This is a genomic window from Orbus hercynius (genome assembly GCF_003634275.1).
Taxonomy (GTDB): Bacteria; Pseudomonadota; Gammaproteobacteria; order Enterobacterales; family Orbaceae; genus Orbus; species Orbus hercynius.
This window is the reverse complement of record NZ_RBWY01000002.1, coordinates 395565-439344: the sequence shown is the minus strand read 5'-3', so window position 1 is coordinate 439344 and position 43780 is coordinate 395565. Positions and strand designations below refer to the sequence as shown.

The window sequence follows — 43780 nt, the reverse complement described above, 5'->3', positions numbered from 1 at the left end:
AATTTGACACTGCCCAAATAATAACAAAAATCGCCCTTAGCTTGGGTATTGGCCCGCGCGTTATCATACCCTTGCTGAATAATATTTTTTAGCTCACCTTTATCGTAACACCCCACCAACAGGCCGGTTAGCAGGCCAAAAGTGAATAATTTTGTTAACGTTAGCGTCTTCATATTGTTTATGGTTGAATCAGAAAATAAGACAGTGAGTTTTGATATAAATTGCCGTCTTTACCTTTATAAAAGGTCTTGGTATCCGGATAAATGACCCCTTCTTGCATAACTCTAAACTGGGAATACAAGGCATCGAGTTTCTCCTGTGAATGGGTTACCCAGGCTGGAATATCGAGCACATGATAATTATAGCTGACATAGACTTTAGTCTGTTTGGCATTAGCATTACCTGTACCCCCTCCCACTTCTTTTTCTTCCACGTTAGTCACCTTATCAAGCTGGATGAGACCATAACAAAAAGCATTGTTATAGATAGGATCGCCATAATTAGGATCTATAAACATGTGCTGATATTCGCGGCCTAATTCGGTCAGATCATAATGGTATATGCCGGGCTGACCGGCAACCGGCTCGCGAGTCAGTAAGCCAATATCGGCAAACAGCGGTAAGCTTCTCGAAAGTTTACCTTTATTCCAAATCGTCCATTGAATATCATCCGCCACTACCGGCTCGTCGGTATAAGGGAATTTGACACTGCCCAAATAATAACAGAAATCGCCCTTAGCTTGGGTATTGGCCCGCGCGTTATCATACCCTTGCTGAATAATATTTTTCAGCTCGCCTTTATCATAACAACCCCATAATGAGATCGCTAGTGCACTAATAATCAATATCTTAGTTAATTTTACCATTTGACTTTACCTCAATTATTGTAATCCGGTCCACGCATTATAACTATGTTTATACGTATAAAATAAGAATAACGGTTTATTATCAACCGTCTTCTTATCTTTGGTGACTGATCGTTTACCTTGTGGCCAGTATTTCAGTTGCAAGTAAACCTCCATATCGCCATCTGCATGGTACTCCCCTACTTTATAGAATACTTGAAAATAGCCCAGTTTTTCATCCGTTTGGGGATTAATCGCATCAGCATACGATTCCACTTTACCGACTTTACTAGGGACCAGATCCACCTCTCGTTCTACAGGTTTGAACGGTTCGCCACGTTTTATGAGCAGATCGGTGGGCTGCTCCTCAGCCAGTTTAAGCTCTGGATAAGACTCTCCTTTGGTGATACCTAGGGTCACTAATTCGCTACTTTTACCGTGAAATAATCTGACTGCGCCTTCATATTCACTGATTTTTTGTCGATAATTTGGTAATGCTAGCGAAATATATAGCTCGCGGCTCAGGCTCTCCAACGACCTTTTGGCCACGCGAGCATTATTGTAAGGGTTAGAGTATGCCCTCATTGATTCCGCATAATAAATATGATCTTTTTCTAGCTGAATCACCGCATTTAGTTTCATCCTTGCCACTAAATAATCATTCACGGCAATCGCCATACCATCATACGTTGGCGGATACGGCTGGCCTTGATGTTGATACTGCCACTGACCAAATAAGCAGCGGTTAAACCAAGTTTGCATTTTATCCCAGTCTTCTGACTCATCTTTAAACACATACAACACAATACTGGCCGCTACCCCTAAAATTAATGACAACACAAACAGCGCTAAACCGATGGGGCCGGCAAAAAATAATAATCCCACCGATTGGATTAGCGATGCGACCCCCGCTAGCATTTGCAGTGATCCGGCAATAATATAGATATCTCTTACCTTACCGACTTTTTTCATGCCTTTTTGAATAATAAAAAAGCCTTCCGCAATGGTGATTAAGCTAGTCACCACGCCTAAAAATGCCGTCGCCGCCGCGGTGGTTTTAAATACGCCATTAGTGAGACTGTTTATCGTGACATTAGTTTGTATCGAGGTTCTTAGTGCATTGGGTATGCTCACACCGGCAAAACCAAGCGCTTCATTGACTAAATTGGTATAACCGGCCATCACTTTATAAAAACCAAACGTCACATCACGTTTAATTTCAGTTCGAAGGGTTTCACCAAGCTGCGCATCGGCTAGTTTTTCTAGATTGTCACTATAGGCCATTTGCGTTGCCACCGCATTAAGACCAGCTACCAATAATTTGGCTGCTGCAAACTTGATTTCTCTTGCTGTACCGCGCTCATCATTCAATTTCGCATCCGTTATTGACTGAGAAAACGTGCTACCGTGATCGGCTTTGAGTTTATTAAAGGTCGCAATTTTAAGATCTTTAAAACGACGATCTAAGATCGCAAATCGAATCGCTGCGTCAAGTTCATTCTCTGCTGGCGGCAGGGTAAAATAGGTTTTCAGTAACTGGGCAAATGCTGTGCCGGTTGTCCTTACCGCATCATCGTTTGCAATTTCAGCCAGCTTCAAGAGTAAATCAAAGGCATCGGTATTCACCTGCACAAAATCCCAGTCAGTAGTAGAGCCGGCATCGGCAGAAGGGACGGTATAATTAATTTGCGCTAAGTTATCACTATCGTCATGGTTTGCAGCAAAATACCGCATCGCATAATGTAACTCTGTTGCCGGGATCGCTTGTAATTGAAAATAAAAGAGAATATCCCCCCGAATCACCAACGCACTTTGGGCAAAAATATACATAAACTGCCGCTTGTTAGCTTTTTCGTCATTATTGGTCTTTTGTTCATAGGGCCGATTGGCAATCCCCGATGACGCACGAGCAACCAGCATTGAATATAATTCAAGCATTAAGCGCCCTTTTTCCCAAAAGTAGCTACCATCTAACTTACCGGCATACTCTTTTGTTTCAAACTTTTGTAATATCTGCTCAGTTTGTTGATTTAAGCGCGCTTGCGCATCTTCTTGCCGTTTAATACTCTCATTCCAGAGTTCTACAGCAGACTTGCCTTTATTATTAGCAAGTGCTTGCTGAATATTGGTATGCTGACTTAATTCGCTCGTTAAGTTCTCCAATCGAAGATTTAACACTAATTGCCACAAACTCTCTTGCTGGCCATCTAATAAACGGTAATAAATACTATCATGGTTGTTTAATAGCATCTCCCACACAGCGGTTTGCTCTGGCGATCGGATATCACCTAAGCAAGTGAAATCGATGAGTTTAAGGAAATCACTTAAATAGCCAACATGATTATTTGATGCATTCGTATCACATTCAATTAGCCAAAAATAGCAATCATTATAAACCGTGATCTTTTTTGGAGCGTACTTTGAACATTCACGATAGCCAAATAACCAAGTTAAGTAATGGAAAAAATCTTGTGAGTGCAGGTTTATCGAATCCGTTAAGGCAGCATATTGTTGCTGTTCTTGGCTTATAAATTCACTTTCTCGGTGAGATGCTAATAAACTGTCGTATTTGGCTCGCTCTTTCGCGATTTTTTTCTCCGCTTGGGCAAATGCGGTGCCATTTTGACGAAATGCTCTCACACCATAGTAGTAATTTAAGTTAAACCAACCTTTATTCATCTCTGCTAAATGCGTTTTTTTATCTGCCTCACTGATGCCAACTTCCTCATAGCCTCGGCTTAAGTAGTGATCAGACATAATAAAATCACCACTCACATCAGGCCCAGTAAATTGATAATCGTAATAGACAATATCTTGCGCATTGGCCATTTCCGTTGATTCAATTTGATTACGGTATTCATTAATCAGTGAGAAGGTTTTTCTTAAATGAAGCCGCTTTTCATTAAAATAGCCGTAAGAGATCCCCGACTCGATCACCGAATTATATTGTTTATAATAACTCTCTGACAAAAAATAATCACCATCAGCCTCATCCACCATATGGCCACTTCCATGATGAGTGGTGGATTTATAGCGAATCCCCTCCCCCTCATACATAATTCCGGCTTCGCTCTCATGGTTCTTTTTATACTCCGCAATCATCTCGTCAAACTGGGTATCCAGTCGCGAGGTTGAAGAGAGGACTTTATCGTAATTTGCTGCCAGTTTTTTACTATAACGCGTTTCGGCCTCAACCACCATTTGGGTAACTGGCTCAACCTTTAATTGTCTTTGTAAACTGAGCTCTTCAGCAACGCCAAACGGATCCTCGATGACGACGACCGGCACTTGATATTTTTTGGATTTTTCAAATTTTTCAATTTGAGCATCAATAACATGGGTTGTCTGTGCATATGAACACGTCTCTTTTACTTTAACAATGTCGCGTAACGAGTTAAATTGATGTGCCGTAATCAATCCTTTTGTATTACGCTGTTTTTTTTCAGCATTATGATAATGAATGGTGTTAGGATCGGCAGCCAGTTCTAATAATAGGTTGTTCGCTTTTAACTCACTAAATGCAAAACTACGCGATCCACTTTGCGTCAGTTGTTTAGCATCCAAAAAGGCAGCTGCATTCAATGTTATTTTCGTAAAGCGTTTAAGTGCTGATGTTAACGTCATTGTTTGCTGTGTTCGAGAAGGTAACTCAATACTTACTGTTTCATTATTAATTAATTTCAGGTAGTTATCTATTGTGCCTTGTGACCAGGCACGACGAGTATAGGCGATATAGGCCTCGCCTTGGTGAACCGACGTATCGATCGTGATAAAGGAACCGGGAATATGGTGATTGTCATCATTAGTGCATTTAGTCGGAATTTCTTTAACATTACGCTCTTTAAGATCGGAGATCTTTTTATGGCGGAACACACCTGATGGCGTCACTTCATAACCTAAAAATTCCCAGCCTATTTTTTTGCCTTTCACCAAGGTTGAATTATAAACTAAAATATAAACGTAACCGGTTCTTAAGGTTCGATAAACGTAACGGTGGGTTGATAATGCAACATTGGGTTCTCTGTTATCGCTCGCTAAACTGACGATATTATCTGAATTTCCTATAAACGCATAATCTTTACTAATGGGCGCTTTTCTTGCTAAAAATATTGGGAAGCCTTTGCGTGCACAGACACCACATCCACCACTAGCCAACGCTGAGCCTTTCTTCTCGGACTCTTCGTAAATAATTTTATCTTCTAACTCTGCTAATTTTTGTTGTTGTTTTTGTGCTTCAGTTAATTGATTCTTATCCATTTTCCAATCCTAATCATTTTAGTTATCATTAATTAGCCAAGATACTGCTCGTTGATTGATAGAAATTGTGCCCTATCAATTGCCTGAAATCGCACAGATAAGCTTCCCTCGTCAATTTTGGCTTCATCAACGGCTTGTTTTAACTGTGAATTAGCGAGTAATTGGCCATAGCGAAGCGTCATCAATGCAAAAATAAACTGATCATTTTTCTGTGTTAAGCCACACAGATAAGCCTGTTGATAAGCTCTGGCAATCTCGATTAAGTTGATACTATTAACGTCTTTTCCCGTCTCACTGTAAATTCTTGCTTGAGAATGATACAGTTCGAATATGATTTTGAGTTGTTGTTGATAAAATTTGGCATCTTGCGACAAAAAGCAGTTAATACTGTCAGGTTTATAATCTAACTGATTAATTGTATTAAGCGTTTGGGTAATGGTTGGATAACTGTAATGTTTAAAACAGCTTAGCATATCAGCCAAAAACTCAGGACAAATTAAATTACTTTGCTGTAATAATTGCATGCGAAAAGGTTCATAAAATGGCACAAAACCAGCGCCATAATACTTAGTCAGAAAAAGGCCAATACTCACCATCTGCTGAGCAATCATTTCGGGAGGATGTTCACTCACCATCCAAGCACAAACATAGCGTTTAGTTTGTAATATTTCACTTTGCGCTTCAACTACACTAAAATGCAGTAGGCGCTTTGCCAATTGCTCATTCGGTTTACCTATAGTGATAAGCTTCGGACAGGAGCTTAAGTCATAAGCCAAATCCGTACGCTCAACAGTGGTAATTGCCTCATCGCCCAGCAGATCATGGATGTTATTTAGCGAGATAAAATCCATTTCACTCACCGTGGTTAATGCATCAAGCAGTAAATAGCGGTAATATTTTTTATTCTCTTCGCTATCTAAGATTGCCAATAGTTGCTGCTCCATTATGCTTCTTCCGCACATGTTGCACCGGCAGGCAACGCCGGCATTGGCGCACGATAACTTGCCGGCCCAACCACGCCAAAACTAGCCGCTAATGCTTCAACATCACCCGGTGCCATGAGTTTAATGCTGCCGCCTTCAAGAATAATCGCAACGCCATCACAGGCTAACGTGAGTTTTTTGCTCGCGCTAATAATCACTTCACTATCGGTGCTGGTGATTTTCATCTCTTGTTTTGCAGTTAATAGCATTTGGTCATTTTGTGCCTGAATATCGACATTACCTTTGGAGGCAAAAATTTTGATGCCCATTTTATTAGCAAATAGACTGATCATGTTGCCGGCGGTGACCATAAAGCGTTTAAATGCGCTAATATCAACTGTACTTTGCGCGGTCTGGATAATGTTTTCGCCCGCCGTTTGCTGAATGGAGCTTGGCGTTACATCAGCGATGCCCGACGGCGCATAATTTAAAATTGCCGGCTGCTGCAAATCTTTTAAGCTTTGTTGTAATAGCTGTTTTTGACTCTGTAAATCCGCTAGTTCCGCCTTGGCTGCCTGAGCAAGTTCATTGAGCTGTTTGACCATATTCGCCGCTTGTTCTAGCTCTTTAACCGCGCTATCCATTTGCAGCTGTAGATCACCCGCCTTGGCTTGCTCTTCGGTTGTTACGTATAGCCCTTTGCCGGCGCGAATCGCTCCCCACTCATCGGTGCGCAGTTCAAACCCTTCACCGCGTTTCTCTTTTTCGCTGCTAACAAGGTGACCCAAATTGAGCTGAGTTTTGCCGTATTCGGTGGCTAGTTTGATGTGTTCTTGACTGCGTTTGTCATCCATGCGCAGCTTATTGTTCGCGGGCGTGCGAATCACATTGCGGTGTTTATTGGCGGTGGCGACATGATCGGGGTGCGTACTATCATGCATGGCGTGAGCAATATACGGCCGGTCTGGATTGCCATCAGTAAAGGCGATAGCGACTTCAGTGCCATCGATTAGTGGGAAGTGAAAACCATACGTATCACCGGCATAAGGTTTAGCCAGCCGTACCCATAGGCTCTCTTCACCGCTGCGCCATGTTTTTAAATCAAATTTAAATTTAACACGGTAACGCCCGAGTGTATCAATATAGCCATAAGTATCGTTATCAGGGCTAGTAATTCTGGCCGGTAACGTACCGCTCACTTGTGGCCACGGCAACGCCGCTGGGCGATACGGTTTTAACACATCATAAGGAATCGCAGTAAAACTAGTTTGGTAAGATTCCGTGCGATCACCATAGCTCTGCGTCGATATAATGATGACCCCTTCGTTAATGCCATTAATGGGGCTGCCATCAATAATGATGCGTTGCCCTGGCGTTAATTGGTAATCATTGCATTGGCCGCTAATAATAATCCGATTACTGATATAGTGTTCATGACGAATTTTAGCGTACCAGTTACCACTCTCGATTTTGCTATCGTTCCCCTTGTTCTGATAATGCTCACCGTAACGATAATCAGTTCCCCGCGTGGTGGTATCTTTGGCCTGACTGTTGACCAGGGAATACATATCACTTTCCGCTGCCCGGTAGTTGTAGTCATCAACCATCACCTGCCTTGGCATCGTCTTACTGCTAAATTGGATATTCCACACACTGTGGCGCTGGCTATCAACCATCCCGCTCGGCGCTTTAAAGACAATGCTGCCGGCGTTTTGTAAACCTTGTTCATAATCACTGATCACTAATACATCGCAGCTGTGATCGGCATGGCTTTCAAAGCGGAACCAAATCCCAACATCAGCCATTAAACGCTGAATAAATGCCAGATCGGTCTCTTGCCATTGGGTAATAAACTCTCTGGCTGGATAGCTATCCTTTAGCTCTAAACGGTAATCAACCCCGGTAAAACCATGACGACGCAAGACCTCCTCAACGACGCTAACCACACTCTGGTTCTGGTAAATGGCACTGTAATGATCATTAGCAAATAACGCTAATCTTGGTTGCAGTACCACACGGTAACGCGCTTCATCTTTATTCACTGATAGTAGACTAAATTCGGTCACCACACCATAAAGCGTTCTGGCGCTTGCTGGCTGCTCAAGTGAACTAATTTGTGCCACTTGTTCCACAATGCCCGGTGCCAAAAACGTTAATGACGCGCTTTGGCTCAATACTGAGCCAACACGAATTTGTTTGTCACGGCAAGTAAATGTGACATCATAGCGCCAGGGCTGATTTAACAGTTCACTACCTTGTATCGATACCACCGATAACGACGCAGCAAGCTGATTAATGCTTAATGTATAACGGTTATGGCTTTGCCCAACTAATGCGTCTGCGACGGTATTGATTGCATGACTTAATGGTTTTGCCATGATGTTCTCCTATCTCGAGTATGGCCTGCTTCGTTGGCAAGCCATATTTTTATATTTCAGCAATATTGCAATTGATCATGGTGGCGAATTAATCGGTTTTTTTGCTTGGCCGAGTTTTAGCCGCTTTTGCTTTAGCTTTCGGTTTTTTAACGCGACTTTCCCACTCTAACACGATGCCTTCATTGTCAATAAAATCAAGGCATAACATACGCTGTGACTTATCATTATCGCGTTTTTGTAATAGTAAGTTAGAAACAACCGGTAAAATTTGCTGATTCAAAATACTGTCAATATTACGCGCGCCAGTATCCGGTAATAAACAAGCTCCCACGAGCTGTTCATACAGCGCTTCACCGACATTAAAGGTAATTTGATAATGCTGCTGTAACCGTTTAGCCACTTTGTTAAATTTGATTTCAACAATTTTGCGCATGGCATCGCGCGCAAGCGGCGTGAATATTACGGTTTGAAAGCGAGCTAATAATGCTGGCTGGAAGTGCTCACGAATAATCGGCCTTAACAGTTCTTGCTGCGTGGCGACCGGTGCGTCAGGCATTTCATCAAATAGTGCCATTAATTGATCACTGCCCAGATTGGAAGTCATTAAAATCAAGGTGTTACGGAAGTCAATTTCACGCCCTTCCCCATCGCGCATAAAGCCACGATCAAATACTTGATAAAATAAATTGAGGACATCACGGTGCGCTTTTTCAACTTCATCAAGCAGCACCACGCTATAAGGCCGTTTTCTGACCGCTTCAGTCAATACCCCACCTTGACCATAACCGACATACCCTGGCGGTGAGCCTTTTAATTGTGACACGGTGTGCGCTTCTTGATACTCTGACATATTGATGGTGACTAATGATTGCTCACCACCAAATAAGGTATCGGCTAAGGCTAATGCGCACTCGGTTTTACCAACGCCAGAGGGGCCAACGAGTAAAAATACACCCATTGGCGCATCTTCTGCTGTTAAGCCGGTTTTCGCTGCGCGAATCCGTCTTGCTAGTTCCGAAAGCGCAACATCTTGACCAACAACCCGCGTGCGCAAATCATCTTCTAAACGCAGCAAATGGCTCTGTTCATCTTTCATTAGGCTATCGAGCGGTACGCCGGTCCAGTCCGCAATAACAGTTGCCACCGTGCGGCTATCAACATCGAGTGATAATAGCGGCGTATGACCTTGTAGGTCGGCTAATTTTTGCTGCGCCTCTTGAATTTGTTTGGCCACTTTTTTGTCTTTGTCGCAAGCCTGAGTGCGTAATTCAATTAACTGGCTAATCAGTGTTTTTTCAGCATCAAATTGTTGTTGCAAACATTGCAATTGCTCCGTTAACTGGGCACTCTGCTGAGTAATTTCATCAACGCGCTGTTGTAAATCCGTTTCACCTAATGCTTGATCGGCAATGAGTGCTGCTTGCTCTAACTGTAATGCAGCGATTTTTGCTTGCAGTTTAGTCACGGATTCTGGAATCGTGTCTAGGCTCATGCGTACACGCGCCGAAGCCGTATCGAGCAAATCAACCGCTTTATCCGGTAGCTGCCGCCCAGTAATGTAACGGCGCGAGAGCATAACAGCAGTTTTTACCGCTTCATCTAAAATATGTACGCCATGATGCTTGGCGTAACGCGACTTCAAGCCACGTAGCATTAAACTCGCATTATCATCATTCGGTTCATCAACTTTAACGATTTGGAAACGACGTTCTAACGCCGCATCTTTTTCAAAATATTGTTTATACTCAGACCAAGTGGTCGCTGCGATCGTGCGCAATTCACCCCGCGCCAGTGCCGGTTTTAATAAGTTAGCCGCGTCCGCGCCACCCGCCGCATTGCCCGCACCAATAATGGTGTGCGCTTCATCGATAAACAGTAAAATTGGCGTTGGGGACTGCTGCACCGCATCGATCACATTTTTTAAACGCTGTTCAAATTCACCTTTCACACCCGCGCCAGCTTGTAATAAACCCAGATCCAGCGTCATAATGGCCACATCTTTAAGGCTACTTGGCACATTACCGTCAATGATTCTTAGTGCTAGTCCTTCCACCAGTGCCGTTTTACCAACGCCCGGCTCACCGACTAAAATCGGATTATTCTTACGGCGACGGGATAAAATATCCACCATTTGGCGAATCTCACTATCACGCCCAAATACCGGATCAATTTTGCCCGATCTGGCCTTTTCGGTCACATCTTCACAAAAACGGCCAAGCGCTGCTTGATGATGTTTTTGACGCTCGACTTTTACATTATCATTACCTGTAGTTGCCGCATCAGCTTTAATATCGTTACTTGCAATCGCCTGCTCAGCGTCATCGCGGCTAGCACTGTGATCAGCATAAGCTTGTGCGACTGGATTTTCATCTGAGATTTCATCAAGTCTTGGTCTTAAACGTTTTAACGAGATAACAGGTAGGGTCAGCAGTGGCCACGCATCTTGCGCTTTTAAGGTATGAGGTGACTCTTGTAATGCTTCAAGAATATGCACAGAACGAATGCTATCTTGTTGATCTTCAAGTGATGCTTTAAGCCAAGCAGCTTGTAGTAGATTAATTAATGACGAAGATAAACTGGGCTTTTGATTCACCGTATGTGGTAATGAATCAAGGTAACTGAGTAATCCTTGCCAAATTTCATCCATATTGAGTTGGTAATGACGCGCTATAACGGTCATATCGCCGTTACCTTGCTCGAGTAATTTGAGCAACCAATGTTCAGGAGTGATTTCGATGTGAGCACGCGTCTGACATAACCCGGCGGCGGCTTCTAATGCTTTAGCACAATACGGATTTAATCGCCGCAATAAAGTAGATGGATCGGTTATCATAACTGGTTTCCTTTTGCCTTATCTATCAATGATTATTGGCAGCATAATATTGTTATTGTAATGGACGATCTGCTGCAATAATGCGTTATTGTTTATCGTGTTGCTTGATATCGTTTAATATCACTCAATCAACACTGTTCATATTGTTTAAACCTATATACTTACTATAAGCACATGGGCTTATGTCGTCACGATATTAAATATATATGTCTAAACACGATGAAACTATTCTGCCCAAAACAATCGGGCAGAATAGAGTAACGTGAACAATATTTACAATGATTAGCTACGACCTTCGACCCAGCTATCAGAATGAATAATGTTACCGTCTTTGAACGTCCAGGTAATTTTTTCGTAACGAAGTTCAATACGCTCTAAGTGATTGTATTGCTCTTTAGTCGGATCTTTAATATTGTGCATTTCAGGTTTAACAGAGACGATTTTAACGCCTTCCATTAATGTGTTGAAATATTCAACTTCCTGACCTGCGTTATCAATTTGATACCATTTGATTTCAACTGATTTTAGGTTTTGCCCTGTTGTTACCGCTTTGTAAAGGTATGGTGATGAAGAGTCCACTTCTTTCACAAATTGTAGTGCTTTGTGTACGCGAGTACCGGTTAATTTACCAGTATTACCATCTGTTGGGATGTAAACTTGGTGATCAAATTCAACCACTTCAACACTACCTTCACGGCCTTCAACAGTCACTGAACCTTTGATTTCAGAACCGCCGTCATCTTTTAAAAACATATATGCTGGAACTGCCATTGTCTTAACTCCTTATTGTTTTGACTAGTTACTTAATTACTTGTTAGTTTTCATTTACCAACTTACATGTTGATATCTGAGGAACTAAACTGATTTCGACCCGTCGATTTTGAGCACGATCCTCTGGAGTATCATTACTCGCCAACGGTTTTTTTGCGCCATACCCTTGTATCGCAAAACAGTTTTCAGGAATATCACTGGTTTGAATAATCCAGTCCCTGACTGCCGCCGCCCTATCTAAGGAAAGCAGCTGATTTTTGTTCGCATCACCCGTCGCATCGGTGTGCCCGGCGACTAAGATCAAAAAGCCGACATCATTATTCGCTTTAATTTGTGTTTTGATCTCCATCAGTGCATTGATTAACACTTTAGTCGAGTCAGGTTTTAAAGTCGATTTACCACTTTCAAATAATGATAAACTGTCTAAACGAATCACATCAGGCTCTTTAATAACGATCTCTTTCTTTGTAATATAAATTTTTTCTGGTGGCGGTATCTCAACCGGCGGTGGCTCAGGCACATATCGGCTAATCGCCTGATTAAGTGGTTCTAACATACGCTGACCATGATACAGACCAAGTCCCAATTTAACGGGTTCACCTTGTTTAAAATAATCATTAAGTAATGTTCGGTCAGCTTTTAATACAGCTAATGCTTCACGTTTTTCAGCATAACTGTCCATCGCAATCAAATCATAGGTACTAATGTCGTTATGAATTTGCTGGATTAATTTAATATTATTCCAATAAGCGGCACCAAGAGCAGCCATCAGAAAAAAGGCCGAGATCATGATCATATTGCAAACCGCCTTTCTAATCGGTGAGTATGGATAAGCAATTGGCATAAATTTCACCAATCGATCTGGCGGCGTGATATTTTGATCAAGCTTGACGTTATTGGGCAGATATAAGGTACTAATCTCGGCAAACCAGCGCGCGATCAAGTTATCTGCTATGTGTTTATCATTGACTGGATAAATTGCGGTACCCGTTGGGATACATTTATAGATAGGCTGCTTGGGATCACAAAGGATAGCCAACACATGAGTATTAATCCATTTTTGATACTCAACAAGCATCGCGCGCAGGGCTATGCGCTGCTGACGTTCAAGTGAGCTGATGGCTTTGTCATTAACCCAATTGTCGATAGGTGAGCGGTACTCATCAAGTAACGACAAACGATCATCGACCATTTGATACCAATAAACCGGTAAAGCTGCATTATCATGATAATGTAAGTTATTAAGACCAATATGCGCCGAAACATAAACCGGTAAACGATATTTTGCCACACGGCAAGTATCTACCCATGCTTGCCTAAAAGCTTGTAATTTGGCAGTAAATAGACCTTGTTTATCTTCTTCTTCAGGTGTGATGGCCAAAAATAAACCAATGCGGCCAAGCATATCAGGCCAACGTGCCACTAATGAATCAAACACGATAGGTAGCTCAGAGTATTCATCAACGTAGATCCAAACCGCTTCAGATGAGACAATAATATTTTGCTCAGCAATGGTTAAATCTTCAGGAAAGAACGCTTTTGCATTATTACCAGTGACTAAAAATATCGGTAATCGATAACGTTGCCTTGCCGGTAAAAGGGCTAATTTTTCGGCTAAAAAGGCAATATTATTGGTCGATGCATTCAGTAATTTTCGATACTGCAATTGGCGATAAAATAGCGCTGCGGCAATGACTAGCACAATTACTGATCCAAGTAATTTCCAACCTATTGCAATAGGTAAAAAGATCCACAGTAGAATAAACGCTAAAACAGCCGCATAGATAATCTGTATTCGCCAAGGATAATCATTCATTGTTATTCCTTAGCCTTATTGAATTAAGGGCGTTAATAGTTGATTGAGCTGATGATCTAAGAAGAAATAGAGCACGATGGCTAAGCCAACCGAGCAAACAGTGCTCAGCATCAATAGCGATTTTCGTCCTAAATACCGATAGGTTTGTGTCTGCTCAATAATGGGATGCGATAGATCTGATTCACCCACGCTTAATGACTCTCGTAACGCAAGGATCAGATGTTCCCTTTCCATCTGTGGTTGGCCTAAATAACACCCCTGAAATCCCATCCCCAAGACCCGATCAAAGCAGTTTAATACTAAGGTTTCTTTTTTATCTGCACGTAAGCGAATACGAATTTTGTCAAATAGATCATAACCAGCATTATGGGTATTAAAAAACACAACTTGTAACGGTGCGCCAAGCCACTCGTCGTAATCGCGTGGTGTGTTACTATCTTTACTACATAGTAACACCACTTCATCTAATAATGCGCACTGTGCATAACTAATATCATCAATGATATCTTGATTGTATTGAGCTTGTTGTAAGCGATCTCGAAGTGCGGTAATTTGCTTTTTACATTGCTTATACAGTTTACTCACTGAACCAATATCGGCTCCCTCTTTTAACTGTACAACAGTCAAAATTGAATCTCTTAATAATTCATCAGCAGTGATATTTTTTGGGTCTATATTCATACTTTTTGATCCTATGAACGCAATACAGCAAAGAGTTCTAATGCGATATCTGGCATTGCCCGCGGTACGTAAAATTCACAGCATCGACTTAATAACATATTTTGAGCCGTTTTATGCGATAAATCTAAGGCAAAATATTGATTTTCAAGGCGCATTGGAATCGCCGCGGGCACATGACTAAGCGCCTTAATTGGTATGCCCGATAGCGCCGAATGAATAATTTGACGCACATCATCAGGCGCGCCCGCTTTACATAAAATAGGGAATTGTGACTGTAACTGGTGCGCAGGTAAGCTTGAACGCACCGATAAGTAAAAATCAGCATCTTCAACTAAGCGACCATCATTGAGTCGCCCTGTCCACAAGGTATCTTTATCATGGACGAGATCAATTTTAATTACGCGTGATGGTAAGCTCTCTTCCAAAATATTACGCGTTAATTCAAATAATGGCGGAAAGACCGCATTCAAATTATGATGTTGATACGCTGGAATTTCGTCAACATCATGGGCTAATGAAAAGGTCAGTAACGCCCCCGTCAACGCGACTAGTTTTTGGTATAAATTTTCCGGATGTAGTGTTGGATTATCACGCAAAAATTTTAATTGTGGCTCAAAACTGTTTAACGCATTGAGCAGCCAGAATAATGACACATCGGCAACGGCAAACTCGGCCATTTGTTGATTACGCTCATGGCGCATACTCATCAATCGTTGACGTTTTGCTTGTATTTGGATACACAATAATTCTAACTCTTTTAATAAAGAACCACTTTGTGTATATAAGTTCAGTGATGGCGGTAAATATTGATTATCAACCACAAATCGCCCATTAAGATCACGTTTCAATTTCGCGATAGGGCAGGTCAAATACTCGCTGTGATCTTCAAAATCAAATAAAAAACTTAACGCATAGCGTTCAACGGCAATTGTTTGTGCACCATTGCCCAGTAGGTCTTTCACTTCAACCCATTCTTGGCGATAACGCATCGGTCTTTCGATATGCTGCTCATCAAAAGCACAATTTTGCCCATTGGCTTGCAGCAGTGGTAGGCCAATATAAACGGTAATCTCATCTAATACTGGGGGAATATCTGCCGCTAAATTTCGGGTAATAGGAAGACGATCCGATATATCGGTATCAATTAACGAGCCATCTAAAAAGCGCAAACTCAATGTTTGCAAACTTAAACGATCTGCGGTTAATGCTTGCTCATCAAGTTGTAAACGCTCAACGCCCCAAGGATTACCAAGATACAATTTAGCAAGATGTTGTTTGCTATATGTTTCCCATAGCGATTGTTGTTGAAATTGTTCAGGCGTCAAAAATACGCCTTCATTCCACAAAGGACGATATATTTTCATTCTTCTAATTAGCTCCAGCTAAGATTGTAACGGCAAAAAACTTACACAACGTTTGTTTAAAGCTGTGGCGAGCTGCCACAGCTATTAATTAAAGCGTTATGCTTTTGCCTTCGGCATTTGCGATACCATTGATAAATTAATATCCATACCTTCTATTTGGAAATGAGGAACTAAAAAGGTTTTTACTCTAAAGAAGCCTGGATTATCATCAATATCTTCTACAATCACTTGTGCTTGACGTAATGGATGTGATGCTTGTACTTCATCACTTGGATCAGTCATTTCAGTGACCAGATTATTGATCCATTTATTTAATTCTAACTCCAATACGCGACGATCTTTTGTCGCACCAATATTTTCGCGTTGAATAACTTTGAGATAATGCGCAATACGAGAGAGTAAGAAAATATACGGTAAACGTGAGTTAATACGGCTGTTTGCCGTCGCTTCTTTGGTATCATAAAGAGCCGGTTTTTGCGCTGAGTTTGCAGAGAAGAAACACGCATAATCACGATTCTTATAAAACGATAGTGGAATGAAACCTAAGTTAGCAAATTCAAATTCACGCGTTTCTGGAATCAACACTTCTGTTGGAATTTTAACTTGGTTGCCGGTGCCTAAATCATAAAGGTGAATAGGTAGGTCTTCAACTAAGCCGCCCGCTTGAGGTCCGCGAATTTGCACACACCAACCGTTACGCACAAAGCTTTGCACCATATTTGCAGCAAACGCAAATGACGCATTAGCCCACAGGTAACGCTCGTGATCGGGGCCTTTTACCTCTTCAACATAGTTAAAGCTACGCACTGGCACAGTTTCAGGTCCATAAGGTAAACGTGCAAGCACTCTTGGTAGGGTTAAGCCAACATAACGAGAATCGTCTGTTTCTCTAAAGCTGTTCCATTTGGTGTATTCAGCACGATCAAAGTAGTTCGCAATATCTTTAATTGCGGCTACTTCTTCCATCGACTCTTTACCAAAGAATTTAGGCCCTACAGAAGCAACAAATGGCATATGCGCCGCTGCGGCTACTTTTGACACATTACGTAATAGCGCAATATCTTGCGGGCCGCGATCAAACTCATAGTTAGAAATTGTCACGCCAAGTGGTTCACCGCCCGGTGTGTCGTATTCTTGAATATAAGTATGACGGTAAAAACCAGTTTGGTTAACTTCAGGCGCATCTTCAAAATCTTGACGTAATGCATCTTTAGACACATCAAGTAGCTCAATTTTGACATTACGGCGAAAATCGGTACGATCGACTAAGAATTTTAGTCCACGCCATGTTGATTCGATTTCCTGAAAAACAGGGTGGTGCATAATGGCATCAAGCTGACGACTTAATTTTTGGTCGATTTGGCTAATATGGTAATCTAGCAGATGTTTATCCAATTTTTCAACTTTTTGCGATGAATCTTGAATCATCTTTAATAAGATATTCACCGCCATCGTGACGCGTTCATCAGTTGAAGATTCAGATAGCACATCATTATCTTCGTACTTATCCATGTCTTTCGCTTTCGCGACAGTATTTAAATTAATTTTATTAAATAGAGACTGATATACACTACTTGCATCTTGAGTGACAGCCTGTGCTGAGCTCGATTCTTTTTGTACTGGCATTGTATTCTTTCCTTATTATGTTCGCTTTAATCAATGCGATAAAGCAATCCTATTCTTCTTTCTTATTGATAAAACTACGCTTTATCGCCTTCGGCAACAATTGCTTCTAATTCAGCGCGCAGTTCATCAGAAAGTTGTTCATTTTTGACAATTTTTTCTAACTCATGACGGAATGTCGCGTTATCCATTAAATTAGATTTAAGATCACGCAATAAATTACGCATTGCAAGTAAAGAACGTAATTGAGGAATTTTTTTAGCAACTTGCTCAGGCGTGAAATCTTTGATTGATTGGAAATCAAGATTAATATTCACTTCAGAACCGTCATCAGCTAAAGTATTTGCAACTGAGATCGTGGCTTGTGGATTTAACTCTTTCAATACTGAATCAAAGTTATTTTTGTTAATAGATAGTTTTTCTTTTTCAGCTAATGGCCGATTGTCTTTACCATAACTATAATCACCCATTGCCAGAATTTTTAAAGGTAGTTCAACTTTCTTCTGAGCTCCACCTGTATGGAGGTCTAACTGGATATTAACACGGGAGGCGGGTACTTCATTTTGATAGCTGTTTGACATATCTATTCCTTTTCAATATAAAATCAATTAGTTACAACAACCCTATAGTGATTCTACTCTGAAACTGATTATGTAAACAACTGTACTAAAGTGCAATTAAATGGCTAATAAGAAGTAATAACGGCGTTTAAAATTTACTATTTTTTTGTTTTTAAAGAAATTAATTTTAGAAAAAAAGGGCATTGTTATAGTAAAACAAATTTATTTAAATTCAATGGTTGATCAAATTACATTCAGCTCTTTGGCCCTCAAAAAAGCTTGTTTCGCCGTTTCTACGTTAAATTTTTCGACGATATTACTCATGTGATATTTAACCGTTCTTTCAGAAATGCCCAACTTTAAAGCAATTTCTCGGTATTTTAAACCACTACATCCCAAGGTTAGGAGTTGTCTTTCTTTTTCGGTGATCATCAAATAAGCTTTATTGCGATAATATTCAAGACTCTTTTTCTCTCGTAAATACAGATCATACAGTTCAAGTAATAATATTTGTAACTCCGCACGTTTTGCATCAAAAAAGGTCATGTCAATCGCACTTGTGCCATCACATAATAAGGTTAGAAATGCTGAGTTGCCCAAAACATCATTAATCGAGAAAGTATAACCGGCTTCGATACCGTGCTGTTTAGCTAATTTACAAAAATCGTGATCTTGACCTTCCATGTACAACATCGATAAACTCCATGCAAAGGGTTTTACTGTTGTACGCGCAAGATTAACGATGGGATCGGTGTAATATAATTTTTGTTTCTGATAAATTGCTAACCACTCTTGGGGATAAGTCGAGAATATTTGCGGTGGGGCTAAATGGCTACGATCAAAAAATAAGTATTGAAAATACTTAATATTTAACGCCGTTAGTTTGCCATACAATTCATTATGAAAATAATTATTCAATCTGGATTAACCTAATTATGATGATTTAAACAAATTATACGAAAGAGATTAGTCATACTAGCGTTATTAAGAAATAATGTAAAGAACTTATAATTTCCGATGGACTGAATTAATATTGTTAATAAATGCCACCGAATAAAGTGGCATTTTTACAATAATAGGATTAAACGCAGATATTATATTTCCAAATAATCCAATATGCCTTCCGCCGCTTTACGACCTTCCGCAATAGCCGTCACCACCAAATCAGAACCTCGCACGGCATCACCGCCCGCAAAAATTTTAGGATTAGACGTTTGATAAGCATTGCTTTCGGCTGCAATAATTCGGCCCTGTTTATCGAGTTGTACTTGATGCTCAGCTAACCAAGGCATGCTGTGTGGCTTGAACCCAAATGCCATAATCACCGCATCAGCTGCTAACACAAATTCAGATCCCTCAATCACAACCGGCGCACGTCGCCCGTTGCTGTCAGCTTCACCTAATTGCGTTTTGACCATTTTAACGCCGGTAACTTGACCATCTTGATCAATATCAATGCTCAATGGTTGCACATTGAATAAAAAGTCAGCCCCTTCTTCGCGGGCATTTTTTACTTCCCGTTTAGACCCGGGCATATTAGCTTCATCGCGGCGATAAGCACACGTCACGCGAAGGGCGCCCTGACGAATAGAAGTGCGTACACAGTCCATTGCCGTATCCCCCCCCCCTAATACCACAACATGTTTGTTTTTCATATCGACATACTTAGCATCGTCTTGCTGGGCATGCTGCATAATGTGTTTAGTATTGGCGATTAAAAAAGGTAAAGCTTCATAAACTCCTTTTGCATCTTCATTTTCCAAACCACCACGCATCGATTGATAAGTACCTGTGCCAATAAACACCGCATCAAATTCATCGATTAACTCCTGCAAGCTGACATCTTTACCAACTTCAGTATTTAAACGGAACTCAATGCCCATGTCAGTAAAAATATGACGTCGATTAATCAACACCTCTTTATCAAGCTTAAATGCCGGAATACCAAAGGTCAACAGCCCGCCTATTTCGGGATGGCGATCAAATACAATCGGTTTGACGCCATTACGAATCAACACATCAGCACACGCAAGTCCTGCTGGGCCTGCTCCAATAATGGCAACGCGCTCACCGGTCATCTCGACATGCGCTAAGTTAGGACGCCAACCTAATTTGAATGCTTCATCGGTAATATAACGTTCAATATTACCAATAGTTACCGCACCAAATTCGCTGTTGAGCGTACAAGAACCTTCACATAACCGATCTTGTGGGCATACTCGACCACAGACTTCTGGCAAACTATTGGTTTGGTGGCAAAGTTCAGCAGCTGCCAAAATATGCCCTTCATTAACTAGCTTTAACCAGTTAGGGATGTAGTTATGAACAGGGCACTTCCACTCACAATACGGATTACCACACGCTAAGCAACGATCGGCCTGCGCAACGGCTTGTGATTGAGAAAATCCTTCATATATTTCAACAAACTCTATTTTCCGAATCTTTAATGATTTTTTCGGCGGATCAATACGCTGTAAATCGATAAACTGATAAACGTTTTGGCTCATTCGCATTTTCTCCTTACTGTGCCAGCACACGCAATTCGGCAGATGACCGACTACGATGCCCTAATAATGCTTTGATATCACTGGATTTAGGTTTTACTAACACAAATTGTTTAGCATATTTTTGCCAGTTACTAAGAATATCCTCAGCACGAGAAGAGTGCGTTAACTGAGCATGTTCGACGATCAAGCCGCGTAAATGTTCTTCATGAATTGGATGATTTGCAACATCAAGCATTTCAACCAACTCTTGGTTAATACGTTGTTTAAGCTCACCATCCTCATTGAGGATATAAGCAAAACCACCCGTCATACCTGCACCAAAATTGACGCCGGTTTTACCCAGTACACAAACAATTCCACTGGTCATATACTCGCAGCCATTATCACCAATCCCTTCAACAACACTAATCGCACCCGAGTTACGTACCGCAAATCGTTCACCGGCTGTGCCGGCCGCAAATAATTTGCCACCTGTCGCACCATATAAGCACGTGTTGCCAATAATGGTTGCTTCATGGCTTAAGAATGCACTACCAACCGGTGGGCAAATCACAATGCGGCCCCCCGCCATGCCTTTACCGACATAGTCATTGGCATCGCCAGTCAACATCAGATCAACACCGCCCGCATTCCAAACCCCGAAGCTTTGCCCCGCTGTGCCATTAAAGTGTAGTTTAATCGGCTCGCTTGCCAGCCCTTGATCGCCATGTTGCTGAGCGATATAACCCGACAAGGTTGCGCCAACAGAGCGATGGGTATTTTGAATATCAAAATGGAATGCTTTAGAGATTTTATTATCCACAGCGTCTTTAGCCTGAGTGATAATGTCGTGATTGAGTACGCCTTTATCGAAAGGATCGTTACGCTGAGTATGATAAATTGCATGACCATCAATGGGCTCTGCTGTTTGTAATAAACTCGACAAGTCCAGTTTCTGCTGCTTAGCCGTTAAACCGTCTAATGCGACTAATAAATCCGTGCGGCCAATCAAGTCAACAATGCGGCTAACACCGAGCTCCGCCATAATCTCGCGTGTTTCACGTGCAATAAAACGGAAATAGTTCATCGCTTTTTCGGGTAAGCCGTGATAATGCTCTCGTCGCAACTTATCATCTTGAGTTGCAACGCCGGTTGCGCAGTTGTTCAAATGACAGATACGTAAGTATTTACAGCCCAATGCCACCATCGGCCCAGTACCAAAACCAAAACTTTCCGCGCCCAAAATCGCGGCTTTGACAATATCTAATCCGGTTTTTAAGCCACCATCAACTTGCAAACGAATTTTATGACGCAACCCGTTAGCAACGAGTGCTTGCTGAGTTTCAACTAATCCCAGTTCCCAAGGCGAACCCGCATATTTGACCGACGTCAGAGGACTTGCGCCAGTGCCACCATCGTAACCAGCAATCGTTATCATATCCGCGTACGCTTTCGCCACACCAGTTGCAATTGTGCCAACGCCCGGCTCAGACACTAATTTGACCGAGATCATCGCTGTTGGATTAATCTGTTTCAAGTCAAAAATCAGCTGCGCTAAATCCTCAATCGAATAAATGTCATGATGCGGTGGCGGGGAAATCAGCGTCACGCCCGGCACCGAAAACCGTAATCGGGCAATATACGGCGTCACTTTATCACCCGGTAGTTGCCCACCTTCACCAGGCTTCGCACCTTGTGCAACCTTGATTTGAATCACATCTGCACTCATCAAATAACTTGGCGTAACACCAAACCGGCCTGAGGCCACTTGCTTAATCCGCGAGACTTTGATGGTATTATAACGTGCCGGATCTTCACCGCCCTCGCCCGAGTTAGAGAATCCGCCTAAGGTATTCATCGCCTCCGCCAACGACTCATGTGCTTCAGGGCTTAATGCCCCAATTGACATCGCCGCCGAGTCAAAGCGAGTAAAAAGTGACTCACTAGACTCAACGTGTTCTAGTGCAATTGCTGCACCAGCTGGTGGGGTTAATTTTAATAAGTCTCTTAAGGTTGTCACTGGCCGAGTATTGACAATATGTGAATACTGTTTGTAGTCATCATAGCTACCACTATTCACCGCTTGTTGTAATGATTGCACAACATCTGGGTTATAAGCATGATATTCGCTGCCATGGACATATTTTAGTAATCCGCCTTGCTCAAGTGGCTTACGTTTTAGCCAGGCGCGTTTAGATAATTCAAACAGATCTTGTTGGAAATCATCAAAATTTGCACCATTAATTCGGCTAGTCACGCCGGGGAAACACATGTTAACCACATCATCATGTAGGCCAACCGCTTCAAACAGCTGTGAACAGCGATATGAAGCAATGGTTGAAATACCCATTTTCGACATGATTTTATACAGACCTTTATTAATCCCATTGCGGAAGTTGAGCATTGCCTGACGATAGGTTTTATTCAGCATCCCTTTATCAATCATCTGCGCTAACGTTTCATAAGCCAAATAAGGATAAATCGCCGTTGCACCAAAGCCAATGAGCACAGCAAACTGATGCGGATCACGGCAGCTCGCCGTTTCCACAATAATATTGGCATCGCAACGTAAGTTTTTTTCAACTAAACGTTGCTGAACTGCACCAACCGCCATCGGTGCAGGAATCGGCAACCGGTCAGCCGCAATGTTTTTATCCGATAAAACCAATAATACCGCGCCTTCACGCACTTTCGTTTCAGCATCACCACACAGTTGCTCAATCGCATCATATAAGCTGCTATCAATCTCATAAGTCATGTCTAATACTTCGCTTTTATAGTATTTGGACTCTAGCGAAGTGAGCTGTTTGAAATCAGAATAGAGCAAAATCGGTGACTTAAACGAGACACGATGGGCTTGCCCTTCTGCTTCTGCAAATACATTCATCTCTCGACCAATACTGGTCGATAATGACATTACGTGGGCTTCACGCAGCGGATCGATAGGTGGATTGGTCACTTGGGCAAATTTTTGCCTGAAGTAATCATAAATAATCCGAGGTCGACTTGATAGCACCGCAAATGGCGTATCATCGCCCATCGATCCGGTTGCTTCTTGACCATTTTCCCCCAGTAGGCGGATCACTTGATCGAGTTCTTCAACAGAATAACTAAACTGTTTTTGGTAGGTTGCAAGTAAAGCGTCATCAAAATTACGTTCACCAAGATGCTCATCTGGCATCGCTTCAAATGGCGTTAGCTGTTTAACATTCTTCTCCATCCACGTTTTATAAGGATGACGTTTTTGTAAATCATTATCCGTTTCACTTGGTGGAATAATGCGGCCAGCGACAGTGTCAATAACCAATAATTGGCCCGGCCCGACCCGGCCTTTTTTAACCACTTCATCAGGTTCGTAATCCCAAATACCAATTTCGGATGCACAGGTAATGAGTCCATCGGTGGTAATCACATAACGAGCTGGGCGTAAACCATTACGATCTAAACTACAAGCGGCATAACGGCCATCAGACATAACTATGCCCGCTGGTCCATCCCATGGCTCCATATGCATAGAATTAAAATCGAAAAATGCCCGTAAGTCATCGTTCATATCGGGATTATTTTGCCAGGCAGGTGGCACAAGCAAACGCATTGCCCGCACAATGTCCATTCCCCCAACTAAAAATAGCTCAAGCATATTATCTAGCGAGCTTGAGTCCGATCCGGTTTCATTGACAAATGGCGCGGCATCTTGCAAGTCCGGAATGAGTGGTGTTCTAAACTTGTAAGAACGTGCTTTCGCCCACTGACGATTACCTTCGATGGTATTAATTTCACCGTTATGCGCTAAATGGCGAAATGGCTGAGCTAAAGGCCACTTAGGAACAGTATTGGTTGAGAAACGTTGATGAAATAAACAGATCGATGACTCCAGACGTAAGTCAGCCAAATCAAGATAAAAGCGTGGTAAATCTTTCGGCATGCACAAGCCTTTATAGATATTGACTTGATTGGAAAAGCTACAGATATAAAAATCAGCATCCAAGACACGCTTTTCAATCCGGCGACGCACCATATATAAGCGGCGCTCTAAATCGATAGTGCTCCAGCCTGCCGGTGCATTGATAAAAACTTGTTCAATTTTAGGTAAAGAGGATAAGGCAATATCACCAAGGACACTGCGATCAATTGGCACTTTACGCCATCCCACTAACGATAATGTCTCTTTACAAAGCTCTTCTTCGACAATATCGCGGCTAATTTGCGCCTGCTTTTCATCTTGGCTTAAAAATAACATACCGACAGCATAATTTGCTGCCAAACGCCAACCTTCATCTTTTGCGACTAAGTGAAAAAAACGATCTGGTTTTTGTAATAATAAACCACACCCATCACCCGTTTTACCATCGGCTAAAATGGCGCCACGATGTTGCATCCTCGCAAGTCCATGAATCGCAGTGCGCACCACTTTGTGGCTCGGTTTGCCTTCTATGTGAGCAATTAAGCCAAAGCCACAGTTATCTTTTTCATGATGCTGGTTATATAACATATCATTGCCTCTTAATCATTTTTTATCTCTACATCAGCTCGCAACAGTAATTCCCCTAAGGCAAAGACCATAAACAAAACAAATGCCACGATATTAGGACAAAAATTAGCGATAAAAGCGATTTTGGTCAAATAAATTCCACTTATAAGTCAATAATTTCATAACAGCATTGTGGGTATTAATAGAATTAATGGATCATCATAAAGCAAATGTACGATGACTGGGAAGAAATGTACTATTTTAGTGCAGAATAAGATCTGATTGTAGCCGCGATATTAAATACCAAATATAGCGGCAGCAAATCGCGTTATTCATTGAGTAATTGTAACAGGTCTAAATTCAGTTGATGTTGCTCTGCCTGCCATTTTGCTAGCTTATTGGCGGGAATTTCAACTTGACCATCAAGTGAACTTAATAAGCGTTTCCATGCAGTCTTATAATGATAAGATGACAACTCACCGGTAATATCACTACCAATAATGTGACTTCCTAGTGCGGCAATCGTATCAATCAAATGATAAGTTTGTAGCTGCCCCTGATCCCAATTGGTTTTGATGATCTCTTCACTTAATACATCTTTATCGATAGACAAGTAAGTCGGCAGCGCCATTTTATCTTGTTGTGCAATAAATGCCGAAATCAGCTCATCGGCCGAATCAAAACAGTGAAAGGCTTTCATAAGCCCGACATATTTTGGCCAATTCACCGGTCGATTTAAGATCCAATAGCTGAGTTTGTTACGATACAACGGCAGTAATCGATTTTCCCAAGCATGAGCGGCACCAATATCACCCGATGAAATGCCCATCACATGAACATGATGGACAAAAGGAAGTTTTGCCACGTGACTAACCCAAGAACCACAGTGAATGCCAAATGGAAAACGCATATTATCTGGGTGATTATCGAATACAACAACTTGTATTGGATTTTTTGCGCTATAATCTTTGGCTAATCGCTCGATCAAAAATAAACTCAAATGATGATAATCACCACTGCCCATCAGTACCGTACCAAGGTTATTAGTCGGTAAATTAGGGGTTAAATAATCCGCTAATTGTTGATAAGCCCGTTTAGCGCAACCAAAACGGATCTGTTCTTGATAAGCCGATAGGTCAATATTTAATGCTCCAGCAATATGACCAACACTATTATCAAAATTAAGAATAATTGGAGTTTTCATTATTATTAACCTTTTTGATTACTTTTGTTGTGTTGCTCTCGCTCTAATAGCAATGAGTCAGTTTCAAAATATTTACTTAATCGAGATAAAACCCATCTTAAAATCGGATTACGAATATGCACAAAATGTTGGGTAAAAGTAAACTTTGCACCTAAACTAGATTTCACTTCTGGATCGGTCCAACCGGCAATATAATATTTTAGCTGCTTATCGAGCATAAACTGTAAATTATAGAACCAGCTAACATAATATAAATTAAAATCATAGGAGTCAGGGTAGACAAATCCTACATATTTATCAACTAACGTCTCATTAACAATAAAACAGATATTATAACCAATTAGCTGATCATTGTGGTAATAGGTAAAAATTACACTATTATTACGCTTATCTTGTAATAGTGTTTGAAAAAATTGCGGACTGAGCAAATCAAAATGGATATCACTTTGTTGGTAGACATTTAAATAAAGCTGATAATAATAATCGAGCTCAGCGTGTTCAAAAAAACACGCATCACCACTATGCTTAATTCTGACATCCAGATCTTTAGCCGCTTTTAACTTACGCCGAAAGTTTTTACGGCGGCTGTAAGATAAGCGAGATAAGTACTCATCGATAGAGGCAAAATCACATGGTACAAATGCTAAAGCCTGTCCTTCTACGGCAATAAACTGCTGTTGTTTCAACTGCTGAGCCAATACAGCACTGGTCGTATTGGCCCTATCATCCAATAATAGCGATTGATTAGGTAAATCTTTAACAATTAAAAAGGCATATTTTTTAGCATAATCTGCCTTTAAAACTTGGGCGATTGTCTGGGCAATCATATCCGATGGTAAGAGTGCATATTCCGATACAGTTGTACCAATAAACGCAGTTTTGAAACAGAGCCATTTACCCCATATACGATAAAGCGGTAACTTCATTAGCTTAGTACGTAATGCAGGCTCCAGAGTTGTTAATAAATCGAACCTAGCCTCAAACATTGGTAGGCCATCAGCCGTCTTCCATGCAATAAAATCGACAGGCGGATTAGCTAAAAAGTTATTAACAAGTTCGTTCGGTTCTAATTGATTTAAATACTGCATGTGAATTCTCAAAATCAGCTAAATGTGAGGCGGTACACGCACTCAATTTATATTCTTACGCCACGTTAAGCAGGCAAGAACAGAGTATAACGGCGGTTATCGTCACAAAAGACTATCTCAGTTATTGAGATAGCCGTATGTTAGATTAAGATTTTTTAGCAAGTGTTAACAATTGATCCAATAATTCGATTGCTTGGTCAATTTCAGGTTTACTGATATGTAGTGATGGTGCAAAGGTGATAACATTTTTGTAATATCCACCCACATCAAGTACTAAGCCCATTTTTTGGCCTTTCCAATCTAAGTTACCCGCAAGTCCAAGATCAAACATTTTATCAAGTAACGGTTTGTTTGGTGTATAACCATCTTCAGTGCAGATTTCCGCACGTAATGCAAGCCCAAGACCATCCACTTCACCGATCTCTTTATGGCGTTTTTCAAGTTCACGTAGACCGTCAAGGAAATAAGCACCTTTATCCATTACCATCGCTTCATAGTCAGTTTCTTGAGTCATTTTCATGACTTCTAAACCTAACGCTGTACCAATTGGGTTGGATGCAAAGGTTGAGTGAGTTGATCCAACTGGGAAGATCGTTGGGTTAATTAACTCTTCACGCGCCCACATTCCGCCTAATGGGTTTAAACCATTGGTTAATGCTTTAGCAAAAACTAACACGTCAGGTTTAACGTCAAAATGTTCAATCGACCATAATTTACCTGTTCGGTAAAAGCCCATTTGAATCTCATCAACAACCATTAAAATACCGTACTGATCAAGAACTTTTTTCAAACCTTTAAAGAAGTTACGTGGTGGAACAACATAACCGCCGGTACCTTGTAATGGCTCAACATAAAATGCCGCGTATTCAGACTGGCTGGCTTTTGGATCCCAAACCCCGTTATATTCTGTTTCAAATAAACGCGCAAATTGATTCACACAGTGATCACCGTATTCTTCTGCAGTCATACCTTTAGGGCGACGGAATGGATAAGGGAAAGGGATAAACATCGCTCTTTCACCAAAATGGCCATAACGACGACGGTAACGGTAACTTGATGTAATTGATGAAGCACCTAATGTACGTCCATGGTAGCCGCCTTCGAAAGCAAACATCAAGCTTTTACCATTTGACGCATTACGCACTAATTTTAATGAGTCTTCGATACACTGTGAACCACCGACGTTAAAGTGAACGCGACCTGGTAAATTAAACTTACGCTCCATATCTTGCGCAATAGTTTTCGCTAATTCAATTTTAGTTGGATGTAAGTACTGGCTTGCACATTGTGGCAAAGTATCGATTTGTTTTTTTAATACATCATCAAGACGTTTATTTGAATAACCAAAATTACATGCGGAGTACCACATTTGTAGATCAAGGTAAGGTTTGCCATCTCGATCGTACATATAACTACCATCACAACCAACAAAAATCTTTGCAGGAGTGGCATAGTGGACAGTGTCACCATAAGAGCAGTATTTAGCTTCATCTGCTAACAATTGTTCATCGCTTGGAAGTTGACTCACTAAGTCAGCGGTTGGTTTACTCATAGTTTTACTCCAAAAATTAAATGAAATTTAGTGTCCGTCGGCATGATAGAGGCAAACAGACAGTAACAGTAGAGCATTAATGTATCATTTGTGTAACATTTTGCCCCAATAATGTTTACTTAATCATTACACATTACTCGGCGCGTCACGTTTTGCACTTTGCTCCAAGATCTGTTTTTCTGCAAAAGCTAGAAAAATAATGCCCGTGACAATAAACAGTGCGCCTAATATCCGCGTTAGTGTAATTTGTTCATTAAAAAGCCAAACAGAAGCAATCATCACCGTGACTACCTCTAAATGTGAAGCGGCAAAAGCAGGCCCAATTGGGGCCTTTCTCAATAAGGTCATCCACGTAAAAAAGGTTAAAATATAACCGAATATCGCCAAATAAACCCACTGTTGGCTAAACACACGCCATAACCAATCTGTATTCGCCTCTAATGGCTCGGCAACTAATGCCGTCATTTTAAAACTACAATGTGCAACCGTATCAAAAAAAAGTAATAGTGCAAAACCAATCAAATAAAACTTACGCATTAACTTGCTCCTACAAAAATCACACCGACCATAATGAAAGCCATGCCAATAATACGCAAGTTAGTAAGCTTTTCATTAAATAATATTCGTCCCACAATCATGACCGTAATAATATTAAGTGACACCATTAAAACGCCCTGAAACAACGGAACTAATGTTAAAAATGCCAGCCAAAGTAGAAACTCAGCAACATAAGCGCTAATCCCAATCCAGACCCAATAATTACGAAATAATGCTTTCCAATATTGTAAACCTTCACTATCTTGTTTAGTGACAGCTGCATATTTGAATGAAATTTGCCCCAATGTATCAAAAGAGATATTGGCAAGCCATAATGCTATCGCCAGTAGTGACATTATCTCGCTCCTTGCACATTGTTATCAGCACCCGTTACTGCTGGTGCGATTGCCGCATTAAAAAAATCAATACTTTCATTAATAACGGTTCGTCGTTCCCGGTCAATGGTAATAAGATGATAACTTTCATCAAGCTCGACGAGTTTACTCGGCCCACTTATCCGTTTTTGTACTAAGCGCGCATTGGTATTAATATTAGCAATATCATCATGACTTGAATGCATGATCAAGCACGGTGCGGTGACTTGTGGCAATTGCTGTTTAACTTGTTTTACTAAATATAACATCTCCGCTAGCGCAGGAAAGGGATTACCGGCAAGCCCCGCTGAGGCGCTATCACCACTTAGCATGCTTTCCGATACCGTTGCTCGGATACGTTCATCTTTAAGTCCATAAGGTGGCTGCTCAGTAAAACAGGCCTTTTGAAAAAGATTGAGTTTTTTGAGTAACTTAAGTAAGAAAAAGAAACGTTTTGCCCACCAAGGAATACTCCAACCATCGTAAGAGAACGTGACACCATAAACGCCAACCGCTTTAATTTGCTCTGGTCTATCCGCAGCTAATTTCAGTGACAATACCGCGCCCATTGATAGTCCTGCAACAAATAGGTTATCAATCTTTTCCGCTAACAGAAAATCAGCGGCTCGTTCAACGCTACGATACCAATCTTGCCATGTTGTTTGTGCAAGATCATTTTCATCACCACAATGACCGGCAAGCTGCATACCATAAACAGTAAATCCGGCTTTATTCAATCCTTTACCAATAATGCGCATTTCGGTTGGCGTACCCGTTAAGCCATGAATGAGTAATACACCATTACGATTACCGGGTAAAAAGAACGTAGAATCTTGAATCATAATAAAATTAACCCTTCATTGTATTCCGCATTGGTTAATGGCGATCTCATTAGCCGTGATTGAAATGTTTTGCGAATGGTTGGAATCAATTCGATCACATTGTCAAAGCTATTAATTGGCCGATGATTAATCTGATTGTGCTGACAAAAATCAATGAGCTTATCTTTCGCAAACACGTAATCAACTTTGTTGGACACACAAAAATCAGAGGACCCATCGCCGACATACAGAATTGGAAAAAAGTTTTTGCACTGTTTGCGTACATGAGAACATTTACAATTGCCACTTTGCTTTTGACAATTCACATCACTGTAGGGGAACTGTAAGCTCCAGCCACGTACATTATCATGCAATAACGTATTGGCATAAACTGGTAAAAAATCCAATTGGTGATTAGCCAAAATCGTTTTGATTGCGTAATCTAATCCATCACTCACAATATGGACCGCTATATTATTGTCTTGAGCACTGCGTACAAACGCCTTAAAGTATGGATCGATCTCAATACCCGCTAATACTTGATTAACTTCATCTAAAGAAGCATCTAGTAAAGCAATTTGTTTACTCATACACTCTTGAGAACCAATTTCACCCGCTTCCCAACGCGCTTCAAGCTCATCGCAGCCATCTTGGCCGAAATGCGCAAGCAGGGTATCGGTCACATCATCTAACGAAATCGTGCCATCAAAATCGCACAAAACAATGGGACTATTTGTCTGTAATGAATAAGTCTCTTTTTTTGATAAATACACAGCATCTGATATTGAAAAAAAAGTACTCATACTATATTTCTTCCCTCAAATAAACTACACTACTGGCATCGCCGACTAATTGATAGTGATTTTAACGTAGTTTGCGAACAAACAATTTAGTGAGTTTGTGTTGATTTTGTAACAGAGGGGCAATATGGCATCCGTTATTGTCTTAAATTTAAAGCATTTTAAATTAACGTAATGACATGAATAATAAAATACTCATTATTGAAGATGATGAACGACTGACTCAGCTAATCGTTACCTATTTATCTCGATTTAATTATCAGGTGTTTTCGCATAATCGTGGCGATACCGCGGAAAATGCAATCAATCAAATATTGCCTGATTTGCTCATTTTAGATGTGATGCTGCCAGGAAAATCAGGTTTTGATATTTGCCGAGATATTCGCGCTAATTATCATGGCTTAATTCTGATTATGACCGCCAATGATGATAGTATTGATGAAATTCTTGGTTTAGAAATTGGGGCAGATGATTATTTAGCCAAGCCGGTCGAGCCGCGATTATTACTGGCAAGAGTAAGAGCGCTACTGCGCCGTAACGACAATGCACCAACAGAGCGTATTGATCTAAATAAAACGGATACTTCGCTTAATGAGCCCGATCAATCTGTTACGTTTGGTCATCTGGTGATTAATCCCAGTAATCGCACCACTACACTTAATCATCAATTATTAGATTTAACCACCTCTGAATTTGATCTGTTATATTTGTTTGCCAATTCTCACGGCAAAATTTTATCACGCGATCATATTTTCAATCAAATGCGTGGCATTGATTTTGACGGTACCGATCGTTCGATCGATGCGAAAGTCTCTCGATTACGCAGAAAATTACTTGATGATCCTGATGATCCACAATATATCAAAACCGTGCGAGGTAAAGGTTATCTTTTTTGCCCTGATGGAGAGCTAGATTGACAACGATAAATCCAATTAAGCAAAGCAACCGAATTTTTACTAAGCGGTTATTTTTGTATTTTATTATCTCATTACTGATGCAATCAGTGGTAGCGTACGGTGCACTAAATATTTTTATCTCCTTACCCTACTCGATAACCGGCCTACCCGATGATAGAGTCGCTGAACGCAGGTCACACCAAGGCACTGTTTATTTGATTCGTGAACATATCAAAGCTCATCCGGAGCTCACCGTCAATCAAGTACTCGATGATCTTGAACCACAATTTGGTTTTCGATTACAACTTTTTCCGACCAATACCGCATTCTCATCAATGACCAAGCGTGATCTTGATAAATACACCATCGCCTATGATGGTGAAACAGATACGATATATGCCACGTTAGCATCCGGACAAATTTTAGGCTTAGGCCCTATCGATGATAATGATCTACTCGATGGTAATTTGTTATCATTCTTTAGCTATTTACTGCTCTTTGCGGGATTTAGTGCCATGACATTTTGTATCCTGCTCTATTTTACTTTCTCATATTTATGGATTGATGTTAAAAATATGAGTATCACCGTTAATGAATTGGGTAAGGGGAACTTAAAGGTCAGAGCCAAACCAGCACAAAGTTGGCTATTTAAACAACTTGCAGTGGTACTCAATACTATGTGCGATCATATTGAAAAGCTCGTATCAAGTAACCGTATTATATTACATGCGATGGCACATGAACTGCGCACGCCACTTGCGCGCATGAACTTTGAAATTGAAATGTTATCCAATACTGACGACGAACCTGAAAAATACCGTCTCATTAAGGAAATTAACAATGATATAAAAGAGTTAGAAGTACTGATTAATACCAGCCTGAATTATTTTAAAATACAACAGACCCAATTACTGAAAAATGTCACTACCGTACCACTAAAAACATGGGCAATGACGGTGATTAATAACCTTGAGTTATTTAAACCGAAAAATTTTGAACTCGATTATCAAATTGATGATGAAATCGTCACACTTGATCCCTTACTCGTTGAAACCGTACTAAAAAATCTGCTACTTAACTCATTTAAATATGCCGCCAGTAAAGTCACTATCCGTTTATATAAAAATAGTGATTTACTGTTTATTGTTATCGATGATGATGGGCCGGGTATTCCGCCGGATTTTCGTGAAAAAGTATTTTTACCGTTTTCGCGGCTTGATACCAGTCGAACAAAATCGACAGGGGGTTATGGATTGGGACTTGCCTACGTTAAATTGATTGCCGAGTATTGTCAGGGTAAAGCCTTTGTGATGACCAGCCCACTTGGCGGAGCCAGATTTGTCATTACATTAAATTTTAGCTAATGATAAACAGTGGTAAATCACATTGTGCGGTTTATATCGGCCTAATTAACAGTATTCATCGCGGTATTTAACGACTATAATATCGCACTTATCCTCAAGTTCATTAGAATACGCAATTATGCAATTACACCACGTCGTAAATACCTTTGGGGCTGACCTTGCTCGTCGCTATGGCGAAAAAATTTATAAATTAACCTTACATGGTGGATTTAGCTGCCCCAATCGTACAGGTGAACTCGGTAAAGGTGGCTGCACTTTTTGTAATGTTGCTTCAATTATCGATGAATCGATTCAAGTCAAATCAATTGCCGATCAGCTGCTTCATCAAGCTTCACAGATGAAAAAATCTAAGCGTTATTTAGCTTATTTTCAGGCTTACACCAGTACCTATGCCGAAGTGGAAATATTGCAAAATATGTACGAAGAAGCATTGCAAAATGCCGATATCGTCGGCCTTTGTGTTGGCACAAGACCTGACTGTGTACCTGATGAGGCGCTAGACTTATTAGCCCGCTATCAGGATAAAGGTTATGAAGTTTGGTTAGAACTTGGTCTGCAAACCGCCAATGATAAAACTTTGCATGAAATTAATCGTGGTCATACTTATGCACAGTATCACCAAACCACTCAAAAGGCACGTCAGTTAGGCATTAAAGTCTGTAGCCATTTAATCGTTGGATTACCTAAAGAAACGAAGCAAGACAGTTTAATCACGCTCGATAAAGTATTAGAAACCGGTGTTGATGGATTAAAACTCCATCCACTACATATTGTTGAAGGTAGTATTATGGCCAAAGCCTGGCGCGCTGGCCGGCAATCGGTTTTAACCCTTGATGAGTACGTTGATATTGCTGGCGATATAATTCGCCGTACGCCCAAACACATTATTTATCACCGTATTTCGGCTAATGCACGCAAGCCAACGTTACTCGCGCCCGATTGGTGCACAAACCACTGGGAATCAATGAATGCAGTCGATCAGAATTTGCGTCTATTTGGCCCACAAGGTAGTGCGCTAGGTGATAGTTATCGGTTTATCGAATAGTGTTAAGATGCCTGTGAAGCGATAAACTGTTGTAATTGTGCCAATGTTGATGTGCCCTCCATTGGCCCTTTTTGTAATACGGCTAAAGCACCACTCGCATTAGCATACTGCAATGCGCTTTCGACATCATATCCTGCTAGCATTAGGCTCACAAATGTCGCACCAAAACAGTCACCGGCCCCGGTGGGATCGACAGCATTAACGCCGTAACTTTCAACTTGCAAAGTCTGAACATTATTGTGTTGATCCCTGCCGTAATAATTCGCCCCTTTAGCTCCGCCCTTAACTACAATATGTTTTACTCCCCGTTCCAGCAATGTCATCATGGTTTGGTATTCACTTTCGCCTGATTGACTCGCAAAATAGCTGACTTCGCTTTCACTTGGTAAAAAGATATCGGTATAATCCATAATATAATCAAAGGACGCTTCCATCTCAGGTATATCGAACATCTCTTTACGTAAGTTAGGATCAAATGAGATAGTGCCACCGTTATTTTTGACCCTATCAAGCGCTTTACGCATCGCATCTATCACCCTAAATGAGTAAAGCGATGACCCCATCACATGCAAGTGATTACAGTCTTTTAATAAATTTTCATTGATATGATCAAATGATAATAATCCACAGGCGCTATTGGGAATATTGAAAATAAAATCGCGTTCATTGTGACCCTTATAACTCACAAAAGCACTGCCAGTTGTGGCTTTATGATGCGTAGATATACCGTCGATAATCACGCCATCGGCTTTCAAACGTTGCACACACATTTTACCAAAAACATCTTTACCAACACAGCTAAAGAACACAACGGGAAAACCCAGTTTAGCGATTTGTGAGGCAAAAATAGCCGGAGCACCGCTCGGGAAAGGCCCGATAAACTCGCCAATTTCATCAAAGCGTTGATGTTGTTCTTTTGCTAAGAACTCAACAAGAAGCTCCCCCATAGTACAAATTTTAAAATTCATATTATGCCTCCTGCTTATTTTGATAGGTAATACTATGCTTAGTCGCATAGCTTTGTGTAAAATAGCAATCAAATAACTGCTGGTGGTAATGCGCGACAGCAGCTCTGGATAAAATAGCTATCTCTACGTCTTTTAATTTACCGACACTATTGTGAGCATCATTCACCAATCGCTGCGGTAAAATAGCAATCGTTTGCTGTGCATGCTTAAGCACTTGCTGATAAGATTTGAGCTGTTCACTATTCTCAATAATTAACGCATTATCACGACTCATTGCTGCAACTTCAATAATAAATCGCGAAATCGGGTATTGGCTTATAATAAACCGCAGCACATTGTCATCTTGAATAAGGTTATTATCCGCTAGCATTCCCCCAACAATAATGACCTCTGCTTGAGTAAACTCTTTTGCTAGCAAAGCATTAGCCAGATCATTAATAATCAATTTGATGCCTTTTTTACCATATAAAAATGGAATCAACTTACGAATTAACTGGCCATGACCTAAAAATAACGTATCACCATCTTGAATATAATTCAGGCTTTGCTGCACGAGTTCAATATCACTTTGATGGTCAATCGGTTGCTGATAACGCTCAGTTGATCGGTGATCGGTACTGGCGCTGCCCTCTGGTGCGAGATAAATCGCCCCACCAAATGAACGTTTTAAATAACCTTGTTGCTCAAGATAAGTTAAATCCTGTCGAATCGTCACCCCTGAAACATTGAGTAACTCGGAGAGTTCATCGACTTTAACCTCGCCTTGTTTACGGACGATTTCGGCGATATCTAACCTACGTTTGAGTAATGCAGAAGATGCTCTTGCCAACTTTACTTTCCCTATAATCAAAATAATAACGACATGGATTCGTTAATCATAAAATCAACACTAATATTGGTCAAGCTCGCTTTCTTGATTGCAACACACCAATCGATAGACACATTATATAAAAATAACTTTCGAAATAAAATTAAAATTAAATAATAAATTTTAAAATGAAAGTTAAAATGCATTTATGTGATGATAATCACTGTATTTCCAGCAAATAAATTATATTTTGTAATATATATTTTAAAAATAACTTTCATTATGAAAATAATTATTGATGGAGAAAATACGATGTTTATTATTTCAAGCCAACAAATGTTAAAAAAAGCCCAAGCTGAGCATTATGCCGTACCTGCGTTTAATATTCATAATTTAGAAACGATGCAAGTCATTGTGGCGACAGCGGCCGAGTATCAATCTCCAGTTATCCTAGCTGGTACTCCAGGTACCTATAGCTATGCTGGAACCGAAAACATTATTGCCATTGCTGGTGCACTCGCGGCCAAACATAAACTGCCCCTCGCTTTACACCTTGATCATCATGAGAGTTATGACGATATCACCCATAAAATCAACTCAGGCATTCGCTCGGTGATGATTGATGGCTCTCATGCAGCGTTTAGCGACAATATTGCGATTGTAAAACAGGTGGTGGATTACGCTCACCGCTTTGATGTCAGCGTCGAAGCCGAGTTAGGTCGACTTGGTGGCCAAGAAGACGATCTCATCGTTGATAGTAAAGATGCCCTTTATACCAATCCACAACAAGCAGCTGAATTTATCGATAAAACCGGTATTGATTCCTTAGCCATTGCCATTGGTACCGCTCATGGCATGTATAAATCGACCCCAAAATTGGACTTTGAACGCTTGTCACACATTCGTTCTGCGGTTGATGTGCCGCTAGTATTACACGGCGCATCAGGCTTAACTGACAACGATGTTCGTGAATGTATTAAACGAGGCATCTGTAAAGTGAATGTCGCCACTGAATTAAAAATTGCCTTCTCAGATGCGCTCAAACAATATTTTATTGACCATCCTGAGGCGAATGATCCTCGTGACTATATGAAACCGGCGAAAGCCGCGATGCAACATATCGTCGCCAAAATTATTGATACTTGCGGTAGTGCCGGTAAACTTTAAAGGAGACAGCTATGATATATACGCTCACGCTCAATACTGCAATCGATATGAACATTCGCTGCCAAGCATTAACGCCCAACAGCGTTAATCGAACAGAGCATACTGAGTATAGTCCCAATGGTAAGGCTATTAACGTTGCAATCGTCCTCAATCGATTTGGTCAAGACACCACGGCGCTCGGATTCTTTGGTGGTTTTTCCGGCAAATATATTGTTGATGAACTGCATAAACGCAAGATAACAACCATTCCCTGTTGGGTCGATGATATTACTCGTATAAATGTGTTTATTAATGACACCATCACCGAATACAAATTAGTGGGTAAGGGCCCTTTTATTGCTGATGAGAAAAAATTGGCAATGCTATCGATGCTTAAAGAGCTAAATGATAATAGTTATTTGGTGATGAGTGGCAGCTTACCAAACAATATCGACGCCGATTATTATGATCTTATTTTAGCGTTATGCCAGCAAAAAAATATCGACTTTATTTTAGATATTAGTCACCCAAAACTCAGTGATTTACTTGCTTACAAACCGTTATTAATTAAGCCAAACAACGATGAAGTAAAAGAGATTTTTGGTTTAGAAACCAACACTACCGAGCAGATCATTTTTGCCCTCGAACACTTACATATACTAGGTGCGCAACACGTTTTATTAACGATGGGAGCGAATGGTCTATATTTCTCAAACGGTAAACAGATCTGGTTTTGTGATGCGATGCCGATTGAGTTGGTGAGTTCGGCTTGTGCTGGCGATGCATCTTTAGCAGCATTTTTAAGTATTTGGCTACCTAAACAAACCGATATCGAACTGGCGATGAAAAAGGCATCGGCAACAGGTGCCAATGTTGCCGAATCGGATGGCTTAGGGCAACTGAATAACATTGATCGTTACATGACACAGCTCAGTGTAACCCAAATCAAATAAGGGAATGATGATGAAAAAAATACTCGCAGTAACCGGCTGCCCAACTGGTATTGCTCATACTTACATGGCCGAAGAATCATTAAAATCGGCGGCGAAAAAAGCTCAGGTTGACATTAAAGTTGAAACCAATGGTGCTGGCGGCATCGATAACGCGATAACCGATGCTGACCTTACTGATGCAATTGGCGTGATTATTGCCGCCGATAAAGATGTCAATGTCGATCGTTTTAATGGCATGGCCGTCATTGAGGTGCCGGTTAAAGATGGTATCCACAAAGCTAACGCTTTAATCGAGCAAATATTAGCGGGCAAGGTACCCATTCGGCAAGGAAATCAATCCCCTGCTGCCAATACAATCGATAGTCTTCACGTTAAACAATCAATTGGCCGCCAAATCTATAAGCATTTGATGAGCGGCGTCTCGAATATGCTGCCTTTCGTGGTGGCGGGTGGCGTATTAATTGCACTTTCATTTTTATGGGGCATCTATTCGGCCGATCCACAAAACGCACAATATAATGCCTTTGCTGCGCTGTTGATGAAAATCGGTGGACAAGCTTTTGGCATTATGGTGCCAGTTTTTACCGCATTTATTGCTTCATCAATTGCCGGTAGACCCGGCATGGTGGCAGGATTTGTCGGTGGCTTGATTGCTAATGTCACAGGAGCGGGTTTTCTTGGCGGCATTATTGCTGGCTTTGCCGCGGGTTACCTTATGCTTTATGTTAAAAAATTACTGGATCACCTACCGCGCCAGTTTGAAGGCCTTAAGTCGATTTTTATTATGCCGCTCATTGGTGTCTTTGTTATTGGAGCCGGTATGTTCTTATTAGGGGAACCGATTGCCGCAATCAATAATGGCATGAAATCTTGGTTATCTTCGTTACAAACCGCCAATCCGATCTTACTCGGTATTGTCATTGGTGCCATGTGTTCATTTGACTTTGGTGGCCCAGTGAACAAAGCGGCCTATGTCACTGGCACGATGCTATTAGGTGAAGGTAACTTTTTCTTTATGGCCGGCGTTTCAGCAGCATGTATTGTCCCCCCTTTTGTTATCGCGTTTTCCACCACGCTATTTAGAGGTAAGGCATTTAGTGAAGATGAAAGAGCAGCCGGCATTGTCAATTACGTATTAGGCGCAACCCATATCACCGAAGGTGCCATTCCGTTTGCCGCAAAGGATCCCATTCGGGTGATTCCAATTATGATGCTCTCTTCAGCAATTGCCGCGGTATTAACGTTTTTGGTTGAAATTCAAGTACCTGCGCCACATGGTGGCTTTTTGGTATTACCATTAGTGAATAAACCGTTGATGTGGGTAGGCTGTATCTTTATTGGTGCACTTGTGGGTGCAATTTTATTGGGCTTCAGTCGTATACATCAAAATCGAAAACTCAGCGTCATAGCGCGCTAAATGATCAATCAATAGGCGAGCATCATACCCGCCTATTATAACCAGGAGTCAAAAATGAATACGCTCGAGCTTAATCAACATGATATTACCTTCATTAACCAGTCTTGTAGCAAGCAGCAAGCGATAAAAACCGTCGCAGAAAACATGATTGCGGCAAACTTAGTCAAAACCGATTATGTGCAAGCAATGTTTGATCGTGATGAACAAATCTCCACTTTTTTAGGCAATGGTATCGCGATCCCTCATGGCACAACCGAAAAGCGCGATAGCGTACTCAAAACGGGTGTGCATGTCTTGTTTTGTCCGCAGGGAATCGTTTGGGATGACGAGGGCAATATCGCTTATGTGATTATTGGTATCGCCGCTAAAGCCAATGAGCACCTCAATGTACTACGGCAATTAACTCATGCAGTCATCGCAGAGGACACGCTAGCGCGGATCAAAAAGGTCCAAACCCCTGCCGACCTATTAGCGATTTTGCAGGCACAAAATGACTAAATGGGCTCTAACGACTAGAAAAGCCGATCACAGGCTTTTCTTGGTTAAAATGCAACGTAAATCTGGCCCGACCATCTGTACTGATTGAAACTCGAACTCTGGCACCAAGGCGAGTTGATGTAAATGGGGTAAAAAGCACAGATCTAAGGCATTATGACCGAGTAGTTTAGGTGCATAGTAAATAATTAACTCATCAACCAGATTTTGTTCAAGCAAAGCACCGGCTAAGTGGCTACCCGCCTCGACCCAGACCGAATTTATTTGCTGCAAGGCTAATTGCTTTAATAATAAATACAAATCAATATGCTTGCTTGCCGAAGACTCAATTAACACGGTTGTATTTTGCTGATTAAACTCGATATTTTGCTTACGCACTAGCCAAATTTTGCCTGACTGTTGAAAGAGATTTTCATCTCCTGTGAGTTGATTTTGGCTGTCAAGAATCACACGTACTGGCTTGCGAACACTCTCAATAGGATAAATCTGTTGTATATTTGGCGGTAGCTCATGGTGCCTCACCGTTAGACTAGCATTATCTGCTTGCACGGTTGCGCGAGTGCTTAAAATAGCACTTGCTTGCGCACGAAACACTTGCACATCTTGCCTAGCTTCACGTGAAGTAATCCACTGACTTTCACCAGAGGCCATGGCAATCTTGCCATCTAGCGAAGTTGCTAATTTTAGCTGAACATAAGGCATACCCGTTCGCATGCGTTTTAAAAATGCGCGGTTTATTAACTGTGCTTCATCAGCGAGTAACCCGACGTCAACTTGAATACCGGCTTGACGCAGCCTTTTGATGCCTTGCCCGGCAACATTAGGATTGGGATCTTGCATCGCAACGACGACCCGAGTGATACCAGCATTAATAAGCGCATCAGCGCAAGGCGGCGTTCGACCAAAATGGCTACAGGGTTCTAGTGTGACATATGCCGTTGCCCCTTGCGCCCTATCACCGGCTTGCCTTAAAGCATATACTTCGGCGTGAGGTTGACCGGCTTGACGATGATACCCAGTTGCAATGATTTGATTATGTTTGACAATAATGCAGCCAACATTTGGATTGGGTGGGGTGGTAAAGCGACCAAACTGGGCTAACTCGATCGCCTCTGCCATATACAAACGGTCGCTGTCAGTAAAATGAGATGAATAATTCATAATGAGGTTTATTGTAATTTAGCAATTTCTTTACTAAATTGCTCAATATCATCGAAACTAAAATAGACCGAAGCGAAGCGAATATAGGCCACTTTATCCAAATTTTTGAGCTCTTCCATGACATAATCACCAACGAGTTTACCCAGTACTTCTCGTTCTCCAGTTGCACGTAATTTTGATTTGATTCGGGTAATTGCATCCTCAATCGCATCAGAGCATACTGGGCGTTTTTCTAATGCACGCTTCATACCATTACGTAATTTTTCTTCATTGAAAGGTTCGCGAATTTTATTGCGCTTAATCACATTTGGCATGATAAGTTCAGCGACTTCAAATGTGGTAAAACGCTCGTTGCATTCATTACATTGGCGCCTACGGCGAACTTGATATCCTTCGCTCACTAAACGAGAATCAATGACTTTGGTATCGTCAGCATTACAAAAAGGACAGTGCATCTATTATCTCCGCGATCGGTGTCAAGAATTGGCATTACAATAGCCGAAATCCTTGATTTTAACAATAGTTTCTCCGATCAGACATGAAATTTGCTAACTGATACCAACTAAATATTGCGTAAGTTCACGTTTAGCTGACGGTAATCGGAGTTAATTTTGCTATCTGTATCACTTTGGCAGTATACTAGTGAAATAAATTTTTGAAATAGTGAGGTGTAATATGGATTTCGATACATCAGTGCTTTGCGACTTTTATCCTGAAGATATTAATGTTGTTGAACCAATTTTTACTAATTTTGGTGGCATTAGTCAATTTTCAGGGCAAGTTGTGACCGTGAAATGTTTTGAAGATAATGGTTTGCTATACGAAGTATTACAAAATGATGGTACTGGTAAAGTGTTGGTTGTTGATGGTGGTGGCTCAGTACGTCGTGCATTGCTTGATGGTGAGTTGGTGGATATTGCAGTACAAAATAGCTGGCAAGGTATCATCATTTACGGTGCAGTAAGGCAAGTCGATTATCTAGCTGACGCTGAAATTGGTATTCAAGCAACCGCAGCAATTCCTGTCGGCGCTGAAGATCAAGGTATTGGGGAAACCGACATAAAAGTTAATTTTGCAGGTGTGACGTTCTTTTCTGGTGATTTTATCTATGCGGATAATACGGGCATTATTCTGTCGGAAATTGCCTTAGAAATTGAAGAATAATTCACGATAAATGAGATAAAATCAAATGGTTTTATCTCATTATTGTTTTTTATAGTGACAAAATATCCAGGCGTGCTTGTTTAAGAGCCTGCTCTTTCATTTCTGGGCTAATATTTACACCTTCAGCCCGAATAAATTTTATATCAGTTATGCCAACTAAGCCTAAAATCGCCTGTAGATAAGATTCTTGATGATCTAATACATTGTATGGCGCCATACTATACATCCCACCACGCGTCGAGACAATGATAACGGGTTTATTATTAACCAGTCCTTTAGGTCCATTCTCAGTATAGCTAAATGTCAATCCAGCTTGGCAAATCTGATCAATCCATGTTTTTAAACCGCTACTAACACTGAGGTTATACATTGGCGCACCTATGATTATCATATCCGCCGTTTTAAGTTCATCAATTGCGTGCAAAATTTCTTGATACACTTGTTTTTGTTGTTCTGTCAAATGGTGTATATCGCCGCTTCTTATTGCGGTCAATACTGCTGCTGTTAAATGCGCTGGAGGCTGCTCACCTAGGTGTTTTTCAGTGATCGTAAGATGGCTATTTTTAGACTTAAGATGACTCATTACCTCTTTGACTAATCCATTTGAAATAGAAAAATCATCTAAAATGCTTGATGTTAAGCAAAGAACCTTCATTATATATTCCTAATTTAATGTGTTAATTGTTTATGTTCTCATATTATACTAAATAACCGACTAATTTAGTAAACTATTCAGATCATAATGTACTTTTTTATTTTTTTATTTTGTTATTTATAGTATGACGCAATCCATCATATGGCAGTGGCTTTTCAGAGATAGTCGCAATATTAAAAATAAAAAAAGACCGCATTGCGGTCTTTTTTATACAAAGTGTAATGGTAAGATTACTTAATAACCTTAGCAACCACACCCGCACCAACGGTACGTCCACCTTCACGGATCGCAAAACGTAAGCCGTCTGCCATCGCGATTGGGTGAA

The 43780-nt window shown here is 41.0% G+C and carries 35 protein-coding genes; 8 read left to right on the top strand and 27 right to left on the bottom strand.

From position 1 onward, the window contains the following. Positions 1-178 precede the first annotated feature (178 nt). The 21 genes from DES39_RS07595 to DES39_RS07495 form a co-directional block, all read right to left on the bottom strand. Positions 179-865 (bottom strand): hypothetical protein, encoded by a 687-nt coding sequence (locus DES39_RS07595; protein ID WP_121145176.1) that lies wholly within the window; start codon positions 863-865, stop codon positions 179-181. A 15-nt stretch (positions 866-880) separates the two neighbouring features. Next, the gene (locus tag DES39_RS07590; RefSeq protein ID WP_121145175.1) at positions 881-5101 is read right to left on the bottom strand and encodes a toxin VasX; all 4221 of its coding nucleotides are present in this window, start codon (positions 5099-5101) and stop codon (positions 881-883) included. Positions 5102-5133: 32 nt separating this feature from the next. Then, the gene (locus DES39_RS07585) at positions 5134-6045 is read right to left on the bottom strand and encodes a hypothetical protein (protein WP_121145174.1); all 912 of its coding nucleotides are present in this window, start codon (positions 6043-6045) and stop codon (positions 5134-5136) included. Then, positions 6045-8402 carry a type VI secretion system Vgr family protein gene (locus DES39_RS07580; RefSeq protein WP_121145173.1) on the bottom strand — a complete coding sequence of 786 codons (2358 nt, stop codon included), beginning with the start codon at positions 8400-8402 and terminating at the stop codon, positions 6045-6047. The genes DES39_RS07585 and DES39_RS07580 overlap by 1 nt, the downstream gene beginning before the upstream one ends. Positions 8403-8490: 88 nt before the next feature. Continuing rightward, the gene (gene tssH, locus DES39_RS07575; protein ID WP_121145172.1) at positions 8491-11235 is read right to left on the bottom strand and encodes a type VI secretion system ATPase TssH; all 2745 of its coding nucleotides are present in this window, start codon (positions 11233-11235) and stop codon (positions 8491-8493) included. Positions 11236-11517: 282 nt separating this feature from the next. Beyond that, positions 11518-12006, bottom strand: coding sequence for an Hcp family type VI secretion system effector (locus DES39_RS07570; protein WP_121145171.1), 489 nt, complete (start codon positions 12004-12006; stop codon positions 11518-11520). Between the two features lie 43 nt (positions 12007-12049). Continuing rightward, on the bottom strand, positions 12050-13822 hold the full coding sequence (locus DES39_RS07565; protein ID WP_121145170.1) for an OmpA family protein: 1773 nt from the start codon (positions 13820-13822) through the stop codon (positions 12050-12052). Between the two features lie 15 nt (positions 13823-13837). After that, a complete protein-coding gene (locus DES39_RS07560) occupies positions 13838-14503 on the bottom strand; it encodes a DotU/TssL family secretion system protein (RefSeq protein WP_121145169.1) in 666 nt (221 codons plus the stop codon). 11 nt (positions 14504-14514) lie between these two features. After that, positions 14515-15867: a type VI secretion system baseplate subunit TssK gene (gene tssK / locus DES39_RS07555; protein ID WP_121145168.1), complete on the bottom strand. Its 1353-nt coding sequence runs from the start codon at positions 15865-15867 to the stop codon at positions 14515-14517. A gap of 96 nt (positions 15868-15963) precedes the next feature. Further along, positions 15964-17493 carry a type VI secretion system contractile sheath large subunit gene (tssC, locus tag DES39_RS07550; protein WP_121145167.1) on the bottom strand — a complete coding sequence of 510 codons (1530 nt, stop codon included), beginning with the start codon at positions 17491-17493 and terminating at the stop codon, positions 15964-15966. A gap of 74 nt (positions 17494-17567) precedes the next feature. After that, the gene (tssB, locus tag DES39_RS07545; RefSeq protein ID WP_121145166.1) at positions 17568-18071 is read right to left on the bottom strand and encodes a type VI secretion system contractile sheath small subunit; all 504 of its coding nucleotides are present in this window, start codon (positions 18069-18071) and stop codon (positions 17568-17570) included. A 222-nt stretch (positions 18072-18293) separates the two neighbouring features. Beyond that, a complete protein-coding gene (locus DES39_RS07540) occupies positions 18294-18968 on the bottom strand; it encodes a helix-turn-helix transcriptional regulator (protein ID WP_121145165.1) in 675 nt (224 codons plus the stop codon). A 176-nt stretch (positions 18969-19144) separates the two neighbouring features. Further along, positions 19145-20557, bottom strand: a complete 1413-nt coding sequence (locus tag DES39_RS07535) for an FAD-dependent oxidoreductase (protein ID WP_121145164.1) — start codon at positions 20555-20557, stop codon at positions 19145-19147. 13 nt (positions 20558-20570) lie between these two features. Continuing rightward, a complete protein-coding gene (gltB, locus tag DES39_RS07530; protein WP_121145163.1) occupies positions 20571-25028 on the bottom strand; it encodes a glutamate synthase large subunit in 4458 nt (1485 codons plus the stop codon). 307 nt (positions 25029-25335) lie between these two features. After that, positions 25336-26211 carry a hypothetical protein gene (locus DES39_RS07525; RefSeq protein ID WP_121145162.1) on the bottom strand — a complete coding sequence of 292 codons (876 nt, stop codon included), beginning with the start codon at positions 26209-26211 and terminating at the stop codon, positions 25336-25338. Between the two features lie 5 nt (positions 26212-26216). After that, the gene (locus tag DES39_RS07520) at positions 26217-27299 is read right to left on the bottom strand and encodes a GNAT family N-acetyltransferase (protein ID WP_121145161.1); all 1083 of its coding nucleotides are present in this window, start codon (positions 27297-27299) and stop codon (positions 26217-26219) included. A gap of 145 nt (positions 27300-27444) precedes the next feature. Then, positions 27445-28851: an aspartate aminotransferase family protein gene (locus DES39_RS07515; protein WP_121145160.1), complete on the bottom strand. Its 1407-nt coding sequence runs from the start codon at positions 28849-28851 to the stop codon at positions 27445-27447. A gap of 126 nt (positions 28852-28977) precedes the next feature. Continuing rightward, positions 28978-29388, bottom strand: coding sequence for a DMT family transporter (locus tag DES39_RS07510; RefSeq protein ID WP_121145159.1), 411 nt, complete (start codon positions 29386-29388; stop codon positions 28978-28980). After that, positions 29388-29744: a DMT family transporter gene (locus DES39_RS07505; RefSeq protein WP_121145158.1), complete on the bottom strand. Its 357-nt coding sequence runs from the start codon at positions 29742-29744 to the stop codon at positions 29388-29390. The genes DES39_RS07510 and DES39_RS07505 overlap by 1 nt, the downstream gene beginning before the upstream one ends. Further along, a complete protein-coding gene (locus DES39_RS07500; RefSeq protein ID WP_121145157.1) occupies positions 29744-30604 on the bottom strand; it encodes an alpha/beta hydrolase in 861 nt (286 codons plus the stop codon). Before DES39_RS07500 ends, DES39_RS07505 begins: the two co-directional genes overlap by 1 nt. Continuing rightward, positions 30601-31386, bottom strand: a complete 786-nt coding sequence (locus tag DES39_RS07495) for an MtnX-like HAD-IB family phosphatase (protein ID WP_121145156.1) — start codon at positions 31384-31386, stop codon at positions 30601-30603. The genes DES39_RS07500 and DES39_RS07495 overlap by 4 nt, the downstream gene beginning before the upstream one ends. A 176-nt stretch (positions 31387-31562) precedes the next feature. Between DES39_RS07495 and DES39_RS07490 the strand changes: the two genes are divergently transcribed. The 3 genes from DES39_RS07490 to mnmL all read left to right on the top strand — a co-directional run bounded on the left by DES39_RS07490 (position 31563) and on the right by mnmL (position 34688). Then, positions 31563-32300: a winged helix-turn-helix domain-containing protein gene (locus DES39_RS07490; RefSeq protein WP_121145155.1), complete on the top strand. Its 738-nt coding sequence runs from the start codon at positions 31563-31565 to the stop codon at positions 32298-32300. Next, a complete protein-coding gene (locus DES39_RS10940) occupies positions 32297-33643 on the top strand; it encodes an ATP-binding protein (protein WP_121145154.1) in 1347 nt (448 codons plus the stop codon). The genes DES39_RS07490 and DES39_RS10940 overlap by 4 nt, the downstream gene beginning before the upstream one ends. A 118-nt stretch (positions 33644-33761) precedes the next feature. After that, positions 33762-34688, top strand: coding sequence for a tRNA modification radical SAM protein MnmL/YtqA (gene mnmL / locus DES39_RS07480; protein WP_121145153.1), 927 nt, complete (start codon positions 33762-33764; stop codon positions 34686-34688). Positions 34689-34690: 2 nt separating this feature from the next. Here the strand turns inward: mnmL and DES39_RS07475 are convergent, their stop codons facing one another. Together DES39_RS07475 and DES39_RS07470 are read right to left on the bottom strand one after the other, a co-directional pair. Further along, on the bottom strand, positions 34691-35656 hold the full coding sequence (locus DES39_RS07475) for a sugar kinase (protein WP_121145152.1): 966 nt from the start codon (positions 35654-35656) through the stop codon (positions 34691-34693). A 1-nt stretch (position 35657) separates the two neighbouring features. Beyond that, positions 35658-36485, bottom strand: a complete 828-nt coding sequence (locus DES39_RS07470) for a DeoR/GlpR family DNA-binding transcription regulator (RefSeq protein ID WP_147405425.1) — start codon at positions 36483-36485, stop codon at positions 35658-35660. 291 nt (positions 36486-36776) lie between these two features. Here DES39_RS07470 and DES39_RS07465 point away from each other — a divergent pair, with 291 nt between their 5' ends. From DES39_RS07465 to DES39_RS07450, 4 genes are read left to right on the top strand one after another with little or no spacing between them, the layout of a single operon-like run. Then, on the top strand, positions 36777-37631 hold the full coding sequence (locus tag DES39_RS07465; RefSeq protein WP_121145150.1) for a tagatose bisphosphate family class II aldolase: 855 nt from the start codon (positions 36777-36779) through the stop codon (positions 37629-37631). 11 nt (positions 37632-37642) lie between these two features. Continuing rightward, entirely contained in the window at positions 37643-38563 is a 921-nt protein-coding gene (gene pfkB, locus DES39_RS07460; RefSeq protein WP_121145149.1) for a 1-phosphofructokinase, read from the top strand. 10 nt (positions 38564-38573) lie between these two features. Then, positions 38574-39980 carry a PTS fructose transporter subunit IIC gene (locus DES39_RS07455; RefSeq protein WP_121145148.1) on the top strand — a complete coding sequence of 469 codons (1407 nt, stop codon included), beginning with the start codon at positions 38574-38576 and terminating at the stop codon, positions 39978-39980. Between the two features lie 54 nt (positions 39981-40034). Continuing rightward, positions 40035-40478, top strand: a complete 444-nt coding sequence (locus DES39_RS07450; RefSeq protein WP_121145147.1) for a PTS mannitol transporter subunit IIA — start codon at positions 40035-40037, stop codon at positions 40476-40478. Between the two features lie 27 nt (positions 40479-40505). Here DES39_RS07450 and ribD read toward each other — a convergent pair whose 3' ends face one another. Together ribD and nrdR are read right to left on the bottom strand one after the other, a co-directional pair. Then, positions 40506-41636: a bifunctional diaminohydroxyphosphoribosylaminopyrimidine deaminase/5-amino-6-(5-phosphoribosylamino)uracil reductase RibD gene (ribD, locus tag DES39_RS07445; protein ID WP_121145146.1), complete on the bottom strand. Its 1131-nt coding sequence runs from the start codon at positions 41634-41636 to the stop codon at positions 40506-40508. Positions 41637-41644: 8 nt separating this feature from the next. Then, positions 41645-42091, bottom strand: a complete 447-nt coding sequence (gene nrdR / locus DES39_RS07440) for a transcriptional regulator NrdR (protein WP_121145145.1) — start codon at positions 42089-42091, stop codon at positions 41645-41647. A 220-nt stretch (positions 42092-42311) separates the two neighbouring features. Here nrdR and rraA point away from each other — a divergent pair, with 220 nt between their 5' ends. Next, entirely contained in the window at positions 42312-42800 is a 489-nt protein-coding gene (gene rraA / locus DES39_RS07435) for a ribonuclease E activity regulator RraA (RefSeq protein WP_121145144.1), read from the top strand. 49 nt (positions 42801-42849) lie between these two features. On the opposite strand, the gene DES39_RS07430 is transcribed toward rraA, so the two are convergent. Together DES39_RS07430 and DES39_RS11135 are read right to left on the bottom strand one after the other, a co-directional pair. Beyond that, the gene (locus DES39_RS07430; protein ID WP_170143366.1) at positions 42850-43455 is read right to left on the bottom strand and encodes an FMN-dependent NADH-azoreductase; all 606 of its coding nucleotides are present in this window, start codon (positions 43453-43455) and stop codon (positions 42850-42852) included. 230 nt (positions 43456-43685) lie between these two features. After that, positions 43686-43780, bottom strand: a 95-nt coding sequence (locus DES39_RS11135; RefSeq protein WP_211324656.1) for an EF-Tu C-terminal domain-related protein, incomplete at its 5' end; no start/stop codon positions are given.

Bases quoted from the DNA above. Each gene is read 5' to 3' on its own strand.
- DES39_RS07595 (WP_121145176.1), bottom strand. From the start codon at position 865: ATGGTAAAATTAACTAAGATATTGATTATTAGTGCACTAGCGATCTCA.
- DES39_RS07590 (WP_121145175.1), bottom strand. From the start codon at position 5,101: ATGGATAAGAATCAATTAACTGAAGCACAAAAACAACAACAAAAATTA.
- DES39_RS07585 (WP_121145174.1), bottom strand. From the start codon at position 6,045: ATGGAGCAGCAACTATTGGCAATCTTAGATAGCGAAGAGAATAAAAAA.
- DES39_RS07580 (WP_121145173.1), bottom strand. From the start codon at position 8,402: ATGGCAAAACCATTAAGTCATGCAATCAATACCGTCGCAGACGCATTA.
- tssH (WP_121145172.1), bottom strand. From the start codon at position 11,235: ATGATAACCGATCCATCTACTTTATTGCGGCGATTAAATCCGTATTGT.
- DES39_RS07570 (WP_121145171.1), bottom strand. From the start codon at position 12,006: ATGGCAGTTCCAGCATATATGTTTTTAAAAGATGACGGCGGTTCTGAA.
- DES39_RS07565 (WP_121145170.1), bottom strand. From the start codon at position 13,822: ATGAATGATTATCCTTGGCGAATACAGATTATCTATGCGGCTGTTTTA.
- DES39_RS07560 (WP_121145169.1), bottom strand. From the start codon at position 14,503: ATGAATATAGACCCAAAAAATATCACTGCTGATGAATTATTAAGAGAT.
- tssK (WP_121145168.1), bottom strand. From the start codon at position 15,867: ATGAAAATATATCGTCCTTTGTGGAATGAAGGCGTATTTTTGACGCCT.
- tssC (WP_121145167.1), bottom strand. From the start codon at position 17,493: ATGCCAGTACAAAAAGAATCGAGCTCAGCACAGGCTGTCACTCAAGAT.
- tssB (WP_121145166.1), bottom strand. From the start codon at position 18,071: ATGTCAAACAGCTATCAAAATGAAGTACCCGCCTCCCGTGTTAATATC.
- DES39_RS07535 (WP_121145164.1), bottom strand. From the start codon at position 20,557: ATGAGCCAAAACGTTTATCAGTTTATCGATTTACAGCGTATTGATCCG.
- gltB (WP_121145163.1), bottom strand. From the start codon at position 25,028: ATGTTATATAACCAGCATCATGAAAAAGATAACTGTGGCTTTGGCTTA.
- DES39_RS07525 (WP_121145162.1), bottom strand. From the start codon at position 26,211: ATGAAAACTCCAATTATTCTTAATTTTGATAATAGTGTTGGTCATATT.
- DES39_RS07520 (WP_121145161.1), bottom strand. From the start codon at position 27,299: ATGCAGTATTTAAATCAATTAGAACCGAACGAACTTGTTAATAACTTT.
- DES39_RS07515 (WP_121145160.1), bottom strand. From the start codon at position 28,851: ATGAGTAAACCAACCGCTGACTTAGTGAGTCAACTTCCAAGCGATGAA.
- DES39_RS07510 (WP_121145159.1), bottom strand. From the start codon at position 29,388: ATGCGTAAGTTTTATTTGATTGGTTTTGCACTATTACTTTTTTTTGAT.
- DES39_RS07505 (WP_121145158.1), bottom strand. From the start codon at position 29,744: ATGTCACTACTGGCGATAGCATTATGGCTTGCCAATATCTCTTTTGAT.
- DES39_RS07500 (WP_121145157.1), bottom strand. From the start codon at position 30,604: ATGATTCAAGATTCTACGTTCTTTTTACCCGGTAATCGTAATGGTGTA.
- DES39_RS07495 (WP_121145156.1), bottom strand. From the start codon at position 31,386: ATGAGTACTTTTTTTTCAATATCAGATGCTGTGTATTTATCAAAAAAA.
- DES39_RS07490 (WP_121145155.1), top strand. From the start codon at position 31,563: ATGAATAATAAAATACTCATTATTGAAGATGATGAACGACTGACTCAG.
- mnmL (WP_121145153.1), top strand. From the start codon at position 33,762: ATGCAATTACACCACGTCGTAAATACCTTTGGGGCTGACCTTGCTCGT.
- DES39_RS07475 (WP_121145152.1), bottom strand. From the start codon at position 35,656: ATGAATTTTAAAATTTGTACTATGGGGGAGCTTCTTGTTGAGTTCTTA.
- DES39_RS07465 (WP_121145150.1), top strand. From the start codon at position 36,777: ATGTTTATTATTTCAAGCCAACAAATGTTAAAAAAAGCCCAAGCTGAG.
- pfkB (WP_121145149.1), top strand. From the start codon at position 37,643: ATGATATATACGCTCACGCTCAATACTGCAATCGATATGAACATTCGC.
- DES39_RS07455 (WP_121145148.1), top strand. From the start codon at position 38,574: ATGAAAAAAATACTCGCAGTAACCGGCTGCCCAACTGGTATTGCTCAT.
- DES39_RS07450 (WP_121145147.1), top strand. From the start codon at position 40,035: ATGAATACGCTCGAGCTTAATCAACATGATATTACCTTCATTAACCAG.
- ribD (WP_121145146.1), bottom strand. From the start codon at position 41,636: ATGAATTATTCATCTCATTTTACTGACAGCGACCGTTTGTATATGGCA.
- nrdR (WP_121145145.1), bottom strand. From the start codon at position 42,091: ATGCACTGTCCTTTTTGTAATGCTGACGATACCAAAGTCATTGATTCT.
- rraA (WP_121145144.1), top strand. From the start codon at position 42,312: ATGGATTTCGATACATCAGTGCTTTGCGACTTTTATCCTGAAGATATT.
- DES39_RS07430 (WP_170143366.1), bottom strand. From the start codon at position 43,455: ATGAAGGTTCTTTGCTTAACATCAAGCATTTTAGATGATTTTTCTATT.